Below are 57,671 nucleotides of genomic sequence, written 5' to 3' on the forward strand. Positions count from 1 at the left end.
CCCACGCAGAGCGTGGGAACGATCAACGATGAATCGCGAGCAGGCTCGCTCCTACAGGGGATCGAGGTGCACCTGCAAAAGTCAGGTCGGCTTTAAGGCCGCCTCGCTTTGCTGTTGATCGCGAGCGCCCCGTTAACCACGATGGCCCATCGCGGCGCCCCACGGAGCAATGCCGGAGTGAGGGCATGCCGAGCCCAAGCGAGGCACCGAGTGGTGGGGCACAGCCTTTTGCTTCCTTTTTGGCGTTTGAAAAAGGGAGTCGCTGTAAAAGCGAAACCATAAGTGGCCGTTACCGCAGCAATGGATATGTACTCAACGGATATGTACTCCGACAACAAATAAAGGGTCGGTCACCAGGTAGTTTTTGTGACCGGTGGTCGATACACCTCGGCCTGCCGGACAATTTGCGCTTAGCTGTAGGGATAACCCCAAGGCGCGCGCAGGTTCCTGATCGCCACAGCGGCGCCAACTTCAGAACACCGTGAGTCTGAGGGCCGTCGCAATGCTGACCTTGAATATCAATGGCCAGGACCAGGAGCTGGATGTCCCTGCGGACATGCCGCTGCTGTGGGTCCTGCGCGATGTTGCGCACCTGACCGGCACCAAGTTCGGCTGTGGCATGGCCCAGTGCGGCGCCTGTACCGTGCACATCGACGGCACGCCTTTGCGTTCCTGCATCACACCGGCCACGGCCGTGGCCCATGGACAGAAAATCCTCACTATCGAAGGCCTGTCCACCGACGGCTCGCACCCGGTGCAACAAGCCTGGGCCGAACTCGATGTGGTGCAGTGCGGTTATTGCCAGTCTGGGCAGATCATGTCTGCGGCGGCCTTGCTGGCAAAGATCCCGCAACCGACCGACAGCGACATCGACCAGGCGTTGTCAGGCAATATCTGTCGTTGCGGCACCTACCCAAGAATCCGCGCCGCGGTCAAACGCGCCGCCCAATTGGGCTGATGGCCATGAACAGCATCGATCCACTATCGCGCCGCGATTTTCTTAAGGGCAGCGCCATGCTGGGCGGCGGGCTGGTAGTGGCGTTTGTTATCCCAGGCGGCCATCGCTTTGCCCGGGGCGTGGAAAACCAGGGCAACGTGTTCGCACCCAATGCCTTCCTGCGCATCGGCAATGACAACAGCGTCACCGTGTTGCTCGGTCATTCGGAAATGGGTCAGGGTATCTGGACCGGGTTGACCATGCTGATCGCCGAAGAGCTGGACGCCGATTGGTCGAAAATTCGCGTCGAGCACGCACCGGCTTCGGCCGCCGATTACGGTCTGGCCGGGTTCGGCGGCATGCAGATCACCGGCGGCTCGACCTCGACCTGGATGGAGTTCGACCGTTACCGTCAGGCCGGTGCGGCGGCGCGTTTGCTGCTGGTCGAGGCCGCGGCCAAGCGCTTCAACGTCGCACCCTCGGCGATTCGCACGGAGTCGGGCGTGGTGATTGCCGGCGACCGGCACGCCACCTACGGCGAACTGGCTGACGACGCCGGCAAGCTGCCGGTACCGGACCCTGCGACCATCAAGCTCAAGGAGGCCAAGGACTGGACCATCATCGGCAAACCCACCAAGCGCCTGGATACGCCGGAGAAAATCACCGGCCGCGCCAAATTTGGCATGGACGTGCAGTTCGATGGCCTGATGACGGCGATGGTCGCGCGTTCTCCGGTGTTTGGTGGCAGCGTCAAATCCTTTGAAGGCGCCGAGGCGCTGGCGATACCCGGTGTGCACAAGGTGGTGCAGGTGCCGACCGGCGTGGCGGTGATTGCTGATCACTACTGGGCGGCGAAACTGGGGCGGGATGCGCTGCACGTCGAGTGGGACCTGGGGCCGAACTCAGGGCTCGACAGCGAGCAATTGCTCGAGGAATTCCGCAAGCTCGCTGCCACGCCCGGGCTGCCCGTGAGCGAGGCCGGCGATACCCAGGCTGCACTGGCCAAAGCGACAAGGACCCTCGACGTCGAGTACAGCGTGCCCTACCTGGCCCATGCACCCATGGAGCCGCTCAACTGCACCGTGAGCATCACCCAGGACAAATGCGAGATCTGGACCGGTACGCAGTTCCAGACCCTGGACCAGATGATCGCCGGCAAAATCACCGGGCTCAAGCCTGAGCAGGTCGAGATCCATACCGAGTTCCTGGGCGGCGGATTCGGCCGGCGCGCCAATCCGACCTCGGACTTTGTCGCCGAAGCGGTCCAGGTCGCCAAGGCCGCGGGCGGGCCGGTGAAAACCGTGTGGGCGCGGGAGGATGACATCCGTGGCGGCTATTATCGCTCGGCGTTCCTGCATCAGGCGCGAGTCGGCCTGGGCGCTGATGGCCTGCCGCTGGCCTGGAAGCATGTGCTGGTCGGACAGTCGATCATGGCCGGCACCTCGCTTGAAGCGGCCATGGTCAAGAACGGAATCGACAAGACGTCCGTGGAGGGCGTGGCGGACGGTCCCTACCTGCAGGGGCTGGCTAATCATCAGGTTGAGCTGCATTCGCCAAACACCGGTATCAGCGTGTTGTGGCTGCGTTCGGTGGGGCATACGCACACTGCCTTCGTCATGGAATCGTTGATCGACGAACTGGCCGCGGCGGCAAGCCAGGACCCGGTGGAGTACCGACGGACCTTGCTCAAGGCGCATCCACGGCATCTTGGCGTATTGAACCTGGCGGTAGAGAAGGCCAACTGGAAGGCGCCGCTGCCGGACGGCCACGCCCTGGGCGTGGCGGTGCATGAGTCATTTGGCAGCTACGTGGCCCAGGTCGCCGAAGTCTCCCAGGATAACCTGGCGATTCGTGTGCATCGGGTGGTGTGTGCGGTGGACTGTGGGATCGCGGTCAATCCGCAGAGCATCGCCGCACAAATGGAGTCGTGCATCGCCTTCGGCCTGGGTTTCACCTTGCACAGCAAGCTGACGATCAAGGATGGCAGGGTAGTGCAGTCCAACTATCACGATTACCAGGTGCTGCGGCTCAACGAGATGCCGGTGGTCGAAGTGCATATCCTGCCCAGCAACGAAAAACCCGGTGGCATCGGCGAGGCCGGTGTTCCACCCACGGCGCCAGCAGTGGCCAACGCGGTGTACGCCCTGACCGGGCAACGCCTGCGTGAACTGCCGTTGCAACTGTCGGGGGTGTGAGATGAAACGACACCATTGGTTACTCGGCTCGCTGATACTGATTTGCCTTTTTGTCTATGCAACAGAGCTGTTCGCCGATGACAAGGAGGCGGTGAAGGCCTTCGACACCGTACAGAAGGTGTTCCAGAGCCCCCGATGCCAGAACTGCCACATTCCCGGGGACGCCCCCTTGCAGTTAGACGCCGGGCTATCCCATGCGATGAACGTGGTACGCGGCATGGACGGCAAGGGGGCTTCGGGGTTGCCTTGCGCCAGCTGCCATGCCGAGGCCAATCCACCCGCCAGTTACGGCGCCAATGCCCCGCCTGGGGCACCGCATTGGAGCCTGCCACCGGCGGCGCACAAAATGGCCTGGATCGGCCTGCCTCCGGACATGTTGTGCAGCATGATCAAGGACCGCGCGAGCAACGGTGATCGCGATTTTGCAGCGCTGATCAAGCACGTCAGCGAAGACAAACTGGTGTTGTGGGGCTGGAATCCTGGCGGTGATCGCGCGCCAGTGCCGGTGCCGCACGATGTTTTTGTCACACAGTTCAAGCGCTGGGCGGACGCCGGCGGGCCGTGTCCGGTAGTGGGTAGCTGACCAACGGCGAGTCGACATGGAGTCAAACCCGATATCGAGGACTCTAAAGAACATACCCACCTATGGAGTATGTGATGCTGATCTCAGGCAAACCGCACAAATCGTGTGTACGTGCAGGGACGCCACAGCAGGAGCGTGAGCTTTTGCGCGATCTGGCCCGCAAGGCAGAGCAAGAGCTGATCGGGGTACAGATGGCGAGCATGGATGAGTTGACGCTATTGCCCAACCGGCACGGTTTCCTCGCGTTGGCCCAATTGGGGCTGGACGCCTGCCAGCAACTGGACCGACCGGCGACGTTGCTGTTTTTCAATCTTGACGAGTTCAAACGCATCAACTACCTGTTTGGTCGCACCGAAGGTGATAAGGCGCTGAAAACCTTTGCCGATGTACTGCGCATCGGTTTTCGGGAAAACGACGTGGTCGGGCGGCTGGAGGGCGCCACCTTCGTGGCCTTGCTCACAGGTTCCGGCAGCGTGGACATCGAGGCGATCAAGGCGCGGCTCGAAGAAATGCTCGATGAACGCATGGCCACGGCGCATAGCGGGTATGAGATTCGTTTCAGTATCGGGCAGATTGAGCATGATCCTGTGGTTCATGGCTCGGTTGAAGAGATGCTGGTTGAGGCTGAAAAAGCGTTGGGCCGGTAGCATTGTGGTGCAATGACTGGCCCCATCGCGGGCAAGCCCGCTCCCACAGTTGATAGCATTTCAAATCGGTCAAGTGTGGGAGCGAGCCTGCTCGCGAAGGCGGCCTTGGAGGCCACGCCTGCCTTCATTTGGCAAACAACTGCCCAATATCCTTGAACGCCTTGAATTCCAGCGCATTCCCGCACGGATCGAACAAAAACATCGTCGCCTGTTCGCCCACCAGTCCCTGAAAACGAATCCCCGGCTCGATCACGAAACGCGTCTGCAGCGACTTCAATCGTTCGGCCAGTGCCTCCCACTCTTTCATGCCCAACACCACGCCGAAATGCGGTACGGGCACGTCATGGCCGTCAACCGCGTTGGTATGGGCGGCTTCTTGCGAAGCATTTTTTGGCGCGAGGTGAATCACCAGTTGATGGCCGAAAAAGTTGAAATCGACCCAGTGGTCACTGGAACGACCTTCTTCCAGGCCGAACACGCTCCCGTAGAAGTGCCGCGCGGCGGCCAGGTCATAGACCGGAATGGCCAGGTGGAAAGGCGAGAGTTGCATAGGGCGTGCCTCGGTTATGGAATATTGACGCTGAGTTTAGCGCTGTGCTTTTTGATTGAAAGACGATAGTTTTTGCGTCGAGCTCAAATTTTTTCGATCAATCGGTGGCCCCATGCTTCGGGAACTGAAAACTTTCATCGCGGTGGCGCGCTACGGCACATTCGCCGCAGCGGGCATGCACATCGGCCTCACGCAGTCGGCAGTCAGCGCGCAGATCCGCAACCTGGAACAGGCCCTCGGCATTCGCTTGTTCGATCGCACCGGGCGTCAGGCCTTGCTGAATGCGGCGGGGCAGCGCGCGTTGCCGATGGCCAGGGAAATGCTGGAAATCTTCAATCGAATGGCGGTCAGTGATGACGTCAGCGAGTACAGGGGCGAGTTGAAGATCGGTGCCGTGGCCACGGTGCAGACCGGATTGCTGCCCCAGGCACTGATGGGATTGCGCCAGCAGGCGCCGCACCTGGAGCCAAAACTGGTGCCGGGCGTGTCCTTGAACCTGTTGAGCCAGGTGGACACCGGCGAAGTGGACCTGGCGATCCTCATCAAGCCACCGTTCGAACTGCCCAAGGAACTGTCGGCGCAAGTGATCCGCCGCGAGCCCTTTGTGCTGATCGTGCCGACGGATCTTGAAGGCGACGAGCCGCTCAAGTTGCTCGCCGAACATCCCCATGTGCGTTACGACCGCAATTCATTCGGCGGGCGACTGGTGACAAGATTTCTTCGTGAGCAGCAAATCGACGTGCACGTTGCCTTGGAGCTCGATGAGCTGGAAGCCATTGTGAAGATGGTCGAGTGCGGGCTGGGCATTTCGTTGCTGCCCGCAGCGGGGCTGTGGCTGGAGCATGGGGCGAGGGTCAGGGTGATTCCGTTGGGCGAGTTGACGTTTTACCGGGAGATTGTGTTGGCGCAGCGGTACAGCCAACGGACGCAGCCGATTCAGCAATTGTTTGCGCAGTGCCTTGTTTGAAGATCAAAGATCGCAGCTTTCGGCAGCTCCTACAGGTGAACACATATCCATCGTAGGAGCTGCCGAAGGCTGCGATCTTTTGATCTTGACCCAATAAAAAACCCGCCAAAAAGGCGGGTTTTTTAATGGCTAACCGAAGATCACTCTTCCAGATTGCCCATGGCCGTGGTGTTGAAGCCACCGTCCACGTACATGATTTCGCCACTGATGCCGGACGCCAGGTCCGAGCACAGGAAGGCGCCGGCGTTGCCGACTTCTTCGATGGTGACGTTGCGACGCAGCGGGGTTTGCGCTTCGTTGGCCGCCAGCATCTTGCGGAAGTTCTTGATGCCGGAAGCGGCGAGGGTGCGGATCGGGCCAGCCGATACGCAGTTCACGCGAGTACCGTCCGGGCCCAGGGAGCCGGCCAGGTAGCGTACGCCGGCTTCCAGGGAAGCCTTGGCCATGCCCATCACGTTGTAGTTGGGCATGGTGCGCTCGGCGCCCAGGTACGACAGGGTCAGCAGGCTGCCATTGCGGCCTTTCATCATTTCGCGGCCGGCCTTGGCCAGGGCCACGAAGCTATAGGCGCTGATGTCGTGAGCAATGCGGAAACCTTCACGGGTGGTGGCTTCGGTGAAGTCGCCGTCCAGTTGATCGCCCGGGGCGAAGCCTACGGAGTGCACGATGCAGTCCAGGCCGTCCCACTTCTTGCTCAGCTCTTCGAAGACCTTGGCGATTTCCGCATCGCTGGCCACGTCGCACGGGAAGCACAGCTCAGGGCTCGAACCCCAGCCCTGTGCGAATTCTTCGACACGACCCTTGAGTTTGTCGTTCTGATAAGTGAAGGCAAGCTCAGCGCCCTCGCGATGCATGGCGGCAGCGATGCCGGATGCGATGGACAGCTTGCTGGCGACACCGACGATCAGTACGCGCTTACCGGCGAGAAAACCCATGTGTTGCTCCTCTTTTCAGGTTATTGCGCAGTGGCTGGAACCAGGAAGGCGGCTTCCAGCAACTGCTGTGTATACGGATGTTGGGGGGCGGCAAAAATGCTTTGCGCGTCTCCCTGTTCGACCACTTGGCCCTGCTTGACCACCATCAACTGGTGGCTCAGCGCCTTGACGACAGCCAGGTCATGGCTGATAAACAGATACGTCAGGTTGTACTTGCTTTGCAGTGATCGTAACAGCTCGACCACTTGGCGTTGCACGGTGCGGTCGAGGGCCGAAGTCGGCTCGTCCAGCAGAATCAACGCCGGTTTTAGCACTAATGCCCGGGCAATGGCGATTCTCTGCCGTTGCCCGCCGGAAAATTCGTGGGGGTAGCGGTGCCGGGTTTCCGGGTCCAGACCTACCTCCTTGAGTGCTGCAATAATCGCTTGTTCCTGTTCAGCCTCGGTGCCCATCTTGTGGATCCGCAGGCCCTCGCCGACGATCTGGCTCACGCACATTCGCGGGCTCAGGCTGCCGAAGGGGTCCTGGAACACCACCTGCATTTCCCGCCGCAGTGGCCGCACCTGTTGCTGCGTAAGGTTGTCCAGCTGCTTGCCTTCAAAACGGATGCCGCCTTTACTGCCGATCAAGCGCAGGATCGCCAGGCCCAGTGTCGATTTGCCGGAACCGCTTTCTCCCACGATCCCCAGGGTCTGGCCCTGGGGCAGGCTGAAATTGATGCCGTCGACTGCCTTGACGTAATCCACGGTCTTTTTCAGCAAGCCTTTCTTGATCGGGAACCAGACTTTCAGGTCCTCGACCGTGAGCATGGGCGGGCCGACGACATTGGTCGCAGGCGTCCCGCTGGGCTCCGCTGCCAGCAGCTCCCGAGTGTACGGATGCTGCGGCGCGCGGAACAATTGTTCGCACGATGCCTGTTCGACGATGCAACCGCGCTGCATGACACATACGCGATGCGCAATTCTTTTCACCAGGTTCAAATCGTGGCTGATCAATAGCAACGACATGCCCAGGCGGGCCTGCAGTTCCTTGAGCAATTCGAGGATTTTAAGCTGGACTGTCACGTCCAGCGCGGTGGTCGGCTCGTCGGCGATCAGCAGTTCCGGTTCGTTGGCCAGGGCCATGGCAATCATCACGCGCTGGCGCTGCCCGCCGGACAATTCGTGGGGCAGGGCCTTGAGACGCTTTTCCGGTTCCGGGATGCCGACCATTTCCAGCAGTTCCAGGGTGCGTTTGGTCGCGATTTTGCCGACCAGGCCCTTGTGGATGCCCAGCACCTCGTTGATCTGCTTTTCGATCGAGTGCAGCGGGTTGAGCGAGGTCATCGGCTCCTGGAAGATCATCGCGATCCGGTTGCCGCGGATATGGCGGATGGTTTTCTCTTTCAGGTTGAGCAGGTTCTGCCCGGAATATTCGATTGTCCCCGACGGGTGCCGGGCGAGCGGGTAGGGCAACAGGCGCAGGATCGAATGCGCCGTTACCGATTTGCCGGACCCGCTTTCACCCACCAGCGCCAGGGTCTCGCCACGCTTGATATCGAAGCTGACACCTTCGACCACTCGCTGGCAGCGCTCGCCAACGACGAATTCGACGGCCAGGTCGCGCACTTCGATCAGATTGTCCTGATTCATTTCACTTCCTCGGGTCGAAGGCATCGCGAGCGGACTCGCCGATGAATACCAGCAAACTCAACATCAACGCCAGCACCGCGAACGCGCTCATGCCCAGCCAGGGCGCTTGCAGGTTGGATTTGCCCTGGGCCACCAGTTCACCCAGTGACGGACTGCCGGCCGGCAAGCCGAAGCCAAGGAAGTCCAGGGCGGTCAGGGTGCCAATGGCGCCGGTCAGGATGAACGGCATGAAAGTCATGGTCGAGACCATGGCGTTGGGCAGGATGTGACGAAACATGATCGCGCCATTCTGCATGCCCAAGGCCCGGGCTGCACGCACGTATTCAAGGTTGCGCCCACGCAGGAACTCGGCGCGCACCACGTCCACCAGGCTCATCCAGGAAAACAGCAGCATGATCCCCAGCAGCCACCAGAAGTTCGGCTGGACGAAGCTCGCGAGGATGATCAACAGGTACAGCACCGGCAAACCGGACCAGATCTCCAGGAAACGCTGCCCGGCCAGATCCACCCAGCCGCCGTAGAAACCCTGCAGCGCGCCGGCGATCACCCCGATGAGCGAACTGAGCAACGTCAGCGTGAGGGCAAACAACACGGAAATGCGGAAGCCGTAGATCACCCGGGCCAGCACATCGCGGCCCTGGTCATCGGTGCCCAGCAGGTTATCGGCCGATGGCGGCGCGGGGGCAGGGACCTTCAGGTCGTAATTGATGCTCTGGTAGCTGTAGGGAATCGGCGCCCATAACACCCAGGCGTCCTTGGCCTTGAGCAGTTCGCGGATGTACGGGCTCTTGTAGTTGGCTTCCAGTGGGAACTCGCCGCCGAAGGTGGTTTCCGGGTAGCGCTTGAGGGCCGGGAAGTACCAGCCATTGTCGTAGTGCACTACCAGTGGCTTGTCGTTGGCGATCAACTCGGCACCAAGGCTGGCACCGAACAGGATCAGGAACAGCCACAGCGACCACCAGCCGCGTTTGTTGGCCTTGAACAGTTCGAAACGTCGTCGATTGAGCGGGGACAGGTTCATCTCAATGCTCCCGGCTTTCGAAGTCGATGCGCGGATCGACGAAGGTGTAGGTGAGGTCGCCGATCAACTTCACCACCAGCCCCAGCAGGGTGAAGATGAACAAGGTGCCAAAGACCACCGGGTAATCGCGGTTGATCGCCGCTTCGAAACTCATCAGGCCGAGGCCGTCGAGGGAGAAGATCACTTCCACCAGCAACGAACCGGTGAAGAAGATACCGATGAATGCCGAGGGGAAACCGGCGATCACCAGCAGCATGGCGTTGCGAAATACATGACCATACAGCACGCGTTGATTGGTCAGGCCCTTGGCCTTGGCGGTGACCACGTACTGCTTGTTGATTTCATCGAGGAAGCTGTTTTTGGTCAGCAGGGTCATGGTCGCGAAGTTGCCGATCACCAATGCGGTCACCGGAAGCGCCAGGTGCCAGAAGTAGTCGAGGATCTTGCCGCCCATGCTCAACTCGTCGAAGTTGTTCGAGGTCAGCCCGCGCAACGGGAACCAGTCCAGGTAACTGCCGCCGGCAAACACCACGATCAACAGGATGGCGAACAGGAATGCCGGGATCGCATAGCCGACGATGATCGCCGAACTGGTCCAGACGTCGAAGTGGCTGCCATGCCGCGTGGCCTTGGCGATCCCCAACGGGATCGACACCAGGTACATGATCAGGGTGCTCCACAACCCGAGGGAGATCGATACCGGCATCTTTTCCTTGATCAGGTCGATGACCTTGGCATCACGGAAAAAGCTGTCGCCAAAATCCAGGGAGGCATAGTTCTTGACCATGATCCATAAGCGTTCCGGCGCCGATTTGTCGAAGCCGTACATGTGCTCGATTTCCTTGATCAGCGCCGGGTCCAGGCCTTGTGCGCCGCGATAGGCGGAGCCGGCCACCGACACCTCGGCGCCGCCGCCGGCGATGCGGCTGGTGGCGCCTTCGAAGCCTTCGAGCTTGGCGATCATCTGTTCCACGGGGCCACCGGGGGCGGCCTGGATGATCACGAAGTTGATCAGCAAGATGCCGAACAGTGTCGGGATGATCAGCAGCAGTCGCCGAAAAATATACGCCAGCATCTGATTACTCCGTGCCCGCAGGGTCGGCTTGCAATTTGGTTTCGATCTCTATGGCCGGTTTCGCATCGGGCTTGATCCACCAGGTGTTGATGCCGATGTCATATTTAGGCGAGACCTTGGGGTGGCCGATGTGGTTCCAGTACGCCACGCGCCAGGTCTTGATGTGCCAGTTGGGGATTACGTAATAGCCCCATTGCAGCACGCGGTCCAGCGCGCGGGCGTGGGCCACCAGGCTTCTTCGTGAGTCGGCGTTGATGAGTTGTTCGACCAACTGGTCCACCACCGGGTCTTTCAGGCCCATGGAATTACGGCTGCCGGGTTTGTCGGCGGCCGCGGTCATCCAGAACTCACGCTGTTCGTTGCCCGGCGAATTGGACTGCGGGAAGCTGCCGACGATCATGTCGAAGTCCCGCGAGCGCACGCGGTTGACGTACTGCGAAACGTCGACCCGGCGAATCACCAGTTCGATGCCGAGGTCGCTCAGGTTACGCTTGAACGGCAGCAGGACCCGTTCGAATTCGGTTTGGGCCAACAGGAATTCGATGCTCACCGGTTTGCCGGTGGCGTCGACCATCTTGTCATCGACGATGCGCCAGCCGGCCTCTTGCAGCAGTTGGTAAGCCTTGCGTTGCTGGGTGCGGATCATGCCACTGGCGTCGGTCACGGGATTCTGGAACGCCTCGCTGAATACCTGCTCGGGAATCTTGCCGCGAAACGGATCGAGGATTGCCAACTCATCGGCATCGGGCAAGCCGGTGGCAGCCATTTCCGAGTTCTCGAAGTAACTGCGGGTCCTTGCGTAGGCACCGTTGAACAATTGCTTGTTGGTCCATTCGAAGTCCAGCAGCAGGGTCAGGGCCTGGCGCACGCGCACGTCCTGGAACAGCGGGCGGCGCAGATTGAACACGAAGCCTTGCATACCGGTGGGATTGCCGTTGGGGATCTGTTCCTTGATCAGCCGGCCTTCGGTCACCGCCGGGATATTGTAGGCGTTGGCCCAGTTCTTCGCGGTCATCTCCAACCAGTAATCGAACTGCCCGGCCTTCAGGGCCTCCAGCGCGACCGTATTGTCGCGGTAGTAGTCGGTGGTCATCACGTCGAAGTTGTAGAAGCCGCGGTTGATCGGCAGGTCCTTGCCCCAGTAATCCTTGACCCGCTCATAGCGCACCGAGCGCCCGGCCTTCACTTCGGTAACCTTGTACGGGCCGCTGCCCAGTGGGACTTCCAGGTTGCCCTTGTTGAAGTCGCGGCTCGCCCACCAGTGCTTGGGCAGCACCGGCAACTGGCCAAGGATCAACGGCAATTCGCGGTTGTTGCTGTGCTTGAACTTGAACACTACGGTCAGCGGATCTTCGGCGACCACGTCTTCGACATCGCTGTAGTAGCCGCGGTACATCGGTGCGCCATCCTTGACCAGGGTCTGAAAGCTGAACACCACGTCATCGGCGCGAACCGGATGCCCATCATGGAAACGCGCTTCGGGCCGCAAATAGAAACGCACCCAGTCGTTGTTCGGGGCTTTTTCGATCTTGCCGGCGATCAGGCCATATTCCGTGAAAGGTTCATCCAGGCTCTGTCGGGCCAGGGTGTCGTAGATCAAGTCGATGTCGTTGGCCGACACGCCCTTGCTGATGAACGGGTTGAGGCTGTCAAACCCGCCGAACCCGGCCTGACGGAATTTTCCGCCTTTGGGCGCGTCCGGGTCGACGTAGTCGAAATGTTTGAAGTCGGCCGGGTATTTCGGCGGTTCGTTGTACAGGGTCAGGGCATGTTGCGGGGCGGCGAAGGCCCACCCTGCGAACAACAGGGCGCCGGCCTGCAGGAGCAGGGCGCTTGCGGATTTCATCGATCTTTCTCCGAAGATTTCAGCCACCACGCGCTCAGGCCCAGGGTGTAGGGCGGCGTCGTGACGAAGCCAAACCGGTTACGGTAGGCCAGGCGGTGATAATTGAGGTACCAGTTGGGAATGATGTAGTGCTGCCACAGCAGTGTGCGGTCGAGTGCCTTGCCGGCGGCGACTTGTTCATCGCGGGTCTTGGCGGCGAGCAATTGTTCGAGCAGGTGGTCCACCACCGGATTGGCAATGCCTGCGTAGTTCTTGCTGCCCTTGACCGTGGCCTGGCTGGAATGAAAGTACTGCCATTGCTCCAGGCCCGGGCTGAGGGTCTGGTTAAGGGTCATCAGGATCATGTCGAAATCGAACTGATCGAGGCGCTGCTTGTACTGTGCACGATCGACCGTGCGTAGCTTGGCGTCGATGCCGATGCTGGCCAGGTTCTCGACATAGGGTTGAAGGATGCGCTCCAGGTTCGGATTGACCAGCAAAATCTCCAGGCGCAGCGGTTGCCCGGCCGCGTTCTGCAAGCGCTGGCCGTTGAGCTTCCAGCCGGCTTCGGCAAGCAGGGCCAAGGCTTTGCGCAGGGTATCCCGGGGAATGCCGCGACCCTGGGTCTGCGGCAGGCTGAAAGGCTCGGTGAACAACCTCGCTGGCAATTGCTCGCGATACGGCTTGAGTAACAGCCATTCGTGGCCGACTGGAAGTCCGCTGGCGGAAAACTCGCTGTTGGGGTAGTAACTCATGGCGCGTTGGTAGGCGCCGCTGAACAACGTGCGGTTGGTCCACTCGAAGTCGAACATCAGGCCCAGTGCTTCGCGAACCCTCGCTTGGGCGAACGTCGCGCGGCGGCTGTTCATGAACAGGCCCTGGGTCTGGGTCGGGATCTGGTGCGGGATCTGCGCCTTGATCACCTCGCCACGACGAATCGCCGGAAAGTCATAGCCGGTGGCCCAGTTTTTTGCCTGGTGCTCGATATAGATGTCGAACTCGCCGGCCTTGAACGCTTCGAACGCGACATCGCTGTCACGATAGAACTCGACTTCCATGCGATCGACGTTGTACTTGCCGCGATTGGCTGGCAGGTCCTTGCCCCAATAGTCCTTGACTCGCTCGAACACGATCTGTCGTCCCGGCGCAACCGAGGTGATGCGATACGGCCCGCTGCCCAGCGGCGGCTCGAAGGTGGTCGCCTTGAAGTCGCGGCCTTTCCAGTAATGCTGCGGCAACACTGGCAACTCCCCCAGACGCAGGATCAGCAAGGGATTGCCGGCACGCTTGAACACGAACCGTATACGCAGGGGGTTGAGGATGTCGACCCGCGACACTTCCTGCAGGTTGGTGCGATATTGCGGGTGGCCTTCCTTGAGCAGCAGGCGGTAGGAGAATGCCACATCAAAGGCGGTGATTGGCGTGCCGTCGTGGAAGCGGGCTTGCGGACGCAAATTGAAGACGACCCAGCTGCGGTCCTCACTGTATTCCACCGATTGGGCGATCAGGCCGTAACTGGAGGTCGGCTCGTCACCTGACGGCGCGTATTGGCCAGTGCCGACCATCAGCGGCTCGTTGAGCTCGTTGATGCCGTATTGCAGGAAATTGGATGTTGCAACCGGGCTCGTGCCCTTGAAAGTGTAGGGGTTGAGCGTATCGAAGGTGCCAAATGCCATGACCCGCAACGTACCGCCCTTGGGCGCTTGCGGGTTGACCCAGTCGAAGTGGGTAAATCTGGCCGGGTACTTGAGCGTGCCGAACTGCGCATAACCGTGGCTTTCGCTGATCGTCGCGCTTGCGGTGGAACTCAAGGCCAGGCTGATCAGGAGCAGGAGGAGGGGACGCTTCAAATAAGGAATCCGGTCCGGGCGGCTTGGGCATTGTGGATCGTACAGTAACAGCTTGTATGGACAGGAAAAAGACGGGGTTCGAAAGCAGTGTTCGGGTACAAAAAAGATCGCAGCCTGCGGCAGCTCCTACAGGGAAACGTATTCCCCTGTAGGAGCTGCCGCAGGCTGCGATCTTTTCGGCATCACATCAATTTTTAATGCGGACTGGAAACCGTCAACATTTGCCCCGGCTTCAACGCCTGGCCGACACGAGGATTCCAGCGCTTGAGGTGCTGCATTTCAACGTTGAAGCGCTTGGCCACCATGTATAGCGAATCGCCTTGCTGGACTTTGTATTGCGACTGCGGCTTCTGGGTCTTCGACTTGGCCGCGACCACGGTGTTGATGCGTCCCGAGTTGCGCTTGCCGGTGTCTTGCATGACCAGCGTCTGGCCAGGCTTGAGATTCTTGCCGCTCAACTTGTTCCAGCGTTGCAAGTCCTTGACGTCGACATTGTTGGCCTTGGCGATGGAGCCCAGGTTATCGCCGCGTTTGACCCGATAGCTACGTTTGGCGCTCGCCAGTTGCGTATCGTCCGCGCCTTCGAAAACCGGCTTGAGCTGCTTCTTGCTGATCAACTCTTCGGGGCGCATGGTCTGCAGGCTGGTGGTCAGCAGTTGTGCTTTGGAGGTGGGTACCAGCAAGTGCTGCGGGCCGTCGATGGTGGTGCGTTGTTTGAAAGCGGGGTTGAGCTGGAACAGTTCGTCTTCGTCGATGTTGGCCACCGCGGCGACCTTGGACAGGTCCATGCGCTGGTTGATTTCGACGACCTGGAAATACGGTTCGTTGGCAATCGGGTTGAGGTTCACGCCGTAGGCGTCCGGCGCCATCACCACCTGCGAGAGTGCCAGCAACTTCGGCACATAGGCCTGGGTCTCGGCGGGCAGGGGCAGGTTCCAGTAATCGGTTGGCAGGCCGAGTCGCTCGTTGCGTTCGATGGCACGGCTGACCGTGCCTTCACCGGCGTTGTAGGCGGCCAGGGCCAGCAGCCAGTCGCCGTTGAACATGTCGTGCAGGCGGGTCAGGTAGTCCATGGCCGCCGTCGTCGAAGCGGTGATATCGCGCCGGCCATCATAAAAACGGGTCTGGCGCAGGTTGAAGTAACGTCCGGTGGAGGGAATGAACTGCCACAAGCCCACTGCATTGGCCCGGGAATAAGCCATCGGGTTGTAGGCGCTTTCAATCACTGGCAGCAGCGCCAGTTCCAGCGGCATGTTGCGTTCTTCAAGGCGCTCGACGATGTAGTGGATGTACAGGCTGCCGCGATCGCCGGCGTTTTCGAGAAACGACGGGTTGCTGGCGAACCACAGTCGTTGCTGCTCGATGCGCGGGTTGACGCCCAGGCCATCCTGCAGCTGGAAACCCTGGCGCATACGCTCCCAGACATCCTGCGGGATCTGTGGGCTGGGCTTTTCAGTGAGGAAGACGGGTTTCTGCTTGGCGCGCGCGGCAATATTCGGTGCGTGTGCCGCATCGGTCTGCGGCACATGACTGGAACAGCCCGCCAATGTCGCGGACACAGCCACCGCTATGGCTTGCGCCAGGCGGGTCAGTGCGTCCGAATTGATGGCTTTGCGTATAGATGACGACATTGGCTGGAAGTAAGTTCCGGGCAAAAATGTCGGGCGATTCTAGAAAGCACACCCTCTGCGGTCAACCTTTCAGAGTTTTTGGACCATCGTGCAAACTGCTCAGAACGTATCTTTCCAGGCCCTTAGTGCAGCAAAAACCATATCGGGCGCGGAGTTATCGGTGCCGGTCCGTTCATCCGCTTTTTCTTTAACGGATGTTTCACCGGTACGCAAAAACGGATTTGTACGTTTTTCCAGGGCCACCGTGGAGGGCAGCGTGATGATGCCGGCTTCGCGCTGACGGGCCACGCTGGCCAGGCGTTCAAGGGTGTCGGCGTTGCCGGGTTCGACCGCGGCAGCGAAGCGCAGGTTGCTCAGAGTGTATTCATGGGTGCAATACACCCGGGTGTCCTCGGGAAGCGCGGCAAGGCGCGACAGCGAGGTGTACATCTGTTGGGGCGTGCCTTCGAACAGGCGCCCGCAACCTGCCGCGAAGAGGGTGTCGCCACAAAACAGCAGGCCGGGGTGATAATAGGCAATGTGTCCCAGGGTATGACCGGGCACCGAAATGATCTCGAAGTCATGGCCCAGCACATTGATACGATCGTTATCCTTGAGCGCGATGTCCCGCTTGGGGATGCTTTCGCTGGCAGGACCATAGACGGTCGCGTCCGTCGCTTTCTTGAGCTGTTCGACGCCACCGACATGGTCATGATGATGGTGAGTGATCAGAATATCGCTCAGGACCCAGCCCGGATTGGCCGCGAGCCAGGCGTTTACGGGCGCGGCATCGCCCGGGTCGACCACCGCGCAACGTCGGGTGTCGGGGTCTTGTAACAACCAGATGTAGTTGTCGGTGAAGGCGGGCAGGGCAGTGATCTGTATCATCGTCGGATTCGCCAAGCGGAAAACAATGGCGCATCTTAGAACTTCCTGGCACGTTGGAGAATGCAATGACCGATAAAGCGTTCGCTCAGGCTGATCCTGACTGGCTGGCGTTGATCAGCGCAGCACGTGACTGGCTGTCCGGTCCCCTTGGGCAACTGCTGCTGGATGAAGAGCGGCGCATGCTCGAAGACGAGCTGGGGCGTTTCTTCGGAGGCTACCTGGTGCATTACGGGCCGTCGGCCCAGACCCCGCCGTCGGCGCCGCAGGTGCAGCGCAACGTGCGCCTGGGTGCACCGTTGCCCGGGGTCGAGATCGTCTGCGAGGAGCAGGCCTGGCCGCTGAGTGAGCATGCCGCCGATGTGGTGGTACTGCAGCATGGGCTGGATTTCTGCCTGTCACCTCACGGTTTGCTGCGGGAGGCGGCGAGCAGCGTGCGGCCCGGCGGGCATTTGCTGATCATCGGCATCAATCCCTGGAGCACTTGGGGACTGCGCCATGTATTTGCCCATGACGGATTGCGCAAGGCACGCTGCATTTCCCCCTCGCGGGTGGCTGACTGGCTGAACCTGCTGGGCTTCGCGCTGGAGAAACGCCGCTTCGGGTGCTATCGTCCGCCGCTGGCTTCACCCACGTGGCAGGCTCGCCTGGCCGGCTGGGAGCGCAAGGCCGGTGACTGGCAATTGTCCGGTGGCGGCTTCTATTTACTGGTGGCGCGCAAGATCGTGGTAGGCCTGCGACCGGTCCGTCAGGAGCGCCGCGAACCGATGGGCAAGTTGATCCCGTTGCCGATGGCCAAGGTCAATCGTCGCAACATCGAACCGTGATACCTCCTTTTTCCGGCCGGGGTTACCCGGTCCTGGGCGTCGTCGATCTTCTATTGGCGGGCCACTGCATTTTCTGGATAGATTGGCATGAGCGATAGCGTAGAACTCTTCACCGATGGCGCCTGCAAGGGCAACCCTGGCCCTGGCGGCTGGGGCGCATTGCTGGTGTGCAAGGGCGTGGAGAAAGAACTTTGGGGAGGCGAAGCCAATACCACCAACAACCGCATGGAGCTGATGGGCGCGATTCGTGGCCTGGAAGAGCTCAAGCGTTCGTGCGATGTGTTGCTGGTGACCGACTCCCAATACGTGATGAAAGGCATCAACGAGTGGATGGCCAACTGGAAAAAACGCGGGTGGAAAACCGCAGCCAAGGAACCGGTCAAGAACGCTGACCTGTGGATGCTGCTGGACGAGCAGGTCAATCGCCACAACGTCACCTGGAAATGGGTACGTGGGCACATTGGCCATCACGGCAACGAACGGGCGGATCAACTGGCCAACCGTGGCGTGGATGAAGTGCGCGGCTTCAAACAGGCCTGAATTCAACGCCAAAGACATACTGTGTCGCTGCCTTCGCGAGCAGGCTCGCTCCCACATTTGATCTCCTTGAGCGCAAATTCTGCGTTCACCTGCGATCCAGTGTGGGAGCGAGCCTGCTCGCGAAGGCCGTGACACGGTGTATCTGAAAGACCCCGGCAAGCGTGTTAATATCGCCGCTTTTGCCCGATTGACCGATTGAGAGCTGAGCACCCGATGGCCACCAGATCCGTTGTACTCGACACCGAAACCACCGGCATGCCAGTGACCGACGGCCACCGGATTATCGAGATCGGTTGTGTCGAGCTGATCGGTCGGCGCCTCACTGGCCGGCATTTTCACGTTTACCTGCAACCGGACCGCGAAAGTGACGAGGGCGCCATCGGCGTCCACGGCATCACCAACGAATTTCTGGTGGGCAAGCCGCGTTTCGCCGAGGTGGCCGAAGAGTTCTTCGAATTCATCAAGGGCGCGCAGCTGATCATCCATAACGCGGCGTTCGACGTTGGCTTCATCAACAACGAATTTGCCCTGATGGGCCAGCACGATCGTGCGGACATCACCCAGCACTGCTCGATCCTCGATACCTTGATGATGGCCCGGGAACGTCACCCGGGGCAGCGCAACAGCCTCGACGCCTTGTGCAAGCGCTATGGCGTCGACAACTCCGGCCGTGAGCTGCACGGCGCCTTGCTCGACTCCGAGATCCTGGCCGACGTCTACCTGACCATGACCGGCGGCCAGACCAGCCTGTCCCTGGCGGGCAATGCGTCGGACGGTAATGGTTCCGGCGAGGGTGCGGACAACTCCGCCACTGAAATCCGCCGCCTGCCGGCCGACCGTCAGCCAGCGCGCATCATTCGCGCCACTGAAGAAGAGCTGGCCCAGCACATGGCGCGCCTGGAAATCATCAGCAAATCCGCCGGTGGGCCGGCGCTTTGGTTGCAATTGGCTGAGGCTGAGGCTTCGGCATAGGTCCGTTAACAAGATCGCAGCCTCGTTTCACTCGACAGCTCCTGCAGAGTGAAGCGAGGCTGCGATCTTTTGATCTTCACGCCGATCAGTTGACCCATTTCAGTGCGTCGCACTCGCCACATCCGCTCCAACCCTCTACCCTGAGGTGATTGACAGGCTCTGGCCTGCCGCCTCAGGACACTGAGCCCCATGTATAAAGATCTGAAATTCCCGGTCCTGATCGTTCATCGCGACATCAAGGCCGACACCGTCGCTGGTGATCGCGTGCGGGGTATCGCCCGGGAACTGGAGCAGGAAGGTTTCAGTATCGTCTCGGCGATGGACTACACCGAAGGCCGGCTGGTCGCGTCGACCCATCATGGTCTCTCGTGCATGCTGATAGCGGCAGAAGACGCCAGTGCCCATTCGCATTTGTTACAGAATATGGCCGAGCTGATCGGGCTGGCGCGAGTGCGGGCGCCGGACCTGCCCATTTTCGCCCTCGGCGAGCAAGTGACCCTGGAAAACGCGCCCGCCGACGCCATGGCCGAGCTCAATCAGTTGCGCGGCATTCTGTATCTGTTCGAAGACACCGTGCCATTCCTCGCACGCCAGGTGGCGCGGGCCGCGCGCAAGTACCTCGATGGCTTACTGCCGCCGTTCTTCAAGGCGTTGGTGCAGCACACCGCCGATTCCAATTATTCCTGGCACACCCCCGGTCACGGTGGAGGGGTGGCGTATCACAAGAGCCCGGTAGGGCAGGCTTTCCATCAGTTCTTCGGGGAAAACACCCTGCGTTCGGATCTATCGGTCTCGGTGCCGGAACTGGGCTCACTGCTGGATCACACCGGGCCCCTGGCAGAGGCGGAGGCGCGGGCAGCGCGTAACTTTGGCGCCGATCACACCTTCTTCGTGATCAACGGCACCTCGACAGCGAACAAGATTGTCTGGCATTCGATGGTTGCTCGCGACGATCTGGTGCTGGTTGATCGCAATTGCCACAAGTCGGTATTGCACTCGATCATCATGACCGGTGCCATTCCGCTGTACCTGTGCCCGGAGCGCAATGAACTGGGGATCATCGGGCCGATTCCGCTGAGTGAGTTCAGCCGCGAATCGATCCAGGCCAAGATCGATGCCAGTCCGTTGACCAAGGGCCGGACGCCGAAGGTCAAGCTGGCGGTGGTGACCAATTCAACCTACGACGGCCTCTGCTACAACGCCGAACTGATCAAGCAGCAATTGGGCAATAGCGTCGAAGTCTTGCACTTTGACGAGGCCTGGTACGCCTATGCGGCATTCCATGAGTTTTTTGCCGGGCGCTACGGCATGGGCACGTCCCGCAGTGAAGACAGCCCCCTGGTGTTCACCACCCATTCCACGCACAAACTGCTGGCGGCATTCAGCCAGGCGTCGATGATCCATGTGCAGGACGGTGGCGCCCGGCAACTGGACCGTGATCGTTTCAATGAAGCCTTCATGATGCATATTTCCACGTCACCGCAGTACGGCATCATCGCGTCTCTGGATGTGGCGTCGGCGATGATGGAGGGCGGGGCCGGGCGTTCGCTGTTGCAGGAGATGTTCGACGAGGCCCTGAGCTTTCGGCGGGCGCTGGCCAATCTGCGCCAGCATATCGCCGCCGACGATTGGTGGTTTTCCATCTGGCAGCCGCCGTCGGTCGAAGGCATCGACCGTGTGGTGACCGAGGACTGGCTGCTGCAACCTGCGGATGACTGGCACGGCTTTGGCGAAGTGAGCGACGACTATGTCTTGCTCGATCCGATCAAGGTCAGCCTGGTGATGCCGGGCCTGACCGCGGGCGGTGCGCTCAGCGAGCGCGGGATTCCGGCGGCCGTGGTCAGCAAGTTTCTCTGGGAGCGCGGGCTGGTGGTCGAAAAGACCGGGCTGTATTCGTTCCTGGTGTTGTTTTCGATGGGGATCACCAAGGGCAAGTGGAGCACGTTGCTGACCGAGTTGCTGGAGTTCAAGCGCAGCTACGACGCCAACGTCAGTCTGGCCAGCTGCCTGCCTTGCGTGGCGCAACAGCACGGCGCGCGCTATCAGGGCATGGGCTTGCGAGACCTGTGCGATCAGTTGCACGCCTGTTATCGCAGTAATGCCACGGCCAAGCATCTCAAGCGGATGTACACCGTACTGCCACAAATCGCCATGAAGCCGGCGGATGCGTATGATCATCTGGTACGTGGCGAAGTCGAGGCGGTTTCGATCGATGCGCTGGACGGACGTATCGCCGCCGTGATGCTGGTGCCATACCCGCCGGGCATTCCGTTGATCATGCCCGGAGAGCGCTTTACCGAGGCGACCCGCTCGATCATCGACTACCTGGCGTTTGCTCGCACGTTCGACAGCAGTTTCCCGGGTTTCGTCGCTGATGTGCATGGATTGCAACACGAAGACGAGGGCAATGGACGGCACTACACCGTCGATTGCATCAAGGAATGAGGACCTTTCCCAGTATGCAACCGGTTATGAATCCGAATTACCCAGGGCTGTCGGTGCGCGTGGCCGACGAGGGCTTTGCCGCTTATATATGGGGCAGTGATTTCAGTTTTGAAGTCGCCGCCTACGGCGCTGCCGAAATCGGCCAGCCGGTAGAGAAGTGGCAGGTCACGCCCATCACCCCTTATCGCAAATGCTATGGCATCGATCCGGAAGAGTTCAGCAGCTTTCGCGATGCCGCCGACAGCGCGATTTTCATGGCGTACCTGGACGACGAACCTGTTGGCCACCTGGTGATCAGCACCAACTGGAACGGTTTTGCCCATATCGATGAGTTGGCGGTGCATGCGCCGGCCAGGCGACACGGTGTGGCCAAGGCGTTGCTGGATGTGGCGCAGTTCTGGAGTCGCAAGAAGAAACTGCCCGGCGTCATGCTGGAAACCCAGAACAACAACTTGGGCGCCTGTCGGCTTTACGAGCGTTGCGGCTTCATGATCGGTGGCATTGACCATCTGCGTTATCGGGGTATTGACCCCAATACTGCCGAAGTGGCGCTGTTCTGGTACCGATTGTTCGACAACCCGCTGGAAAGCCCCATCAGTTCGCCAACATCACCGCGGCTTGTTCCGTGATGATCGCCAGCAAAGCCTGAAGGGCTGGCGAGGGCTCGCCGTTTTTCAGGGTCAGGGCGTAGAGGGTGATCGGCACGGCCGGTGCCAGCGGGCAGGCGTCGAGCCCGGTCGATTTGGCGGCCAGGGCGGTGAAAGGGTCGACAATGGCCAGGCCTTCACCGGCCTCGACCATGCTGCGCATCATCTGGTGGGTTTGCACCCGCGTCTGTATCACCGGCGCCGGCCGCAGCGCATGCAGTTTGTTTTCAAGCGCCGGGCTCAGCGGGTCATGGCCTTCAAGCCCGACCATCGCCTGGCCGGCCAGGTCCTGGAGCGAGATGTACTTCTGCTTGGGTTGCAGCCAGCCGTGAGGGGCGAGCAGCTGCAGCTTGCCGTGAGCGATTGGCTGGCAATGAATATCGGCGTGATCGGGATCATGCAGGCTCAAGCCCAGGTCGCTTTCGCGAAGCAGCAGGCTGCGCACGATCTCGCGTGTGGGTTGGCTCAGGAGCGTACAGGGTGCGTCAGGCAAGCGTCGGCGCAGCGCGGCGATGCTGTGCGGCAACAATTGCTGGGCGAGGGGCGGGGTGCAGATGATGCGTAACGGCGCGGCCAGGTATTGCCTCAGGCTGCTCGCCAGGCGCTGCACCGGTTCGAGTGCATCGTAGACACGGGTGATTTCGACCTGCAACGCCCGCGCCTCACGCGTGGCCTGCAAGCGTCCGCGAACGCTTGCGAACAGCATGAAGCCCAACTGATCCTCGGCGTCGCGCAAAATGCGTTCGACTTCGGCCACCGGCAACTGCAGCCATTCAGCGGCGGTGCCCAGGTGACCGGTTTGCAAGAGCGCCTGGATCACTTCGATATGGCGTAAGCGCATGCGTGAAGTCCATGTTCAGCAGGTGAAGAAGGAGTCAGGACTGAATCCTAACCCAAGTCTGCGCATATGACTTCTGCTCATAACACCGAGTTATGAAGCGGCGATCGGTTCCGGTTCGCGGATCAGCGTTACACCCGTTTGCACCAATTGAAACTCGTTGTTATCGAGTTTGTTGACGCGGTCGCCAATTGCCAGTTTGTACGTGGTGACAGACGTGCCGTCAGCGGACTGGGTGGATTCCTGGAACTCATGTACGGAATAAACACGGCCTTCCGCATCTCTTGCATGGAACTGACCGACGAGTACTGCTGCCATCTGCTTAGAACCTCTGGAGATAAATCACTCAATGTGCGGTGGGGTAGACCGCCACTGGGCACGGTAAGTTTTCCTACGTAAAAAAAATATATCAGGACGCACAATACTGTGTTTATTGGCTGAACCGTCGCCTGATCATCTATAACTACAGGCTCCTCCCACGGACAATCGAGCGTCTTCCATGAGTAATGTCTATAACATCGCCGTAGTGGTCGGCAGCCTGCGTAAAGCATCGATCAACCGTAAGGTCGCCCTCGCGCTGGCGGATCTGGCGCCGGCCAACCTCAAGCTCAACATCGTCGAAATCGGGGATTTGCCGCTCTACAACGAAGACATCGATGGTGCTTCACCGCCGGCAGCCTACAGTACTTTCCGACAACAAGTCAGTTCATCCGACGCAGTGCTGTTCGTTACCCCGGAATACAATCGTTCGGTGCCTGCCCCGATGAAGAACGCCATTGACGTGGGTTCGCGCCCTTATGGCAAGAGTGCCTGGAGTGGCAAGCCGGGTGCGGTGATCAGTGTTTCGCCGGGTGCGGTCGGTGGATTCGGTGCGAATCACCACTTGCGCCAGTCCATGGTGTTTCTCGATGTGCCGATGATGCAACAACCGGAAGCCTACCTCAGTGGCGCCGGTGCCGCGTTCGACGAGGCGGGCAACCTGTCGGAATCCGTCAGGCCGTTCTTGCAGAAGTTCATCGATGCCTATGGCAAGTGGGTCGAGCAACACAAGAAGCTTTGATGCATCGGATTACGAACCGTTAGCCAGTCGGCTACAAATCATTGTTTCCATTTCCGACAACCATGCGGCGGTTTGCGCCGCCGCTGGTTGCGCGGTGACACAATAACGCCGTCCGCCCCACGCCATGATGACCCAGGCATCGATAGTCGCCTGTGAGGGGGGTACAGGCAGATCGCCACAGGCTGCGATCGCTTCGCGCCATTTCTGCGACAGCTCGTCGAACAGCCTTCGATGGTGTTTGGGCTCGGCGATCTGGTGTTCGATGAGCAGCACGGCATGGTTGAAAAAGGGCTGGTGCTCATCGTCGGGGGTACAGGTCAGGCGGATAAGGCGTTTAATCCGGGTTGCCCAGTCCAGTTCATTGGCTTGCACAACCGCTTCATCCAGATGCTGCAACAAGGCATCCAGTCGATGTCGGATATAGCCGGAGAGCAGGGCTTCCTTGCTCGGGAAATAGTCGTACAGCGTGCCAATCGCAACACCTGCTTCAAGTGCCACTTCCCGGGTGGTCAAGCCAGGCCAACCGTTTCTGCGCCAAATCCGAACAAAAGCCTGGTAAATCGCTTCGACGGTGAAAATCGCCCGGGCCTGACTCGGCCGTTTCAGCGGTTTTGCCCGGGGATTGACGTTGGGCGCGCCGCCCCTGGTGTTTCCGAACCCGCTCTTCATCGGCGGCCATTACTCTGGTGCTACCCGCCACACTAGCGCAGCAGGAGATTGAAGGATGCAAAGTTCATGTACGGTAACACGGCTGATAACCCGTAAAAACGCCTTGGACCAGAGTCGGATTGAAGAGCTGCAGCGAAGTCTGATTCCGGCGGCCGGCGAGGTGATCTTGAAGATTGACCGTTGCGCGCTGACGACCAATAACATTACTTACGCCGCCTATGGCAATTCGATGAACTACTGGGGGTTCTTTCCTACAGGATTAGAGCAGTGGGGGCACGTCCCTGCCTGGGGCTTTGCCGATGTCGTGGCCTCTGACGTGGCTGGCATCAAGGTCGGGGAACGTTTCTACGGGTATTTCCCGATTGCCAGCCATCTGTGGATGCGCCCTGAACGGGTGACCGAACGTGGTTTCTACGACGGTGCCGAGCATCGACTCGGGTTGACCTCGGCGTACAACCAATACACCCGCTGCAGTTGGGATTCGTACTACAGCCCGGAAACCGAAAACCTGCAGATTTTACTCAAGCCCTTGTTTCTGACCTCTTCGATGCTCGCGGACTTTTTGCAGGACAAGCAGTTCTTTGGTGCAACTCGACTGGTGTTCTCCAGCGCCTCGAGCAAAACCGCCTACGGCACAGCAGTCTGCCTGGGCAATCTTGCCGGCGTGGAACGCGTTGCGCTGACTTCAACCGGTAACAAGGCTTTTGTCGAGAGTCTTGGTTGTTACGAGCGAGCGGTGTCTTACGCGGATTTGGCGGACGTGCCCAATGATCGTGCAACACTGTATGTGGATTTTTCCGGCGACCTTGAGCTGCGTGACCAGGTGCACCGGCATTTCGCCGGACAGCTGGCCTACAGTTGTTTCGCCGGCTCGGCACAAAGCACCGATGAGGCGCGATTGACAGCCATCGAGGGCCCGCAGCCGGTGTTCTTTTTTGCGCCGATCCAGATTCGCAAGCGTAATGCCGATTGGGGGCCGGAAGGGGTCAGCCAGCATATCGGCGAGGGTTTGCAGGCGTTTTTCCGGAAAGTGACGGCCAGTGAAGCGCCATTGCTGAAGGTGGTGGAAAGCCAGGGTTACGAAGCGGCGCAGTCGGTTATTTCACGCCTGTTCCATGGACAGGTCGCGCCGGTGGAGGGGCATGTGATTCGGTTGTGACTGAGGTGGCCCCTTCGCGAGCAGGCTCGCTCCCACAGTTAAAATGCATTCCCCTGTGGGAGCGAGCCTGCTCGCGAAGGGGGGGGAGTTCAGCCAGCGAAAAACTCAATACTGCCCCGGCACATTCGGCCAAAGATCCGACACCAGGAACAACCGTTCCGCTTCCTCCCAATCGCCGTGGGCATTTTCCGTCAGGCGTACCAGCAATTGCGCCGGCGCCAAAGGCTCCAGATCGCTGAGCCAAGCTTGCAACTGTTCATCGTCCCAGGTCTGCTCCGCGGGATAGTGCGCCGGTGCCAGCCAGGCATGGCGGGGCAGGGGTTGCCAGCGGCCGGGCGGACTCCGTGCGAAAAACCTCGTCCAATCCTTTTGATGCAGCCAGCGACCGCGCAAGTGCTGTGGGTGCGCGCCACTGGGCGAGGCCGCCTGCCCCGGCCATGGGTAGAGCAAATAACCGCCCAACCACAAATGCGCGCTGAACTCCCGGATATCCAGCGCCGCCAGCACCTCGCGACTCTCGGCACGCGCGGAAATCGGCAATTGGTGCTGGCTCAGGTGGGCCAGTTTGCGGTCCAGCCGATCGTGGCAGCCCGGACCGAGCCACTGCGCGGTGTCGTGCCCGTCGCCGTTCTGCGGGCCGAGGTAGAGCTTGATCGCCAGTTCCAGGTGATGCACGCCGTCGCGATCGCGCAGCAGCAGGTCCAGCTCGCCCAGGGTGTGACCTTCGCGGCGGATCGGCATGTTGGCGGCAATCAACTCGATGCCGGGCGCATGCTGCACGGCAAACTGCCAAAGCCGTTCATAATAAAGGCCCAGGCGTCGGGTGCGGGCCTGGGCCAGCCAGTGCAGCAAACCGTAACTGTCCCGGTCGAGTTTTCTAAGCCAGGTTTCCAGGTGTTCCGGGGCCTGCACCCAGTCACTGCCTGCCAATGGATGTCGCTGCGGCCAGGGCGTGGCGCCGAGCATCGGCGGGGCGAGGATGACCCACGCCAGGTCGCGCACTTCGGGGTGGCGCAACTGGTGGGGTAACTGCAGCAAATCTGGAAATAGGATCATCTTGCGAGCATAGCCCGAATCGTGGGTGCACCTTGAGGCTGAAAGGATTTTGTCTATCTCGCGCTTTCACCCATAATCGTGTTTTTCGCCGTCGCAGGCCCCCGCGTCCCCATAGGAGCCCCATGGAGCAATTTCGTAATATCGGCATCATCGGACGCCTCGGCAGTTCCCAGGTGCTGGATACCGTCCGCCGACTGAAACGGTTTCTGCTCGATCGTCACCTGCACGTGATCCTTGAAGACACCATTGCCGAAGTCTTGCCGGGCCACGGTTTGCAGACCTCGTCGCGCAAGATGCTCGGTGAAGTCTGTGACATGGTCATTGTGGTGGGCGGTGATGGCAGTCTGCTTGGCGCGGCACGGGCGCTGGCCAGGCACAATATCCCGGTGCTCGGCATCAACCGGGGCAGCCTGGGGTTTCTCACTGACATCCGCCCCGATGAGCTGGAAATCAAGGTCGCCGAAGTGCTCGATGGCCACTATCTGGTGGAGAACCGCTTCCTGTTGCAAGCTGAAGTTCGTCGCCACGCCGAAGCCATTGGCCAGGGCGATGCACTGAACGATGTGGTGCTGCACCCCGGCAAATCGACGCGCATGATCGAGTTCGAGCTGTACATCGACGGCCAGTTCGTCTGCAGTCAGAAGGCCGACGGCCTGATCGTCGCCACGCCCACGGGCTCCACGGCCTATGCGCTTTCTGCCGGTGGCCCGATCATGCATCCCAAGCTCGACGCCATTGTGATTGTGCCGATGTACCCCCATACCTTGTCAGGCAGGCCGATTGTGGTCGATGGCAACAGTGAGCTGAAAATCGTCGTGTCCAAGGATATGCAGATATACCCGCAAGTCTCGTGTGACGGGCAGAACCACTTTACCTGTGCGCCCGGCGACACCATCACCATCAGCAAGAAAGCCCAGAAGTTGCGGCTGATCCACCCCCTCGACCACAACTACTATGAAGTGTGCCGGACCAAACTCGGCTGGGGCAGCAGGTTGGGTGGTGGAGGCGACTGATGCTCGATCCCGCGCGTAGCTACGACCTGATCGGTGACGTGCACGGTTGCGCTCTGACCCTTGAGCACTTGCTCGACCGGCTCGGTTATCACAAGCAAGCCGGCGTTTGGCGTCATGCCTCGCGCATGGCGGTGTTCGTCGGCGATATCATTGACCGCGGCCCACGGATTCGCGAGGCGCTGCACATCGTCCACGACATGGTCGAGGCAGGGCAGGCGCTGTGCATCATGGGTAACCATGAATTCAACGCCCTGGGCTGGGTAACCCCGGCATTGCCTGGCAGTGGCAAGCAGTTCGTGCGCGAACACACGCCGCGCCACGCTCGTTTGCTGCATGAAACGTTAACCCAGTTCGAACATCATCCGGGTGACTGGCATGACTTCCAGCAGTGGTTCTATGAACTGCCGCTGTTTATCGATGCCGGACGCTTCCGGGTGGTGCATGCCTGCTGGGACGCCGGATTGATCGAGCCGCTGCGGGCATTGTTCCCCGATGGCTGCATCGACGAGCACTTCCTCCAGGCCTCGGCCGTGCCCGACAGTTTTGCCTGTACCGTGTTCGACCGCCTGTTGCGCGGCACCGACATGCGCCTGCCCCATGGCCTGACCATGACCAGCGGCGATGGCCTGACACGCTCGTTCTTCCGTACCAAATTCTGGGAAGACGATCCGCAAACCTACGGAGACATCGTGTTCCAGCCCGACGCCTTGCCCGACCCGGTGGCCCGAACGCCACTGTCGTCAACCGAAAAAAACAACCTGCTGCGCTACGGCGCCGACCAGCCGTTGCTGTTTGTCGGTCACTACTGGCGCAGCGGCAAACCGGCGCCGATTCGTCCGAACCTGGCGTGCCTGGACTACAGTGCGGTGCTCTACGGAAAACTGGTGGCCTATCGACTGGACCAGGAAACCCGGCTCGACCCGCACAAGTTTGTCTGGGTCGATGTCGAGCGACCGGAGGTGTTGCAATGAGCCGCGTCGCAGTCTTGCGCCTGCCGCTGGCGGTGGACCTGAGCGGGTTCGTCAATTTGTTGCAGCGCATGCAGGTGCCGCATCGGGTCAGCGAGGAAGCCGGTGAACAGGTGCTTTGGGTGCCGGCCAACATCAGCGACGACGTGCGTGTGTTGTACGAGCGCTATCCGGAGGGCGATCCGGAGCACAAGCTCGATATCCCGATCGCGCAGTCGATTCGCCGGCCGAACTTCGCCGAGCAGGTACGCCATGGCAAAGCGACCGCGGCGGTGCTGTTGCTGAGCCTGGTCGTCGGCGCGCTGACACTGCTGGGCGATAACCTGAGTACGTTGCGCTGGCTGACGTTTCTCGATTTTCGCGTGGTCGGCGAGTACATCCATTTTGTGCCATTGGCCGACAGCCTGGCAGCGGGGCAGTGGTGGCGCCTGGTGACACCGATGCTGATTCACTTCGGCTTCCTGCACCTGGCCATGAACGGCATGTGGTATTGGGAGCTGGGGCGTCGTATCGAATCGCGACAGGGCAGTGTCAACCTCATCGGCCTGACCTTGTTGTTCAGCCTCGTGTCCAACTATGCCCAGTTCGTGTTCAGCGGGCCAACCCTGTTTGGCGGATTGTCCGGGGTGCTGTACGGCCTGCTCGGGCACTGCTGGATTTTTCAGGTTTTGTCGCCCAACAGCGCCTATCGCCTGCCCCGAGGGGTATTGGCGATGATGCTGATATGGCTATTGTTGTGCATGTCCGGACTGGTCTCGATGATCGGTTTCGGCGAAATAGCCAACGCGGCCCACGTTGGCGGGCTGCTCGTCGGATGCTTGACCGGTTTGTTGGGTGGTTTGTACAACCGCCGTAAACTGGCCGTCTAAAACTGTTATGTGATTCAAAGAGCGCGGAGACCCAATGTCCTCTTTTAACGAAATGATCAAGAACATCACCCCGGATATCTACCAGAGCCTGAAACTGGCAGTGGAGATCGGTAAATGGTCCGACGGTGGCAAGCTCACCGCCGAACAACGCGAACTGTCGTTGCAGGCGATGATCGCCTGGGAAATCAAGAACCTGCCTGAAGAAGAACGTACTGGCTACATGGGGCCGCAGGAATGCAGCTCCAAATCGATTCAAGTACCCAATATCCTGTTCAAGTCGGATGCCATCCATTGATCGAGATTGGCCGCGGTGCAATCAGTAAAATGTCGGCGCGCCTGGACGGGCCGAATGTGCAATATGCCTTTCGCCTGGGCGATCTCGAGGTGCCGGTCAATCCGTTGATCGGCACCACGGTGCGCCTGGAATACCTGGGGGCGATCCACTGCACCCATTGCGGGCGCAAGACCAAGACCAGTTTCAGCCAGGGCTACTGCTACCCGTGCATGACCAAGCTGGCCCAGTGTGATGTGTGCATCATGAGCCCGGAACGCTGCCATTTCGACGCCGGTACCTGCCGGGAGCCGGAGTGGGGCCAGACGTTCTGCATGACCGATCACATTGTCTACCTGTCGAATTCTTCCGGGGTAAAAGTCGGCATCACCCGCGCCACCCAGCTGCCGACCCGATGGATCGACCAGGGCGCCAGCCAGGCGTTGCCCATCATGCGCGTCGCGACCCGCCAGCAATCAGGCTTCGTCGAAGATCTGTTTCGCAGCCAGGTCGCCGACAAGACCAATTGGCGTGCCTTGCTCAAGGGGGACGCGGTATCGGTGGACCTGCCGCAGATCCGTGACCAGTTGTTCGACAGCTGCGCCGAGGGCCTGCAAGGCTTGCAGGAACGATTCGGCCTGCAGGCGATCCAGACTATTGCCGACGTCGAACCGCTCGAGATCCGCTTCCCGGTCGATCAGTATCCGGCGAAAATCGTCAGCTTCAACCTGGACAAGAACCCGATTGCCGAAGGCACGTTGATGGGGGTCAAGGGCCAATACCTGATCTTCGATACCGGCGTGATCAACATTCGTAAATACACGGCTTATCAGCTCGCCGTGCATAGTTAAGGACTCCAGCATGCGCACCGAACAACCGAAGATGATCTACCTCAAGGACTATCAGGCGCCTGAGTACCTGATCGACGAAACTCACCTGACCTTCGAGTTGTTCGAGGACCACAGCCTGGTCCATGCGCAACTGGTGATGCGCCGCAACCCCGAGCGTGGTCCGGGCCTGCCGCCGCTGGTGCTGGATGGCCAGCAGCTGGAGTTGCTGTCGGTGACCCTGGCCGACCGCGAGCTGGGCCTTGCCGATTACCAACTCACCGAGAATCATTTGACTCTGCAGCCGACCAGCACCACGTTCACGGTCGATACCAGCGTCAGGATTCACCCGGAAACCAACACCGCGCTGGAAGGCCTGTACAAGTCCGGCACGATGTTCTGCACCCAGTGCGAGGCCGAAGGCTTCCGCAAGATCACTTATTACCTCGACCGCCCGGACGTGATGAGCACGTTCACCACCACGGTGGTCGCCGAACAGCACAGCTACCCGGTGCTGCTGTCCAACGGCAACCCGATCGCCAGTGGTCCTGGCGAAGACGGTCGCCACTGGGCGACCTGGGAAGACCCGTTCAAGAAGCCGGCGTACCTGTTCGCGCTGGTGGCCGGTGATTTGTGGTGCGTCGAAGACACTTTCACCACCATGACCCAGCGTAATGTAGCGCTACGCATTTATGTCGAGCCGGAAAACATCGACAAGTGCCAGCACGCCATGAACAGCCTGAAGAAATCCATGCGCTGGGACGAAGAGGTGTATGGCCGCGAGTACGACCTGGACATCTTCATGATCGTCGCCGTGAACGACTTCAACATGGGCGCCATGGAGAACAAGGGCCTCAACATCTTCAACTCCAGCGCCGTGCTGGCGAAGGCCGAGACCGCCACCGACGCCGCGCACCAGCGGGTCGAGGCCATCGTTGCCCATGAATACTTCCACAACTGGTCGGGCAACCGCGTGACCTGCCGCGACTGGTTCCAGTTGTCGCTCAAGGAAGGCTTCACGGTGTTCCGCGATTCCGCCTTCTCCGCCGACATGAACTCGGCGACGGTCAAGCGCATCCAGGACGTGGCCTACCTGCGCACCCACCAGTTTGCCGAAGACGCCGGTCCCATGGCTCACGCGGTACGGCCGGACAGCTTCATCGAGATCTCCAACTTCTACACCCTGACCGTGTACGAAAAGGGCTCGGAAGTGGTCGGCATGATCCACACCCTGCTCGGCGCCGAAGGCTTCCGTAAAGGCAGCGACCTGTATTTCGAGCGCCATGACGGCCAGGCCGTGACCTGCGATGACTTCATCAAGGCCATGGAAGATGCCAATGGCGTCGACCTGACTCAGTTCAAGCGCTGGTACAGCCAGGCTGGCACACCTCGTTTGGCGGTGAGCGAGTCTTATGATGCTGCGGCGAAAACTTACAGCCTGACCTTCCGCCAGAGCTGCCCGCCGACCCCGGACAAAGTTGTAAAACTGCCGTTCGTGATTCCCGTCGAACTCGGCCTGCTCGACAGCCAGGGCGGTGAAATTGCCCTGCGTCTTGCCGGCGAAGCGTCGGCGCAGGGGACTTCCCGGGTCCTCTCGGTCACCGAAGCCGAGCAGACGTTCACCTTCGTCGACATCGCCGAACAGCCGTTGCCTTCGCTGCTGCGCGGTTTCTCGGCACCGGTGAAACTGAGTTTCCCGTACAACCGTGACCAACTGATGTTCCTGATGCAGCACGACAGCGACGGCTTCAACCGCTGGGATGCTGGTCAGCAACTGTCGGTGCAGGTGTTGCAGGAACTGATCGCCCAGCAGCAGAAGGGCGAAGCGTTGGTACTGGATCAGCGTCTGGTTTCGGCCTTGCGTACCGTGCTGTCCGACGAGACGCTGGATCAGGCAATGGTCGCCGAAATGCTGTCGCTGCCAAGCGAAGCGTACCTGACTGAAATCAGCGAAGTGGCCGACGTCGAGGCGATTCACACCGCCCGCGAGTTTGCCCGCAAGCAGCTGGCCGATGCGTTGTTCGAAGGCTTGTGGCTGCGTTACCAGGCCAACCGCGACCTGTCGAAAAAGACCCCGTACGTGGCCGAAGCCGAGCATTTTGCCCGTCGCGCACTGCAGAACATTGCGCTGTCGTACCTGATGCTCAGCGGCAAGCCCGAAGTGCTGGCGGCGACGCTGGAGCAGTTCGACGCCTGCGACAACATGACCGAACGCCTGACTGCGCTCGCCGTGCTGGTCAACTCGCCATTCGAAGAGCAGAAAGCCAAGGCACTGGCCAGCTTCGCCGATCACTTCAAGGACAACCCGTTGGTCATGGACCAGTGGTTCAGCGTCCAGGCCGGCAGTGTGCTGCCGGGTGGCCTGGATCGGGTCAAGGCATTGATGCAGCACCCGGCGTTCAACATCAAGAACCCGAACAAGGTGCGGGCCCTGATCGGCGCGTTCGCCGGGCAGAACCTGATCAACTTCCATGCGGCGGATGGCTCCGGGTATCGCTTCCTGGCGGATCTGGTGATCGAGTTGAACGGCTTCAACCCGCAGATCGCTTCGCGCCAACTGGCACCGCTGACTCGCTGGCGCAAGTACGACAGCGCCCGTCAGGCGTTGATGAAAGGCGAACTGGAGCGCATTCGTGCTTCGGGGCAGTTGTCCAGTGACGTGTTTGAGGTGGTGAGTAAAAGCTTGGCTTGATGACCGTGTGAGCGAGTTTTTTCGCAACGGCTGTTGAAATACTGAAATGCCCGTATCTTGCGCTACGGGCATTTTTTTGTGGCTTATACGGTGCCGCGATTGAATGTAAGTTCCAGCGGGTTGAAGAGAGATCTGAAGAAGTCGTCGACTGTGCGGACGGCCATTTTGTCTTCCGAGGTCAACTGCGTCGACTTGAATCGCTCAATCATCTGTTGATCGATCGTTCGAATAGCTCTGACAACCGTTCCATATTTATCCGCATCTTTCGGATGGTCCGCAGTCAACTTATCAGCGAACGTCGTCAGGCAATCCAGAACCGAGGAAAAAAACGCATCCGGGTAGAGGCCTGCATTACTTGGTAGATAAGCAGTATTAAACAAGTAATTCAACGTGGTGGAAAACTCGCGAATAATGGCGAGATTATCGGCGAGCGTGGTGTATTTGGCTTCATCACAGAACGGGAATGATTCAATCTGAAATGGCGTCTCGCTGTTTATCTTGAGTTGTTGGGCATAGGTGTAGGTTTGTCGAAACACCGCGGCGGGCGTACCGCTGACAATAACCGTGCCGAGTGGTTTTCCACCCTGAATGTCACGGTTGATGATGTCCGCGACGTTAATTGCGTTTTGACCGCTGTTGGTCGAGAAGGGGTCAACTGTGATCCGTTGTGGGGCGATGCCTTTTTCCATCAGCAACTCTTTAAAGCGGTCACCTTCGGTTTTGTTGGTCGCGATGGCATGGCGATCCGTCGTGCCGTGGCCACCGAAGCCGCTGGTAATAAAGTTGATGTGCTTGCTGTCCGCGAGTTTGTCGGCGATGTATGAGACATAGGTTTCGTCGTTGTTGCCGTTCAACACTATGTAGCTGCCCGGCGTGTCATGGCTTTTTATCCAAACGGCCATGTCGCTCTTGGAAGGGCTGAGTGAAGTGACTTTGCTGTTGTCGACGGTCAAGGCAATCGGTGAGGTGAGTACTGATAGACGACCCTTTGTAGCGTCGCCCAAGCTGGACTGAATGCGTGTGGCCAGTTCTATCTGCGGTGAGTTGCCTGCAGGTTTTAGTTCAGCGAGTTCATGCCCTTCCTTGATCAGGTTGCGCATGGTGAGCGCGGTGTTCAGGATGGTTTTCGCATTGGCCAGAGTCTGTTCGAGTGGCTTCGCCGCGCTGTCATTCGAATAAGGGCGCGCCACGGTGATTAGGCGTCCGGAGGTCAAGACATACCCATTGGGAACAGTGAATTGATTGAGCCGATTGTTCTTGGTCAGCACTAATTCAGCTTTTCCTTGGCATGCTTTATCCAACCCTTTTGAAACAGGTGTGGAGCCCGTTGGTTGGGAGCAGCGTTCGAGAGACTGACTGGATGAGGAGCCGTTTACCGAGGAAATCATTTCACGCCTTCATGGTTAGTAAATTTGAATCAAAATAGGGCGGGGGCAATTCGATATCTGTCAAAAAACGATCATGACTACAGTTCGGCGCTGCTGCTTTTGCTCTCGCATCGCGACGACTCTGTTCTTACGGGCGCCCCCCCGGTTGGCTTCGGTCCCGCCGCAGACGAATCACGTCCCGGTTTTTCCTCCGGTAACTGCGCGAGCGCCACAAACTCCTCTTATCCCTGGCAAACGAAATTCACCGCTTTCGCAATGGGTGTGGGGACTATCGGACGGTCGTTGTTTGCGAGAGGGCGGCTGGATGAGGCGCCAATTGGGGAAGGAATCATTTCTTGCTGTCCATGGGGAGTCAATGCGCGCCACCATAGGGGAACGACAAGTCGGCTTCTGACAAAAAACGCTCATCGATACAGTTCGCTGGACTGCGTGAATCAGCCTGGCTTGGTCCTGATGCCGCGCAGTGCCAGTCACTGCGCGGCGAACGGGTTACGGCAGCGAGAAAATTTTCGTGGCCAGTTCCTTGTCGATGTGGCCGCGATAAATGTCGATTTTCTGGTGAGCGTTTTGTGCCTTGGCCAGTGCCGTGGCATTGGTTTCAAAGCGCTGATCTTTGGTTTTCAGGCTGGCGGCGGTGTAATCGGCGTTGGCATCACTTGATGTTTTGTAATGAAAGTGCGCATACCACAATGGCCGATTGTTATTGTTCATCAGAACGTATTCCTGCAAAAAGTCCTGGCGTCCGGTTTTCAGTTGTATGCGTTCGCCGATTTTTTGCGGGTGAACCTCCTTGTGACGAAACAGATACTCCACGGCTTCGCTGGTAGGGGCTTGGGCCAGGGATATTTGGATACGCAGTTGCGTTGCTTTTTCCTTGATTGTTCCAGCCGTGAGCCGCAGGTCTTTGACGAGGTCGGCATCCTTCTGCGAGTTTGACGGTGCGTTTTCGTGGCGTTCCAGGCGGTCCGCATAGTCGATCAGATTCTGTGCCGTGTTCTGCAAGCTCTCTTCGATTCCCTTTGGATGGCCCGCCCCTCGTGCGTAGCCATCGAATTTGTGCACCAGCTCATCGATTTTCGCCAACGCCTTTCGAGCATCGCCCTTGAGTTGCGGGTAGGGAGTCACGCGCGCTTTCGGTGCGGTTTTACTCGCTTCGACGATTTCCACCCAGGCATTCGATTTATCTTCGCGGAACGAGGCCAGTGGCTGGTCTTCGAAAGGGCTTCTGACGTCGACAATGTCTGTGCCCTGATTGGCAACTCGAGCCCGAACCTCTCCGATCAATGTGCCTTTGACAGTGTGGATGACCCGCTTGCGGGAGGGTGATGTAGCGGGAAGTTCGGCTTTCGATGTCGGGGACGGCGTTTCAGTGTTCTTCAGTTCATCAGCCAGACGGTGCTCGGCATCGTCGCGCAATTGTCCAACGATTTCACACAGATGGGCGAACCGGTCCGGCTGCAATTCATCGGATCTCAGGATGCCAATACTGGTGAGCCCTACCATGGCGGTGTCGTAGTGTTTGACCAGGTTATCCAGTACGGCAATACGATCGTCGCTTTTATAGTGCTTTGAGATTTGAAGCTCAATATAGGACGAGAACAACAACTGCAGGGGTGCCATAACGTCAAGCAGTGCTGCTGACGTGTCGCTGCCAGGCTCCTTGGCGCCGAGAGAGGTCAAGGTGGTCAGTTGGCAGACCTTGGTACCCAGCACGCTAATTTCATTATCGGGCCTGTTGCTGGTCAATCGCTCCCAGGCCTCGGCCCCCTGGTGCGACATCCCTTGAAGTTGGCGAAGACGGCTCCCCACCTCCGTATGAAGCTTGATCAGCGTTTCGTAGATTTCGCAGAGTTCACCCATGTATTCCAAAAAACCATCCACTACGACAGTACCTTCGGTTAGCAGGGCTGTAGCGAGCTGCACCTCATCACTATTGGAATGGGTGTACTTGCATTTAGCTGCTTCGAGATCCAGGCCTTTAATGGTGATTTGCGCATAAGCATTGTTGATCAGATTTTCCTGCAGCTTGCACCCTAATTGGGCAATGTCAGGAGCAACCCTCAAGCCAATCAATTCCGTGGTCACGTCCAGCAGCGTGACATAGCTTGTGCTTTGAGCGTCCAATACGACGGCGTAACGTTGTCTGAACTGTGCCCGTTCCTGTTCGGAGCACGATGGATCGTTCATTTTGCTCTGCATGACGTTGTATGTGATATCAACGCGCTTTTGCATCTGTTTCTGTTGCCCCAGCAACTTCTCCAGATCTTGCATTAGCCCTGCGAAGCGCTGCTGCTTTTGCTCTCGCATCGCGACCACTCTGTTCTTACGGCCACCCCCGATTGGCTTCGGTTCCGCCGCAGACGAATCACGCCCTGGTTTTTCCTCCGGTGATTGCGCGAGTGCCACAAACTTCTCCTGTCCCTGGCAAACGAAATTCACCGCTTTCGCAATGGGTGTAGGGACTATCGGACGGTCGTTGTTTGCGAGAGGGCGGCTGGATGAGGCGCCAATTGGGGAAGGAATCATTTCTTGCTGTCCATGGGGAGTCAATGCGAGCCACCATAGGGGAACGACAAGTCGGCTTCTGACAAAAAACGCTCATCGATACAATTCGCTGGACTGCATGGATCAGCCAAACACCGGCATAGACCGTCCATGGATAACACGATCACCCGCGGTAATACCCGACCATTCACCCGGGACGCATCGACCCGCGGTTAACAAAACATAACGTGCCGTCGATTGTCAGCCGTCGAAAAACACCGATAGGATAAGCCAGCTTCCGAAGGGGCTCTGGATTGCGGGTTTCAAGACTATGCTTTTGAAACAGGACGTCCCGTGAGTACCCCTTTCGGCGCCCTGAAAGGTTGAACGACCTAACAATAATAAAGGGGGAAGGTCTATGAGTGAGCCTGTCATGGGTGTGGGTATCTGCCGCCCGCCGGCATTGCGCAAATTCGCGTTGCTGGCTACAGCGCTCTCGCTGTTGGGCTGTGCCGTGTGGTCAACATCGGTGCTGGCCGCTGACGCGCCAGCGTCCAACGTCGTTTATTCCGTTGAATCGGCCAAGGCCAGCAAAAGCCTGGTGCTCGATGTCGTGCACGCCGGCAAGCGCCTGGTGGCGGTCGGGGATCGCGGGCACATTCTGTATTCCGACGACCAGGGTTCCACCTGGACCCAGGCCAAGGTGCCGACCCGCCAGTTACTGACTTCAGTGTTCTTTGTCGATGACAAGCACGGCTGGGCCGTGGGGCATGACGCGCAGATCCTCGGCAGCGCAGACGGCGGAGTCACCTGGACCAAGCAATTCGAAGATCTGAAACGCGAATCGCCGCTGCTCGACGTCTGGTTCCAGGACGCCAACAGCGGCTTCGCCGTGGGCGCCTACGGTGCGTTGATGGCCACCACCGACGGCGGCAAGAACTGGGAAGACGTCAGCGACCGCCTGGACAACGAAGACCAGTTCCACCTCAACGCCATCACGGCGGTCAAGGATGCCGGCCTGTTTATCGTTGGCGAGCAGGGCAGCATGTTCCGCTCGGCCGATTGGGGCCAGACCTGGGAAAAGCTCGAAGGTCCGTATGAGGGCTCGCTGTTCGGTGTGATCGGCACCGCGCAACCCGATACGCTGTTGGCGTATGGCCTGCGCGGCAATCTTTACCGCTCCACGGATTTCGGCAGCACTTGGGAGCAGGTCAAACTCAAGGCTGAACGCGGTGATCTGGAATTCGGCCTGTCCGGCGGTACATTGCTTGACGATGGTTCCATTGTGATCGTCGGCAACGGCGGTTCGGTGATCAGCAGCAGCGACAACGGTGAAACCTTCAGCGTCTTCAACCGTCGGGATCGTATCTCGCTCTCATCTGTCGTCGCCGCAGGGAACGGCAATCTGATTCTGGCTGGACAGGGCGGCGTTCGCGCCACTTCGCCAAATGGCGCTGAGCTGGGCAAATGAGCCGGGTTAATAATAAGAAGGCGTAGTCATGACATCCTTAAGCACCCATCATCAGGACAAGGCGACGTTTCTTGAGCGCCTGATCTTCAATAATCGCCCGGCAGTGATTTTCATCTGCCTGCTGGTCAGTGTTTTCCTGTTCTGGCAGGCGACGCTGATCCGCCCGTCCACCAGCTTCGAAAAAATGATCCCGCTCGAGCATCCGTTCATCCAGAAGATGATGGAGCACCGTAACGACCTGGCGAACCTGGGCAACACCGTCCGCATTTCCGTGGAAGCCACCGACGGCGACATCTTCTCCAAGGAGTACATGGAGACGTTACGCCAGATCAACGACGAGGTGTTCTACATCTCTGGCGTCGACCGCTCCGGCCTCAAGTCGCTGTGGAGCCCGAGCGTGCGCTGGACCGAAGTGACGGAGGAGGGCTTTGCTGGGGGTGAAGTGATCCCGCAGAGCTACAACGGCTCCCAGCAAAGCCTCGACCTGTTGCGTAACAACGTGCTCAAGTCCGGGCAGGTCGGGCGCCTGGTGGCCAACGACTTCAAGTCGAGCATCGTCGACATCCCGCTGCTGGAGTCCTACCCGGACCCGCAGGACCAGGGCAAGCTGCTGGCACTGGACTATCGCAAGTTCTCCCACGAGCTGGAAGATAAGATCCGCGACAAGTTCGAGAAACAGAACCCCAACGTGAAGATCCATATTGTCGGTTTCGCCAAGAAAGTTGGCGACCTGATCGACGGCCTGGTGATGGTGGTGATGTTCTTCGGTGTTGCCTTCGTCATCACCCTGATCCTGCTGTACTGGTTCACCAACTGCATGCGCAGCACAGTGGCGGTATTGAGTACCACCCTGGTGGCGGTGGTCTGGCAGTTGGGGTTGATGCACTTCTTCGGCTTCGGGCTCGATCCCTACTCGATGCTGGTCCCGTTCCTGATCTTCGCCATCGGTATTTCCCACGGCGTGCAGAAGATCAACGGTATCGCCCTGCAATCCAGCGAGGCGGAAAACGCCTTGACGGCGGCGCGGCGCACTTTCCGCCAGCTGTTCTTGCCAGGGATGATCGCGATCCTCGCCGATGCGGTGGGCTTCATCACGCTGCTGATCATCGATATCGGTGTGATCCGCGAGCTGGCCATCGGTGCTTCCATCGGTGTGGCAGTGATTGTGTTCACCAACCTGATCCTGTTGCCGGTGGCGATTTCCTACGTCGGCATCAGCAAGCGTGCCGTGGCTCGCAGCAAGAAGGATGCGATCCGCGAGCATCCGTTCTGGCGGCTGTTGTCGAATTTTGCCAGCGCGAAGGTTGCACCGGTTTCGATTTTCCTGGCGCTGGTCGCCTTTGGCGGTGGCCTCTGGTACAGCCAGAACCTGAAGATCGGAGACCTCGACCAGGGCGCGCCGGAATTGCGTCCGGACTCGCGCTATAACAAGGACAACAACTTCATCATCAGCAACTACTCCACCAGTTCCGACGTGTTGGTGGTGATGGTCAAGACCAAGGCCGAAGGCTGCTCGCGCTACGAAGCCATGGCGCCGATCGATGAGCTGATGTGGAAGATGCAGAACACCGAGGGCGTGCAGTCGGCGATCTCGCTGGTCACCGTGTCCAAGCAGATGATCAAGGGCATGAACGAGGGCAACCTGAAATGGGAAACCCTGTCGCGTAACCCGGACGTGTTGAACAATTCCATCGCCCGCGCCGATGGCCTGTACAACAACAGCTGTTCATTGGCACCGGTGCTGGTGTTCCTCAACGATCACAAGGCCGAAACCCTGGACCGTGCGGTGCATGCGGTGCAGGAATTCGCCAAGGAACACAACACCGAGAACCTGGAATTCATCCTGGCGGCCGGTAACGCGGGGATCGAGGCGGCCACCAATGAGGTGATCAAGAAGTCCGAACTGACCATCCTGATCCTGGTGTACATCTGCGTCGCGGTCATGTGCATGATCACCTTCCGTTCCTGGGCGGCGACCTTGTGCATCGTGTTGCCGCTGGTGCTGACGTCGGTGCTGGGCAACGCCCTGATGGCCTTCATGGGCATCGGCGTGAAAGTCGCGACCCTGCCGGTGGTGGCGCTCGGGGTGGGGATTGGCGTGGACTACGGCATCTACATCTACAGCCGTCTGGAAAGCTTCCTGCGTGCCGGCCTGCCGTTGCAAGAGGCGTATTACCAGACGCTGAAATCCACCGGCAAGGCCGTGCTGTTCACCGGCTTGTGCCTGGCCATCGGTGTATGCACCTGGATCTTCTCGGCCATCAAGTTCCAGGCTGACATGGGCCTGATGCTGACCTTCATGCTGCTGTGGAACATGTTCGGTGCGTTGTGGCTGCTGCCGGCACTGGCGCGGTTCCTGATCAAACCGGAAAAGCTGGCGGGGCAGAAGGGTAATTCGCTGTTTGCTCACTGATCCCTGGTTGAAACAAAAAAGCCGCAACCTCAGGGTTGCGGCTTTTTTTTGTGCGTGAAGATCAAAAGATCGCAGCCTGCGGCAGCTCCTACAGATGTACATCATTCCCCTGTAGGAGCTGCCGCAGGCTGCGATCTTTTGATTTTGCTTTACGAGGGATCGCTACCCAGCACCACATTCAGCGCACTACGCGCATCGTCCAGCTGCACCAGCGTTGCATGCCGCGCACCCAGCGCATCGCGGTTTTCGATGGCCGTGAGAATCGCCTTGTGCCGCGGCAACGCCAGCTCATGCAGGTTTGGCCGCTGATTGGAATGCTTCAACGCTTCGGCAATCGCTACCGACAGCATGTTGCACAGGTTGGCCAGCAAGTCGTTGTGGGTGGCGTCGGCTATACGGCTGTGGAAATCCAGGTCCGGTTGCAGCAAGGCTTCCGGCGTCGGTGCCGCCTCCATGCGCTGGTAGGCTTCACCGATGGCGGCAATGTCCGCGTCGGTGGCGAACTGCGCGGCGAGGGCGGCGGCGGCCGGTTCGATGATGCTGCGCACACTGGTCAGCAGGTCGAAGAACTGGTTCTGCGGGCTGCTTTGCATCAGCCAATGCAGGACGTCCGGGTCGAGCATGTGCCATTCCTTGCGCGGCTTGACCACCGTGCCGACCCGCGGACGGGAATAGACCAGGCCCTTGGCGACCAAAACACGGGTGGCTTCGCGCAACACCGGCCGGCTGACGGCATACTCCTCACAGAGCAGGGCTTCGGCGGGCAGTTTGTCGTCCGGCAGGAAACGTCCCGAGACGATCTGCATGCCCAGTTCCTGGACGATGCGCGAGTGCATGCTTTTGCGGTCGGAGGGTTTGCGGTAATCCATGGGGAACGGCGCGGTCCTGTGCGATGGCGATGCCGCGCATGATAACAGGCGCGGCAAAGTCTTGAAGTGATCGTTCCCACGCAGAGCGTGGGAACGATCAGGGGGAGGGCAACGGAGTCAGTGGGAGTGGCGGGGTACCTCGGCGCCTCGGCAACCGACCAGGAAGTCAAAGTCACAACCCTGATCCGCCTGCAACACATGGTCGATGTACAACTGGCGATAGCCGCCCACCAACAATTGCTGTGGCGGCTGCAGGTCGGCCATGCGCGCCGCCAGTTCGGCATCCGGGATGTCCAGGTGCAGGCGACCGCTGGCGCAGTCGAGTTCGATCCAGTCGCCTTCCTTCACGGCTGCCAACGGACCGCCAGCCGCTGCTTCCGGGGCGACATGCAAGACAACGGTGCCATACGCGGTACCGCTCATGCGCGCATCGGAAATGCGCACCATGTCGGTCACGCCCTGGGCCAGCAGCTTGGCCGGCAAGCCCATGTTGCCGACTTCGGCCATGCCCGGATAACCCTTCGGCCCGCAATTCTTCATGACCAGGATCGAGTTGGCATCCACGTCCAGTTCCGGATCGTTGATTCGTGCCTTGTACATGTCGAAGTTCTCGAACACCACGGCTCGCCCGCGATGCTGCATCAATTCGGGTGTGGCGGCGGAGGGCTTGAGCACTGCGCCCAGTGGCGCGAGGTTGCCGCGCAATACGCAGATCCCGCCGTCGGCGCGAATCGGGTTGTCGAGGGTGCGGATGACCTCGTCCTCGCCATAGATCGGCGCGTCCTTGGTGTTTTCGCCGATGGATTTGCCGTTGACGGTCAAGGCATCGGGATTCGGGATCAGGTTGGCTTCGCCAAGGCGGCGTAATACCGCTGGCAAGCCACCGGCATAGTAGAACTCCTCCATCAGGAAGCGCCCGGACGGTTGCAGGTCGACGATGGTCGGCATGCCGCGACCGATGCGGGTCCAGTCGTCCAGGTCCAGCTCCACGCCGATGCGGCCGGCGATGGCCTTGAGGTGAATCACGGCGTTGGTCGAACCGCCGATGGCGGCGTTGACCCGGATGGCATTTTCGAAGGCTTCCTTGGTGAGGATCTTCGACAGCTTCAAATCCTCGCGCACCATCTCCACGGCACGCATGCCGGACATGTGCGCCAACACATAACGACGAGCATCCACGGCGGGAATCGCCGCGTTGTGGGGCAGGGAGGTGCCCAGTGCCTCGGCCATGCAGGCCATGGTCGAGGCGGTGCCCATGGTGTTGCAGGTGCCGGCCGAGCGCGACATGCCGCCCTCGGCCGCGAGGAAGTCGTCGAGGGTGATCGTGCCGGCCTTGACCTGTTCGCTCAGTTGCCAGACCACGGTACCCGAGCCGATGTCCTTGCCTTTGTGCTTGCCGTTGAGCATCGGCCCGCCGGTGACGACGATCGCTGGCACGTCGCAACTGGCCGCGCCCATCAGCAATGCCGGGGTGGTCTTGTCGCAGCCGGTCAGCAGTACCACGCCGTCGATCGGGTTGCCGCGAATGGCTTCCTCCACGTCCATGCTCGCCAGGTTGCGGGTCAGCATGGCGGTCGGGCGCAAGTTGGATTCACCGTTGGAGAACACCGGAAATTCCACCGGGAAGCCTCCAGCCTCGATCACTCCGCGCTTTACGTGTTCCGCGATCTGGCGGAAGTGCGCGTTGCACGGGGTCAGTTCCGACCAGGTGTTGCAGATGCCGATGATTGGCTTGCCATGGAACTGGTGATCGGCGATGCCCTGATTCTTCATCCAGCTGCGGTACATGAAGCCGTTCTTGTCGGCGGTGCCAAACCATTGGGCGGAGCGCAGGGTGGGTTTCTTATCAGACATGATCGATTCTCTTATTGTATGACTATATTGTTCGAGCTGAGGCGTAACATAAGCGCAAATTCGCCTGTTTGGAAGTGTTGTTGGATAAATAGTATTACTATATAGTCGTTTTCAGCGGAGGGATGGCCCTGACGGTTAGCCGTGAGAGGCGTCCCCCGAGGTTCTATAAAAACAACAATCGGAGACCGATCTCATGAGCCAGGAATTGCGGCTGATCCGCCGCATCACACTGAAACTGATTCCCTTCCTGATCCTGCTGTACCTGATCGCCTACGTGGATCGCTCCGCAGTGGGCTTCGCCAAACTGCACATGGGCGCCGACATCGGTCTCGGTGATGCGGCGTACGGGTTGGGCGCAGGGCTGTTCTTCATTGGCTATTTCCTCCTGGAAATCCCCAGCAACCTGATGCTTGACCGTTTTGGCGCACGACGCTGGTTCGCCCGGATCATGGTCACCTGGGGCGCCATTACCATCGGCATGGCATTCGTCCAGGGGCCGAACAGCTTCTACCTGATGCGCTTTTTGCTCGGTGCGGCGGAAGCCGGGTTCTTTCCTGGCGTTCTGTACTACATCACCCAGTGGTTCCCGGTGCGCCATCGCGGCAAGATCCTGGGGTTGTTCATCCTGTCCCAACCCATCGCGATGATGATCACCGGGCCCGTGTCCGGCGGGCTGTTGGGCCTGGATGGCGTTCTTGGCCTGCACGGCTGGCAGTGGCTGTTTATCGTCATCGGCACCCCGGCGATCCTGCTGACCTGGCCGGTACTGCGCTGGTTGCCGGATGGCCCGCAACAGGTGAAGTGGATGGATCAGGCCGAAAAGGACTGGTTGAGCGGCGAACTGCAAAAAGACCTGCAGGCATACGGCCAGACCCGCCACGGCAACCCGCTGCACGCGCTCAAGGACAAACGCGTGTTGCTGCTGGCGCTGTTCTACCTGCCAGTGACCCTCAGCATCTATGGCCTGGGCCTGTGGCTGCCGACCCTGATCAAGCAGTTCGGCGGCAGCGACCTGGTGACCGGGTTCGTGTCATCGGTGCCCTATGTCTTCGGGATCGTTGGTCTGCTGATCATCCCGCGCAGCTCCGATCGATTGAATGATCGTTATGGTCACTTGGCGGTGCTGTATGTGTTGGGCGCCATCGGCTTGTTCCTCAGCGCCTGGCTGACGTTTCCGGTACTGCAATTGATTGCGCTGTGCCTGGTGGCGTTCGCACTGTTTTCCTGCACGGCGATTTTCTGGACCTTGCCCGGGCGCTTCTTTGCCGGCGCGAGTGCGGCGGCGGGGATTGCCCTGATCAACTCGGTAGGCAATCTCGGCGGCTACATCGGCCCGTTCGTGATCGGCGCGCTCAAGGAATACACCGGCAACCTGGCGTCGGGGCTGTATTTCCTGTCCTGCGTGATGGTGTTCGGCCTGGTGTTGACCGGCGTGGTGTACCGCCAGTTGGAGCGCAAGCATGTGTTGCCGGCGGATGAGTTTGCCGCCAGTGCGCGTGGGGCTACCCGTACTTGAGGATTCACAACGATCTCCTGTGGGAGCGAGCCTGCTCGCGAAGGCGCAGTGTCAGCCAACAGATAGGTTGGATGTGATGACCTCTTCGCGAGCAGGCTCGCTCCCACGGGGACCTTCGTTGGATTTGAGATTTGTCACAGGAGAAAAATCATGCGTTTGGTTCAGTTCGAATTGAGTAACGGCGAGCGCCGTGTCGGCGTGGTCGAGGGGGCGCAGGTCCTGGAAGTTCGTGAGGCACGCACGGTTCGCGACCTGGCGCTGGCAGCGATCCAAGCAGGCCTCAATCTGGAGCAACAGGTGCAGAGCCTGGGGCTCGGCATCAGCCACGACTATGCTGGACTGCTGGCGCAATTGCGCATCCTGCCACCGCTGGATCACCCGGATCCTGCGCACCTGCTGGTCAGTGGCACTGGCCTGACTCACCTGGGCAGCGCGTCGGCCCGGGACAAGATGCACCAGCAGGCCGGTGACGAAGCCGCGATGACCGATACGATGCGCATCTTCAAATGGGGCGTGGAAGGCGGCAAGCCTGCGGCCGGTCAGGCGGGCGTGCAGCCGGAATGGTTCTACAAGGGCGATGGCAGCATCGTTGTGCGCCCCGGCCAGCCATTCCCCTTGCCACCGTTTGCCGAAGACGCCGGTGAAGAGCCTGAACTCAGCGGCCTTTATGTCATCGGTCACGACGGCAAGCCGTATCGCCTTGGCTTTGCAGTCGGCAACGAGTTTTCCGATCACGTGATGGAGCGCAAGAACTACCTGTACCTGGCCCATTCGAAACTGCGCAGTTGCAGCTACGGTCCGGAGCTGCGGGTTGGCGAGCTGCCGCAACACCTGGCCGGCACCAGTCGCATCCTGCGCGACGGCCAGGTGCTGTGGCAGAACGAGTTCCTCAGTGGTGAGGCCAACATGTGCCACAGCCTGGCGAACCTTGAATTCCACCATTTCAAGTACAGCCAGTTCCTGCGTCCTGGGGACGTGCACATTCACTTCTTCGGTACCGCGACCCTGTCCTTCGCTGACGGCATTCGCCCACAACCGGGCGATGTGTTCGAGATCAGCCAGGGCGAATTCGGCGCGCCGTTAATCAATGGCATCGTTGCGGTCGATGCGGCGTTCGAACCCGGCACTGTCGGCACTCTTTAAGGAATTTCCCCATGCTTCGAATTCTTGGCCACAACTACATCGGCGGCCAGCGCAGTGCGCTGGGCAGCGTCAAATTGCACAGTGTCGACGCCGAGACAGGCGAGGCGTTGCCCCACGATTTCACCCAGGCCACGCCGCAAGAAGTCGATGCCGCCGCCAAGGCCGCCGCGCAGGCGTATTCGGCTTATCGCAATCTGAGCGCGGAGCGTCGCGCAGAATTTCTCGATGCCATCGCCAACGAACTGGATGCGCTGGGCGATGAGTTTGTCAGCCTGGTGTGCCGCGAAACGGCATTGCCGGCCGCACGGATCATCGGTGAGCGTGGCCGCACCAGCGGGCAGATGCGCTTGTTCGCCAATGTGCTACGGCGCGGCGATTTCTACGGGGCGCGCATCGATCAGGCGCAACCTGAGCGCCAGCCCTTGCCACGTCCCGACCTGCGCCAATACCGTATCGGTCTCGGCCCCGTTGCAGTGCTCGGAGCCAGCAACTTCCCCTTGGCGTTTTCCACCGCCGGTGGCGACACGGCATCGGCCCTGGCTGCCGGTTGCCCGGTGGTGTTCAAGGCCCACAGCGGCCACATGGCCACGGCCGAGCAGGTGGCCGATGCGATCATCCGTGCGGCAGAAAAAACCGCGATGCCGGGCGGCGTGTTCAACATGATCTACGGCGGCGGAGTCGGTGAAGCGCTGGTCAAGCACCCGGCCATCCAGGCGGTGGGCTTTACCGGTTCGCTCGCGGGTGGTCGGGCGCTGTGCGACATGGCAGCGGCACGCCCACAACCGATCCCGGTGTTCGCCGAGATGTCGAGCATCAATCCGGTGATCGTGCTGCCCCAGGCACTGCAAGTGCGCATGGAGACCATCGCTCGCGGCCTGTCGGCTTCGGTGGTGCAAGGCTGCGGTCAGTTTTGCACCAATCCTGGCCTGGTAATGGGTATCCGTTCGCCGCAGTTCACTGCTTTCCTCGAGTCACTGGCGGACATGATGGCCGATCAACCGCCGCAGACCATGCTCAACGCCGGCACGCTGGGCAGCTATGCACTGGGCTTGCAAAAGCTCCTTGACCATCCCCGTATCGAACACCTGGCGGGTAAACCGCAACAAGGGCGTCAGGCGCAACCGCAATTGTTCAAGGCCGATGCCAGCTTGCTGATCGAGGCTGATGAAGTGCTGCAAGCGGAAGTCTTCGGCCCGACCACAGTGGTCGTCGAAGTGGCGGATCAGGCGCAACTGAGCGCCGCGTTGAACGGTCTGCATGGTCAATTGACCGCGACGATCATCGGTGAGCAGGCCGATTTCGAGCAGTTCAGCGAACTGACGGGGTTGCTGGAGCAGAAGGTCGGGCGAATCCTGCTCAATGGTTATCCGACCGGCGTGGAGGTCTGCGATTCGATGGTGCACGGCGGGCCGTATCCCGCGACCTCGGATGCGCGCGGCACGTCGGTAGGGACCTTGGCCATCGACCGTTTCCTGCGCCCGGTGTGTTTCCAGAACTACCCCGACAGCCTGCTGCCGGATGTGCTGAAGAACGCAAACCCGCTGGGTATCCAGCGCCTGGTGGATGGCAAGCCGACTCGCGATGCCCTTTGACATGATCGTTCCCACGCTCTGCGTGGGAATGCAGCCCGGGACGCTCTGCGTCCCTTCCAGAGCCGAACGCGGAGCGTCCGTTCAGGCGTTACCACGGGGACCGTGGGAACGATCAGTCGATCATCAGGTGCATGAGCTATCATTGCGTTTTTCCCATTCAAAGATTGACTGCCATGACTGCCGTAACAGATACCTTGCTCAACGCCCTCGAACATTGCGGGATGGTGGAAATCGACGGGCTGCACGCCTTCGAATTCGCCCTCGATGTCGACGACAACCTGCACATCGAATGCATGGACGGTCGAGCGGCCAGGCACTGGGAATTCACCCCGGCACAGATCCAGGCCGCGACCTTTGACACCACAGAGCAGAATTGGCTGATCCGCGATAACGTCGGCGAACACCGTCTGGTATGCCTCGGCGACGTCATCAGCGGCGACAACGACGACGATGATGATCAACAGGATGCGTAACGTCTGGCCACTGCTGATCGCCGGCAGCCTCGGCGCGATGGGCGTCCAGGTGGCATCCGCCGATAACTATCAATTGCTCGTGGGTTCCTACACCGCCGGGCAAAGCCAGGGTATCTACCGGCTTAACTTCGACAGTGCGACCGGGCAGATCGACGCCAGGCCGCTGCAAGTGATCCAGAGCGAAAACCCGTCCTGGCTGACCCTGTCCAGGGATCAGCAGCGGGTGTTCGTGGTCAACGAAAATGGCCCGGGCCAGACCGATCCGGTCGGGCGGGTCAGCAGTTATGCCATCGACCCCAAGACCCTGGTACTGACCCTGATCAATCAGGTACAGAGCCTGGGCAACGAGCCAACGCATTCGAGCCTGAGCCTTGAAGCGAGCCACTTGTTTGTCAGCAACTACTCGGTGGCTGAAGATCCGGGCGGCACCTTGGCGGTGTTGCCGGTGGCGGCGGACGGCTCGTTGAAGCCGGTGGTGCAGATGAGTAGCCATCCGGCCAGCCGGGTCAACCCCGAGCGGCAGATGTCGGCGCACGTGCACGCGACGATACCGTCGCCAGACGGCCAATACGTGTTTTCCAACGACCTGGGGGCGGACAAGGTCTTTGCCTACCGCTTCGACCCAAAGGCCAATCCTGACTTGCCGTTGACCCCGGCAACACCGTCGTTCGTGCAGCTGCCGCCCGGTAGCGGGCCGCGCCATCTGCTGTTCAGTGCCGATGGCAAGCACGCCTGGCTGACCATGGAAATGAGCGCGCAAGTGGCGGTGTTCGATTACCGCGACGGCAAGCTTGAGCAAACCCAGTTGGTCGATCTGGCTGCCGGTCAGCCCGTTTCGGACAAGGCCGCCGCTGCCTTGCACGCATCCAGGGACGGCAAGTTCCTGTATGTCAGCAACCGTGGTACGGCCAACCAGCTGCTGGTGTTCGCCATCGACCCGGCGACGGGGCATCTCAAGGAACTGCAAAGGCGCCCGGTAGAGGGCGATCATCCACGGGAGTTCAGCCTCGATCCGAGCGGCAAGTTCGTACTGATCGCCAATCAGAAAAGTAACCAGATTGTCGTCGTCGAGCGCGATGCCATCACCGGCTTGCTGGGTAAAACCGTGCAAAAACTGCCGATGGATGCACCGAGTGACCTGAAATTCATGGTGCGTCAATAGGCCGCAGGCTCCGGTTGATGGGGCCTGCATCCTTCTATCAATGAGGGTGATATCTGTAAGTGTCACAAAGCATTTCAGGCTGATAACCCTCGAGGGTTAAGTTTGCTTCACGGCCCCACCGGGCAAGCAAGCCAACTGACTTCGAGGAATATCCGCATGAACTTCAATCTCTTCTCCGTAATCGCCGCTTCCGCCATTTCCGCCACCGTGGCCCTGCCAGCCAGCGCCAACGTTGAAATCAGCGACAAGAAAGCCCACGCCCAGAGTTACACCCAGAAATACCTGCAACAGAGCGCCAACTTCTACGCCGCCCTGGATCACAAAACCCAGCACTGAAAGACCCGACCAGCAGCCTTTTATGCAGGAGCGAAGTCACTTGCCGATCGAAGCCCAGGCAGCGAAAGGCGTTGAAGTGATGTCGCTCCTGCATAACGCGTTTGCGACAATATCATTTAGCCATCGATGTAATGCTTGATATCAGGTGGCCATATCTCTAAATTTGACGCTGATTTTTTGACTCCTCCTTCTCAAGAAAAGGATTGCCAAAATGACGATGCGTCTTGCCGTGGTGCTGTTGTTCCTCTATTCGACCCCGATCCTGTCTGCTGCCGACCCCATTCCCGGCGAACCCGACGCTGCGCGCGAGCGCATGATCAGTTTTATTGAAGACTGAGATAGACTGGCTCAATGATCAACGAAGTTGATATTTGCTATGCATCAGACTCGTTGGTTACCGCTGCTTTTTTGATTGATTCTATGGACTCTGAAACATGTCCACGGAGTTCATCATGGCCAGCACCATCATCACCTCTGCCAAACACGGCGCCTACGTAGCAATCGGTCTCTATTTGGTCATGGTGCTGGTTGTCAGTCTTTCGCCGCAGTCGCGGCAAACCGTCGAGCCGCCGATTCACGTCGCGCACCCTGGCATCCAGTTTGAACATCGCGCACAACAGGCGATGGTCGATCCGGCCGAACTGGCGGGAGTGGCCGGAGCATGAACCGTTGCAAACTTTTGCTTATCGCCTTCCTGGCATTCATAACCAATGGCTTTTCCCTGCTGGGGATCGGGCACGGGTCAATAGGCGGGGTGGCACGGGCCATCGAGGCCAACCACAACATCGCGCGCAACATCGAGATAGCCAAGGCCATGGGGATGCTCGCGGGCAACCCGCCACACGAGCCCGATAGCGGGTTTTTCGGGCCGTTCCAGGTGGATTGCTCGGTGATTGGCATGTGCGAGGTATTGGCCTGAAACGCCGATTCCTGTAGGAGCGAGCACGCTCGCGATGGTCGTCAACGATTACGTGGGGTGCCTGATACCCCGCGGCGCCCTCGGGTTTATCGCGAGCATGCTCGCTCCTACAAGGATCGGGTTATTTCGCCATCACCGATGTAAACAACGCCGACGCCAGAAACCGCTGCAACCAGTCCTGCAGCCGTCGATAGGGCGTTTGCGCGAACCACTCGCGATCAACATGGGCGAATTGCCGTATGAACGGCATCAGCGCCACGTCGGCCAGGGTCGGGTGGTCGGCCAGCAGATAATCGCGACCGTCCAGCAACTCCTCCAGCCTACGCAAAAACACCTCACCCTCTGCGCGATAAAACGCCATCGGCTGTTGCGGATAGCGCTCGGCATACTTGTAGCGGTTCAGATGCACCTTGAAGACCTGATCGTTCTCCTCGATCAACGCCGCGATGGCGAGCTGCCCTTGCGGATCATCCTTGAGCAGCCAATCCTGCGGATCATACTGTGACAGGGACCAGCGCATAATCTCCAGGCTTTCATCAATGACCTGGCCGTCTACGTTCAATACCGGAACCGTGCTTTTGCTCGACAATGCGAGCATCTCGGCGGGTTTGGCCTTCAGGCTGACTTCGACAATGTCCACGGCCACTTCGCTGTAGCGTAGCGCCATGCGTGCCCGCATGGCGTAAGGGCAACGACGGAACGAGTAGAGGGTGGTCATTTCACCTCCAGGGTGCTCAAGCCGTTACCTTGGCGGCGGACCTGGATCTGCACCGGAATCCGCTCATGCATTTCCTGCACATGGGAAATCACCGCGACCTTGCGCCCCTGGGCCTGCAAGCCGTCGAGGGCGTCCATGGCCAATTGCAGGGACTCCGGATCGAGGCTGCCGAAACCTTCGTCGATGAACAGCGATTCGATCTTCAGCGTGCTCGAGGCCATCGATGCCAGGCCCAACGCCAGGGCCAGCGACACCAGGAAGGTTTCGCCGCCAGACAATGAATGCACCGAGCGCAGTTCGTCGCCCATCTCGGTGTCCATCACCAGCAAGCCCAGCATGCTGCCGCCGCGCTTGAGGCGGTAGCGCCGCACCAGTTGGCGCAATTGCACGTTGGCGTGGTGCACCAGCAGGTCGAGGTTGTAGGCCTGGGCGATCTTGCGGAAGGTGTCGCCGGTGGCCGAACCGATCAGCGCGTTCAAGCGAGCCCAGCGCTGGTACTCGGTGTACGCGTCGGCGATCTGTTGCGCCAGGGCCTGATTGGCATTCTGCCGGCGTTGATCCTCGGCCTGTTCGGCACGCAGTTCGGCGCAACGTTGTTCGCTGACGGTGAACTGGTTTTGCAACTCAGTGAGCGCGTTGGCGAGTTGCTCGTCATCCAGGTCGCCGATGTGCTGCGCCTTGTGATCGAGCAAACGCTTGTCGCGTTCCTGGAGCAGGACATTGGCCTGCTCGATGGCTTTTTCGCTGTGCTGCAAGCGTTGGCGTAGTTCGCTCACATGGGCATCGTCGACCTGCAGCAGGTCTTCAAGGCCACCGTCATCCAGTTCTGGATGACGGGCGCGCCATTCGGCGATTTTGCCGCTCAGTTCGCGGTTTTCGCTTTCCAGTGTGTGCAAACGCTCTTGCTGCGCCTTGAGTTCGGCCGCGATTCGCACCCGTTGGGTGAGTAGGTTTTGCAGTTCCGTGGCCGTCGTGGTTTCGGCGTTACGCGCCTGTTCAACGTCCTGCTCAAGCTGCTGCTGCCACTGCTCGGCGCTGCCGTGCGAGCCGAGCAATTGTCCAAGCGCCTGCTGGCTGGCCTGTTGTTGTGCGGCCAGCGCATTGAACTGCTGCTCGGCGATTTGCAATTGCTGCACGCGGGTCTGCTGCCGATCCTGTTCCTTCTCAAGCTGTTGCTGACGTTGTTGCTGTTCGGCCAGCTCTTCCTTTTGCTGATCGAGTTGTGCCAGGCGCTCGGCGATCTGCCGATCAAGCTGCATGAAGGTCGCGGCGGGTTCAGTGCGAAGTGCTTCCAGGGTATCGCCTGGCAGCAGGCTGGCGAATGCGCTGAGTTCTTCGTCCAAGCGCTGACGATCATTGCCCAGTTCACGCCGTTGATTGTCCAGGTGCTGGGCCGCGCTCTGATGCGCGGTTTCGGCGTGGCGCAATTGCTGGGTCAGACGCGCAGCATCCTGTTGCAAGGTGAGCAGGGCGCTTTGCCGTTGTTCGTCCTGGGTGATGCTCTGGTTCAACTGCCTGTTTTGCTGGCTGAGCCAGGCGCCGCGTTTGTCGGCATCCTGATTGAGCAGTGTGGTGGCCAACGGATGCGCTTGAAGGCTTGGTGCGAGAGCTTGTTGCTGGGTCGCCAGTTGATCCTGCTGTTGCAGCAGTTCTTTTTGCTGGGCGATCAGTCCACCCACTTCCGCCCGCAGTTCGGTCAGCTTTTCCTTGAGCTGGTCTACGGCTTTTTGCGCGGTGGCCTGTTCGCTTTCATCATGGCGGCCCAAGCTTTGCAGCAAGGCTTCGGGTTGATGATAAGGATGTTCCTGGCTGCCGCAGACCGGGCATGGCTGGTCATCTTGCAGCTGTGCGCGCAGTTCCTCGACGCTGGCGCTGCGGGCCAGGCGCTGGCGTTCCAGCAGGTCGCGAGTGACCGTCAGGGTCTGCTCGGCGACGGCAAGTTCAGCCTTGGCCTTTACCCCGTCCTGGGTCAGGCGCTCACGTTCCTGTTGCGCGGCGACCTGGCGTTGTTGCAACTCGGCGCCGCGCTTGTCCAGGTCCTGTTGGCTGTCCCACAGCCGGGTCAGATCTTCGATGGCACGCAGTTGCTTGCGGTTGTCCTGCAACAGGCTGCCAAGGATACCGATCTGCTCGGCGACGGCATCCGGCTCGGCGCCAGCCTCTTTGAACAGCACCTCCAGTTGCTGTTTCTGCGCTGCGAAGGCTTGTGCGGTGCGTTCGGCATTTTGTTCGAGGTTCGCCAGTTCCGCCTGGCCCTTGTTCAGTCGATTGCCGATCAACATCAGCTGTTGCAGGCGATCACGGTAGGCATTCCAGGCATCGCTCAACGGCGCCAGATGAGCGCTCTGGGCCAGCTCGGCCGCCATGCGTTGCAAGTGTTCGGTCGCCCGGGCCAGTTGCTCGTGCAAGGTTTGAATCGCGTTCTGGCCCTGGGTGCAGGCCTGTTCGGCGGCTTGCCTGGCTTCGGCGCCCAGGGTCGCGTCCTTGGCCAGGCGGGCGAGGGTGCTTTGTTCCTCGAAAGCCTGGCGCAACAGCGGCGCACATTCGGTTTGTCGTTGCTGTGCCTCGCCCAGGGCGATCCGCGTTGCACCCAATTGCTGTTCCAGTAGCGCCTGACGCTCGCTGAGTTCGCCATGTTGCCGGGTATGCTGGGCAATCTGCTCTGCCAAGGGCGTGAGTAGCGAATCGACCTCGGCCTTGCGGGCGAACTGGTGCCGCTGCGGGGCCAGCTGTTCGAGGCGTGTCAGCTTCAAGCGCTCGCCAGCCAGGCTTTCCCAGGTGTGTCTGGCACTGTGCAGTTGTTCGGCGGCGGCCAGTTGCGCGTCATGCAAACGGCGCAGTTCTTTGAGCCAGGCGTCTTGCAGCTCGAGCTGCTTGAGTTGCGCCTGCTGCAATTTCAGCTGTTGTTGCGCGGCATGGAAGCGCTCATCGAGCTCGGCGCGCGCCTCAGGCGCCAGCGGCGTGACACCGCTGGCCTGATCCTGCAGCAGTTTGTGCGCTTCACGGGCTTCCTTGGTCTTGTCGAACGCTCGGCGGCCCAGGCGAGTGTAGAGCGCGGTGTCGGTGAGTTTTTCCAACAATTCGCTGCGGTCGTTGTCATCGGCCTTGAGGAAGGCACTGAACTCGCTCTGCGCCAACAGCACGGCCCGGGTGAACTGCTCGAAATTCAGCCCCAGCGCGGCCTCGAGCTGGGTCTTGTATTCACCTTTCTGGCTGGCCAGCAGTTGATCCTGATCGAGGTCGCGCAGGCTCTGGCGACTGACTTGCAGCTTGCCGCCGGCCTTTTCCCGGGCGCGATTGGCTTCCCAGCGCGCGCGATAACGCCTGCCATCGATGCCGACGAAATCCACTTCCGCATAGCCTTCGCCAGTGCCGCGACGTAGCAGGGTGCGTGGGTCGCCGGTGCCGATTTCACCATCGACGTCCGGCACCTTGGCGTCGCGCCCGGTATTGTTCAGGCGCGGCACGGCACCGAAAAGCGCCAGGCACAACGCGTCGAGCAGGGTGCTCTTGCCCGCGCCGGTCGGGCCGGTAATGGCGAACAGTCCGGCACTGGCAAGGGGCTCGGCGGTGAAGTCGATTTCAAACGGACCGGCCAGTGAGGCGAGGTTCTTCAGGCGGATGGCGAGGATCTTCATGGTTGTTCGTCCTCCATCTGCACGTCTTGCAGCAGCTCGGCAAAGTCCTTGAGGGTTTGCTCATCGACCTCGCTGCCGTAGTTGTCCTGCCAGGCGCGGCTGAACAGTTCCTGGGGCGTGAGCTGGTCCAGCTCAATCAACCCGGCGCCGTTATCAGAGCCTTCCCGGCTGCCGTTGCCCGCGTATTCGGCGGCGATGCGTACCAGGCGCACGGCTTTGCCCTGCAGGGCGCTTTCCACCTGATGGCGCAAATCCGGTTGCGGCTCGTCCAGGCGCACTCGCACTTCCAGCCAGGGTTGGCGCTGGTAGTCGGCCAACAGGTCGATGATGGGCAGGTCGGCCAGTTGCACCAGGATGTCTGCCAGGGGCGCAGGGCCGATACGTTGCAGGTTGACGGCACGGGGGATCAGTTTCGGTTCGACGCTGACCAGCGTTTCGCCATCGAGTGTGATGTCGAGAATCTGGTGCTGGTAGCCGATCTCCGAGAATGACAGGGGTATCGGCGAGCCGCTGTAGCGAATGCGCGCCTCGCCATTGACCTTCTGTGGCTTGTGCAAATGCCCCAGGGCGACGTAGCTGATGGTCGGCCCGAACAGGCTGGCGGGCAGGGCTTCGGCGTTGCCGATGATCAGGCTGCGCTCGGAATCCTCCGACACCGAACCGCCGGCCATGTGCGCATGGCTGATGGCGATCAGCGCTTGACCGGGCTGGCGCTTGGCATTGGCCGCTTCGATCAGCCATTCATGAACCTGGCCGATGCCGCGCAGGTAGTCATCGCCCAAATGCGCGCCCGTCACTTCGGCTGGGCGCAGGAACGGTAGCGCCAGGCACCAGGCGGCAATTTCACCCCGGGCATCGGGCAGTGGCAGCAACAGGCGTTCGGCGTCCAGTTGCCCGTCATCCAGCCACAGCACACGCCCCAGGGCGTGAGTACGCAAACGGCGCATCAAGGGCGCGGGCAGTTCGATCCGTGAACCGGAATCGTGGTTGCCGGCGATCATCACGATGGTCAGCAACGGTTGCTGCTCATGGGCGCTGACGATGAAGTCGTAAAGACGTTCCTGGGCTTTGACCGGCGGGTTGACCGTGTCGAAGATATCGCCGGCGATCAGCAGCACATCCGGCTGATCCAGCTTGAGCTGACGCAGCAGCCAGTCGAGAAAACAGCCGTGCTCAAAGTCGCGATCCTGGCCGTGCAGATTCTGCCCGAGGTGCCAGTCGGAGGTGTGGAACAGACGCAAGGCGAATTCCGTAGGAAAAAAGGTGATGGCCGCGGGGAAAAATGACAACGGCTAAAGGGGGAGAGTTTACTGGCAAACGGGGTGGGTGTGGTCAGACACTGCGCGTAGACCTGTAGGAGCCGGCTTGCTGGCGATAGCGGTGGGTCGAATGGACTTCGATGGTGCCTGACACACCGCTATCGCCAGCAAGCCGGCTCCTACAGAGGGGGTGTTACTTCGGATAAAGTGGCGGCAACCCACTGTCCCCAACCGGGTCCTGAACCCGTTCGGCTATCGGGATCGTACGAATCGCCCGCCACAGGTCTTCCCCTTGCCAGTGCTGGCCGGTTTCGCTGTAGAGCGCGCCGTTCAGGCCGTCGAGGGCGTCGGACAGAGGGACGAAGCGGGCGGCCATGTCGGCCAGGGTTTCCGGTTGCTGGCGGGCCCAGGCGTCGAGCGCCTGGCGGGTGGCGTGGGGGTCGTTGGCCTGGCAGGCGCGCTTGAGGTCGTCGAGCACGGTGCGTGGGCTCGGGCCGGTTTGTGCCGCGCGCTGGATGGCCGGTTGCGAGCGCGCCCGCCACCAGAGGCCGAATCCCAGCAGGGTGGTGCAGGCTAGGATCAGGCTGCTGAGTTTCCAGCGCCAGAGGGTTTCGTTGCTGGCGCCGCTGTCGAGTGCCGAGGTGCCGGCCGGGGTGTCGACCAGCAAACTTGGATTGGCGGCCACCTGCAAGGTCCGGGCGGGCAGGCTGGTGTGCTCCAGATGGTCTTCGAAGGTGTTCCACCAGACCACTTCGACCGAAGGCAACTCTATGGCGCCGCTGCGCGAAGGCACCAGCGCTTCGCGGTCTTCGCGGCTGCCGACCAGGCCTCGCTCGCTGTTCTGGTTGCCCAGCACCGGTTGATCGGGATAG

At 60.1% G+C, this 57,671-nt stretch carries 50 protein-coding genes (1 of these 50 cut by a window edge); 29 read left to right on the forward strand and 21 right to left on the reverse strand.

The window, feature by feature from the left end; genetic code table 11:
* Positions 1-502 precede the first annotated feature (502 nt).
* From PSUM_RS03220 to PSUM_RS03235, 4 genes are all read left to right on the forward strand, one after another.
* Positions 503-958: a (2Fe-2S)-binding protein gene (locus PSUM_RS03220; RefSeq protein ID WP_020799272.1), complete on the forward strand. Its 456-nt coding sequence runs from the start codon at positions 503-505 to the stop codon at positions 956-958.
* Between the two features lie 5 nt (positions 959-963).
* Positions 964-3,132 carry a xanthine dehydrogenase family protein molybdopterin-binding subunit gene (locus PSUM_RS03225; protein WP_033043378.1) on the forward strand — a complete coding sequence of 723 codons (2,169 nt, stop codon included), beginning with the start codon at positions 964-966 and terminating at the stop codon, positions 3,130-3,132.
* A gap of 1 nt (position 3,133) precedes the next feature.
* Positions 3,134-3,715: a hypothetical protein gene (locus PSUM_RS03230; RefSeq protein ID WP_033043377.1), complete on the forward strand. Its 582-nt coding sequence runs from the start codon at positions 3,134-3,136 to the stop codon at positions 3,713-3,715.
* A 74-nt stretch (positions 3,716-3,789) separates the two neighbouring features.
* Positions 3,790-4,362, forward strand: coding sequence for a GGDEF domain-containing protein (locus PSUM_RS03235; RefSeq protein ID WP_020799275.1), 573 nt, complete (start codon positions 3,790-3,792; stop codon positions 4,360-4,362).
* A 124-nt stretch (positions 4,363-4,486) separates the two neighbouring features.
* Here the strand turns inward: PSUM_RS03235 and PSUM_RS03240 are convergent, their stop codons facing one another.
* A complete protein-coding gene (locus PSUM_RS03240) occupies positions 4,487-4,912 on the reverse strand; it encodes a VOC family protein (protein WP_020799276.1) in 426 nt (141 codons plus the stop codon).
* A gap of 112 nt (positions 4,913-5,024) precedes the next feature.
* Between PSUM_RS03240 and PSUM_RS03245 the strand changes: the two genes are divergently transcribed.
* Entirely contained in the window at positions 5,025-5,879 is an 855-nt protein-coding gene (locus PSUM_RS03245) for a LysR family transcriptional regulator (RefSeq protein WP_083348964.1), read from the forward strand.
* Between the two features lie 140 nt (positions 5,880-6,019).
* Here the strand turns inward: PSUM_RS03245 and fabI are convergent, their stop codons facing one another.
* The 8 genes from fabI to gloB form a co-directional block, all read right to left on the reverse strand.
* Entirely contained in the window at positions 6,020-6,814 is a 795-nt protein-coding gene (gene fabI / locus PSUM_RS03250) for an enoyl-ACP reductase FabI (RefSeq protein WP_020799278.1), read from the reverse strand.
* A gap of 20 nt (positions 6,815-6,834) precedes the next feature.
* Positions 6,835-8,445, reverse strand: coding sequence for an ABC transporter ATP-binding protein (locus tag PSUM_RS03255; protein ID WP_020799279.1), 1,611 nt, complete (start codon positions 8,443-8,445; stop codon positions 6,835-6,837).
* 1 nt (position 8,446) lies between these two features.
* The gene (locus PSUM_RS03260; protein WP_020799280.1) at positions 8,447-9,466 is read right to left on the reverse strand and encodes an ABC transporter permease; all 1,020 of its coding nucleotides are present in this window, start codon (positions 9,464-9,466) and stop codon (positions 8,447-8,449) included.
* A 1-nt stretch (position 9,467) separates the two neighbouring features.
* Positions 9,468-10,541 carry a microcin C ABC transporter permease YejB gene (locus PSUM_RS03265; RefSeq protein ID WP_020799281.1) on the reverse strand — a complete coding sequence of 358 codons (1,074 nt, stop codon included), beginning with the start codon at positions 10,539-10,541 and terminating at the stop codon, positions 9,468-9,470.
* Between the two features lie 4 nt (positions 10,542-10,545).
* Complete coding sequence (locus tag PSUM_RS03270) at positions 10,546-12,387, reverse strand: extracellular solute-binding protein (protein ID WP_083348965.1); 1,842 nt, start codon at positions 12,385-12,387, stop codon at positions 10,546-10,548.
* The gene (locus PSUM_RS03275; protein WP_414896146.1) at positions 12,384-14,198 is read right to left on the reverse strand and encodes an extracellular solute-binding protein; all 1,815 of its coding nucleotides are present in this window, start codon (positions 14,196-14,198) and stop codon (positions 12,384-12,386) included. Before PSUM_RS03275 ends, PSUM_RS03270 begins: the two co-directional genes overlap by 4 nt.
* A gap of 212 nt (positions 14,199-14,410) precedes the next feature.
* Positions 14,411-15,847 (reverse strand): transglycosylase SLT domain-containing protein, encoded by a 1,437-nt coding sequence (locus tag PSUM_RS03280; RefSeq protein WP_020799284.1) that lies wholly within the window; start codon positions 15,845-15,847, stop codon positions 14,411-14,413.
* A gap of 99 nt (positions 15,848-15,946) precedes the next feature.
* Entirely contained in the window at positions 15,947-16,714 is a 768-nt protein-coding gene (gloB, locus tag PSUM_RS03285; protein ID WP_020799285.1) for a hydroxyacylglutathione hydrolase, read from the reverse strand.
* Positions 16,715-16,779: 65 nt separating this feature from the next.
* Between gloB and PSUM_RS03290 the strand changes: the two genes are divergently transcribed.
* From PSUM_RS03290 to PSUM_RS03310, 5 genes are all read left to right on the forward strand, one after another.
* On the forward strand, positions 16,780-17,538 hold the full coding sequence (locus PSUM_RS03290; protein ID WP_033043369.1) for a class I SAM-dependent methyltransferase: 759 nt from the start codon (positions 16,780-16,782) through the stop codon (positions 17,536-17,538).
* 87 nt (positions 17,539-17,625) lie between these two features.
* Positions 17,626-18,078 (forward strand): ribonuclease HI, encoded by a 453-nt coding sequence (gene rnhA, locus PSUM_RS03295; RefSeq protein WP_020799287.1) that lies wholly within the window; start codon positions 17,626-17,628, stop codon positions 18,076-18,078.
* Positions 18,079-18,291: 213 nt separating this feature from the next.
* Positions 18,292-19,050 carry a DNA polymerase III subunit epsilon gene (gene dnaQ / locus PSUM_RS03300; protein ID WP_033043368.1) on the forward strand — a complete coding sequence of 253 codons (759 nt, stop codon included), beginning with the start codon at positions 18,292-18,294 and terminating at the stop codon, positions 19,048-19,050.
* A 189-nt stretch (positions 19,051-19,239) separates the two neighbouring features.
* Entirely contained in the window at positions 19,240-21,495 is a 2,256-nt protein-coding gene (locus PSUM_RS03305) for an Orn/Lys/Arg family decarboxylase (RefSeq protein ID WP_083348966.1), read from the forward strand.
* 14 nt (positions 21,496-21,509) lie between these two features.
* Positions 21,510-22,124: a GNAT family N-acetyltransferase gene (locus PSUM_RS03310; protein WP_020799290.1), complete on the forward strand. Its 615-nt coding sequence runs from the start codon at positions 21,510-21,512 to the stop codon at positions 22,122-22,124.
* On the opposite strand, the gene PSUM_RS03315 is transcribed toward PSUM_RS03310, so the two are convergent.
* A complete protein-coding gene (locus tag PSUM_RS03315) occupies positions 22,090-22,983 on the reverse strand; it encodes a LysR substrate-binding domain-containing protein (protein ID WP_083348967.1) in 894 nt (297 codons plus the stop codon). The genes PSUM_RS03310 and PSUM_RS03315 overlap by 35 nt on opposite strands.
* 90 nt (positions 22,984-23,073) lie before the next feature.
* On the reverse strand, positions 23,074-23,298 hold the full coding sequence (locus PSUM_RS03320; protein WP_020799292.1) for a hypothetical protein: 225 nt from the start codon (positions 23,296-23,298) through the stop codon (positions 23,074-23,076).
* Positions 23,299-23,479: 181 nt separating this feature from the next.
* Between PSUM_RS03320 and PSUM_RS03325 the strand changes: the two genes are divergently transcribed.
* Positions 23,480-24,040 (forward strand): NADPH-dependent FMN reductase, encoded by a 561-nt coding sequence (locus tag PSUM_RS03325; RefSeq protein WP_033043364.1) that lies wholly within the window; start codon positions 23,480-23,482, stop codon positions 24,038-24,040.
* A gap of 9 nt (positions 24,041-24,049) precedes the next feature.
* On the opposite strand, the gene PSUM_RS03330 is transcribed toward PSUM_RS03325, so the two are convergent.
* The gene (locus PSUM_RS03330) at positions 24,050-24,709 is read right to left on the reverse strand and encodes a TetR/AcrR family transcriptional regulator (protein ID WP_020799294.1); all 660 of its coding nucleotides are present in this window, start codon (positions 24,707-24,709) and stop codon (positions 24,050-24,052) included.
* A 55-nt stretch (positions 24,710-24,764) separates the two neighbouring features.
* Here PSUM_RS03330 and PSUM_RS03335 point away from each other — a divergent pair, with 55 nt between their 5' ends.
* Positions 24,765-25,868, forward strand: a complete 1,104-nt coding sequence (locus PSUM_RS03335; protein ID WP_020799295.1) for a DUF2855 family protein — start codon at positions 24,765-24,767, stop codon at positions 25,866-25,868.
* Positions 25,869-25,973: 105 nt separating this feature from the next.
* Here PSUM_RS03335 and PSUM_RS03340 read toward each other — a convergent pair whose 3' ends face one another.
* On the reverse strand, positions 25,974-26,924 hold the full coding sequence (locus PSUM_RS03340) for a DUF1853 family protein (protein WP_020799296.1): 951 nt from the start codon (positions 26,922-26,924) through the stop codon (positions 25,974-25,976).
* 122 nt (positions 26,925-27,046) lie between these two features.
* On the opposite strand from PSUM_RS03340, the gene PSUM_RS03345 reads away from it, so the two are divergent.
* The 6 genes from PSUM_RS03345 to pepN are packed head-to-tail and all read left to right on the forward strand — an operon-like array spanning position 27,047 to position 33,564.
* Positions 27,047-27,937, forward strand: a complete 891-nt coding sequence (locus tag PSUM_RS03345) for an NAD(+) kinase (protein ID WP_020799297.1) — start codon at positions 27,047-27,049, stop codon at positions 27,935-27,937.
* The gene (locus PSUM_RS03350; RefSeq protein ID WP_020799298.1) at positions 27,937-28,908 is read left to right on the forward strand and encodes a metallophosphoesterase; all 972 of its coding nucleotides are present in this window, start codon (positions 27,937-27,939) and stop codon (positions 28,906-28,908) included. Before PSUM_RS03345 ends, PSUM_RS03350 begins: the two co-directional genes overlap by 1 nt.
* On the forward strand, positions 28,905-29,774 hold the full coding sequence (locus tag PSUM_RS03355; RefSeq protein ID WP_083348968.1) for a rhomboid family intramembrane serine protease: 870 nt from the start codon (positions 28,905-28,907) through the stop codon (positions 29,772-29,774). Before PSUM_RS03350 ends, PSUM_RS03355 begins: the two co-directional genes overlap by 4 nt.
* 34 nt (positions 29,775-29,808) lie before the next feature.
* Positions 29,809-30,069 (forward strand): YeaC family protein, encoded by a 261-nt coding sequence (locus PSUM_RS03360; RefSeq protein WP_020799300.1) that lies wholly within the window; start codon positions 29,809-29,811, stop codon positions 30,067-30,069.
* Positions 30,066-30,896: a DUF2797 domain-containing protein gene (locus tag PSUM_RS03365; protein WP_020799301.1), complete on the forward strand. Its 831-nt coding sequence runs from the start codon at positions 30,066-30,068 to the stop codon at positions 30,894-30,896. Before PSUM_RS03360 ends, PSUM_RS03365 begins: the two co-directional genes overlap by 4 nt.
* Before the next feature lie 10 nt (positions 30,897-30,906).
* Positions 30,907-33,564: an aminopeptidase N gene (gene pepN, locus PSUM_RS03370; RefSeq protein ID WP_083348969.1), complete on the forward strand. Its 2,658-nt coding sequence runs from the start codon at positions 30,907-30,909 to the stop codon at positions 33,562-33,564.
* An 83-nt stretch (positions 33,565-33,647) separates the two neighbouring features.
* Here the strand turns inward: pepN and PSUM_RS03375 are convergent, their stop codons facing one another.
* Positions 33,648-34,952, reverse strand: a complete 1,305-nt coding sequence (locus PSUM_RS03375; RefSeq protein ID WP_231989912.1) for an ElyC/SanA/YdcF family protein — start codon at positions 34,950-34,952, stop codon at positions 33,648-33,650.
* A 489-nt stretch (positions 34,953-35,441) separates the two neighbouring features.
* Positions 35,442-37,358: a hypothetical protein gene (locus PSUM_RS03380; RefSeq protein ID WP_231989913.1), complete on the reverse strand. Its 1,917-nt coding sequence runs from the start codon at positions 37,356-37,358 to the stop codon at positions 35,442-35,444.
* A gap of 496 nt (positions 37,359-37,854) precedes the next feature.
* Here PSUM_RS03380 and PSUM_RS03385 point away from each other — a divergent pair, with 496 nt between their 5' ends.
* Complete coding sequence (locus PSUM_RS03385; RefSeq protein ID WP_020799305.1) at positions 37,855-38,907, forward strand: WD40/YVTN/BNR-like repeat-containing protein; 1,053 nt, start codon at positions 37,855-37,857, stop codon at positions 38,905-38,907.
* 28 nt (positions 38,908-38,935) lie between these two features.
* Positions 38,936-41,320: an efflux RND transporter permease subunit gene (locus PSUM_RS03390; protein WP_020799306.1), complete on the forward strand. Its 2,385-nt coding sequence runs from the start codon at positions 38,936-38,938 to the stop codon at positions 41,318-41,320.
* 149 nt (positions 41,321-41,469) lie between these two features.
* On the opposite strand, the gene PSUM_RS03395 is transcribed toward PSUM_RS03390, so the two are convergent.
* Positions 41,470-42,189, reverse strand: a complete 720-nt coding sequence (locus PSUM_RS03395; protein ID WP_020799307.1) for a FadR/GntR family transcriptional regulator — start codon at positions 42,187-42,189, stop codon at positions 41,470-41,472.
* A 117-nt stretch (positions 42,190-42,306) separates the two neighbouring features.
* Entirely contained in the window at positions 42,307-44,043 is a 1,737-nt protein-coding gene (locus PSUM_RS03400; RefSeq protein WP_020799309.1) for an IlvD/Edd family dehydratase, read from the reverse strand.
* Between the two features lie 193 nt (positions 44,044-44,236).
* Between PSUM_RS03400 and PSUM_RS03405 the strand changes: the two genes are divergently transcribed.
* The 9 genes from PSUM_RS03405 (at position 44,237) to PSUM_RS03440 (ending at position 51,184) form a co-directional block, all read left to right on the forward strand.
* A complete protein-coding gene (locus PSUM_RS03405) occupies positions 44,237-45,559 on the forward strand; it encodes an MFS transporter (RefSeq protein WP_020799310.1) in 1,323 nt (440 codons plus the stop codon).
* Between the two features lie 150 nt (positions 45,560-45,709).
* A complete protein-coding gene (gene araD1 / locus PSUM_RS03410; RefSeq protein WP_020799311.1) occupies positions 45,710-46,702 on the forward strand; it encodes an AraD1 family protein in 993 nt (330 codons plus the stop codon).
* Positions 46,703-46,713: 11 nt separating this feature from the next.
* Positions 46,714-48,294: an aldehyde dehydrogenase (NADP(+)) gene (locus PSUM_RS03415; RefSeq protein WP_083348972.1), complete on the forward strand. Its 1,581-nt coding sequence runs from the start codon at positions 46,714-46,716 to the stop codon at positions 48,292-48,294.
* Positions 48,295-48,425: 131 nt separating this feature from the next.
* Complete coding sequence (locus tag PSUM_RS03420; RefSeq protein WP_042955632.1) at positions 48,426-48,767, forward strand: DUF5629 family protein; 342 nt, start codon at positions 48,426-48,428, stop codon at positions 48,765-48,767.
* Positions 48,760-49,929, forward strand: a complete 1,170-nt coding sequence (locus PSUM_RS03425; RefSeq protein WP_020799314.1) for a lactonase family protein — start codon at positions 48,760-48,762, stop codon at positions 49,927-49,929. The genes PSUM_RS03420 and PSUM_RS03425 overlap by 8 nt, the downstream gene beginning before the upstream one ends.
* A 156-nt stretch (positions 49,930-50,085) precedes the next feature.
* On the forward strand, positions 50,086-50,265 hold the full coding sequence (locus PSUM_RS03430; protein WP_020799315.1) for a hypothetical protein: 180 nt from the start codon (positions 50,086-50,088) through the stop codon (positions 50,263-50,265).
* Positions 50,266-50,476: 211 nt separating this feature from the next.
* Complete coding sequence (locus tag PSUM_RS32320) at positions 50,477-50,602, forward strand: hypothetical protein (RefSeq protein WP_020799317.1); 126 nt, start codon at positions 50,477-50,479, stop codon at positions 50,600-50,602.
* Between the two features lie 115 nt (positions 50,603-50,717).
* On the forward strand, positions 50,718-50,930 hold the full coding sequence (locus PSUM_RS03435) for a hypothetical protein (RefSeq protein WP_033045345.1): 213 nt from the start codon (positions 50,718-50,720) through the stop codon (positions 50,928-50,930).
* The gene (locus PSUM_RS03440; protein ID WP_020799319.1) at positions 50,927-51,184 is read left to right on the forward strand and encodes a hypothetical protein; all 258 of its coding nucleotides are present in this window, start codon (positions 50,927-50,929) and stop codon (positions 51,182-51,184) included. The genes PSUM_RS03435 and PSUM_RS03440 overlap by 4 nt, the downstream gene beginning before the upstream one ends.
* A 121-nt stretch (positions 51,185-51,305) precedes the next feature.
* Here PSUM_RS03440 and PSUM_RS03445 read toward each other — a convergent pair whose 3' ends face one another.
* The 4 genes from PSUM_RS03445 to PSUM_RS03460 all read right to left on the reverse strand — a co-directional run.
* On the reverse strand, positions 51,306-51,902 hold the full coding sequence (locus PSUM_RS03445) for a glutathione S-transferase (protein WP_083348973.1): 597 nt from the start codon (positions 51,900-51,902) through the stop codon (positions 51,306-51,308).
* On the reverse strand, positions 51,899-55,540 hold the full coding sequence (locus tag PSUM_RS03450) for an AAA family ATPase (protein WP_083348974.1): 3,642 nt from the start codon (positions 55,538-55,540) through the stop codon (positions 51,899-51,901). The genes PSUM_RS03445 and PSUM_RS03450 overlap by 4 nt, the downstream gene beginning before the upstream one ends.
* The gene (locus PSUM_RS03455; RefSeq protein ID WP_020799322.1) at positions 55,537-56,781 is read right to left on the reverse strand and encodes an exonuclease SbcCD subunit D C-terminal domain-containing protein; all 1,245 of its coding nucleotides are present in this window, start codon (positions 56,779-56,781) and stop codon (positions 55,537-55,539) included. Before PSUM_RS03455 ends, PSUM_RS03450 begins: the two co-directional genes overlap by 4 nt.
* Before the next feature lie 211 nt (positions 56,782-56,992).
* Positions 56,993-57,671 carry the 3' portion of a BatD family protein gene (locus PSUM_RS03460; protein ID WP_020800596.1) on the reverse strand. The gene runs 974 nt beyond the window's last position, so 679 of the gene's 1,653 nt are visible here — the last part of the coding sequence; its start codon lies beyond the right edge, outside the window; the stop codon is at positions 56,993-56,995.

Source organism: Pseudomonas umsongensis, assembly GCF_002236105.1.
GTDB lineage: Bacteria > Pseudomonadota > Gammaproteobacteria > Pseudomonadales > Pseudomonadaceae > Aquipseudomonas > Aquipseudomonas umsongensis.

Excerpts from the sequence above, each read along its gene's own strand:
- PSUM_RS03405 (WP_020799310.1), top strand. The coding sequence starts at position 44,237 with ATGAGCCAGGAATTGCGGCTGATCCGCCGCATCACACTGAAACTGATT.
- PSUM_RS03330 (WP_020799294.1), bottom strand. The coding sequence starts at position 24,709 with ATGAAGAGCGGGTTCGGAAACACCAGGGGCGGCGCGCCCAACGTCAAT.
- PSUM_RS03240 (WP_020799276.1), bottom strand. The coding sequence starts at position 4,912 with ATGCAACTCTCGCCTTTCCACCTGGCCATTCCGGTCTATGACCTGGCC.
- PSUM_RS03430 (WP_020799315.1), top strand. The coding sequence starts at position 50,086 with ATGAACTTCAATCTCTTCTCCGTAATCGCCGCTTCCGCCATTTCCGCC.
- PSUM_RS03415 (WP_083348972.1), top strand. The coding sequence starts at position 46,714 with ATGCTTCGAATTCTTGGCCACAACTACATCGGCGGCCAGCGCAGTGCG.
- PSUM_RS03450 (WP_083348974.1), bottom strand. The coding sequence starts at position 55,540 with ATGAAGATCCTCGCCATCCGCCTGAAGAACCTCGCCTCACTGGCCGGT.
- PSUM_RS03440 (WP_020799319.1), top strand. The coding sequence starts at position 50,927 with ATGAACCGTTGCAAACTTTTGCTTATCGCCTTCCTGGCATTCATAACC.
- PSUM_RS03280 (WP_020799284.1), bottom strand. The coding sequence starts at position 15,847 with ATGTCGTCATCTATACGCAAAGCCATCAATTCGGACGCACTGACCCGC.
- PSUM_RS03235 (WP_020799275.1), top strand. The coding sequence starts at position 3,790 with ATGCTGATCTCAGGCAAACCGCACAAATCGTGTGTACGTGCAGGGACG.
- PSUM_RS03290 (WP_033043369.1), top strand. The coding sequence starts at position 16,780 with ATGACCGATAAAGCGTTCGCTCAGGCTGATCCTGACTGGCTGGCGTTG.
- PSUM_RS03310 (WP_020799290.1), top strand. The coding sequence starts at position 21,510 with ATGCAACCGGTTATGAATCCGAATTACCCAGGGCTGTCGGTGCGCGTG.
- PSUM_RS03425 (WP_020799314.1), top strand. The coding sequence starts at position 48,760 with ATGCGTAACGTCTGGCCACTGCTGATCGCCGGCAGCCTCGGCGCGATG.
- PSUM_RS03305 (WP_083348966.1), top strand. The coding sequence starts at position 19,240 with ATGTATAAAGATCTGAAATTCCCGGTCCTGATCGTTCATCGCGACATC.
- PSUM_RS03435 (WP_033045345.1), top strand. The coding sequence starts at position 50,718 with ATGGCCAGCACCATCATCACCTCTGCCAAACACGGCGCCTACGTAGCA.
- PSUM_RS03260 (WP_020799280.1), bottom strand. The coding sequence starts at position 9,466 with ATGAACCTGTCCCCGCTCAATCGACGACGTTTCGAACTGTTCAAGGCC.
- PSUM_RS03385 (WP_020799305.1), top strand. The coding sequence starts at position 37,855 with ATGAGTGAGCCTGTCATGGGTGTGGGTATCTGCCGCCCGCCGGCATTG.
- PSUM_RS03400 (WP_020799309.1), bottom strand. The coding sequence starts at position 44,043 with ATGTCTGATAAGAAACCCACCCTGCGCTCCGCCCAATGGTTTGGCACC.
- PSUM_RS32320 (WP_020799317.1), top strand. The coding sequence starts at position 50,477 with ATGACGATGCGTCTTGCCGTGGTGCTGTTGTTCCTCTATTCGACCCCG.
- PSUM_RS03335 (WP_020799295.1), top strand. The coding sequence starts at position 24,765 with ATGCAAAGTTCATGTACGGTAACACGGCTGATAACCCGTAAAAACGCC.
- PSUM_RS03395 (WP_020799307.1), bottom strand. The coding sequence starts at position 42,189 with ATGGATTACCGCAAACCCTCCGACCGCAAAAGCATGCACTCGCGCATC.
- gloB (WP_020799285.1), bottom strand. The coding sequence starts at position 16,714 with ATGATACAGATCACTGCCCTGCCCGCCTTCACCGACAACTACATCTGG.
- PSUM_RS03355 (WP_083348968.1), top strand. The coding sequence starts at position 28,905 with ATGAGCCGCGTCGCAGTCTTGCGCCTGCCGCTGGCGGTGGACCTGAGC.
- PSUM_RS03245 (WP_083348964.1), top strand. The coding sequence starts at position 5,025 with ATGCTTCGGGAACTGAAAACTTTCATCGCGGTGGCGCGCTACGGCACA.
- PSUM_RS03230 (WP_033043377.1), top strand. The coding sequence starts at position 3,134 with ATGAAACGACACCATTGGTTACTCGGCTCGCTGATACTGATTTGCCTT.
- PSUM_RS03420 (WP_042955632.1), top strand. The coding sequence starts at position 48,426 with ATGAGCTATCATTGCGTTTTTCCCATTCAAAGATTGACTGCCATGACT.
- PSUM_RS03445 (WP_083348973.1), bottom strand. The coding sequence starts at position 51,902 with ATGACCACCCTCTACTCGTTCCGTCGTTGCCCTTACGCCATGCGGGCA.
- rnhA (WP_020799287.1), top strand. The coding sequence starts at position 17,626 with ATGAGCGATAGCGTAGAACTCTTCACCGATGGCGCCTGCAAGGGCAAC.
- PSUM_RS03350 (WP_020799298.1), top strand. The coding sequence starts at position 27,937 with ATGCTCGATCCCGCGCGTAGCTACGACCTGATCGGTGACGTGCACGGT.
- PSUM_RS03225 (WP_033043378.1), top strand. The coding sequence starts at position 964 with ATGAACAGCATCGATCCACTATCGCGCCGCGATTTTCTTAAGGGCAGC.
- PSUM_RS03345 (WP_020799297.1), top strand. The coding sequence starts at position 27,047 with ATGGAGCAATTTCGTAATATCGGCATCATCGGACGCCTCGGCAGTTCC.
- araD1 (WP_020799311.1), top strand. The coding sequence starts at position 45,710 with ATGCGTTTGGTTCAGTTCGAATTGAGTAACGGCGAGCGCCGTGTCGGC.
- PSUM_RS03220 (WP_020799272.1), top strand. The coding sequence starts at position 503 with ATGCTGACCTTGAATATCAATGGCCAGGACCAGGAGCTGGATGTCCCT.
- PSUM_RS03265 (WP_020799281.1), bottom strand. The coding sequence starts at position 10,541 with ATGCTGGCGTATATTTTTCGGCGACTGCTGCTGATCATCCCGACACTG.
- PSUM_RS03255 (WP_020799279.1), bottom strand. The coding sequence starts at position 8,445 with ATGAATCAGGACAATCTGATCGAAGTGCGCGACCTGGCCGTCGAATTC.
- PSUM_RS03270 (WP_083348965.1), bottom strand. The coding sequence starts at position 12,387 with ATGAAATCCGCAAGCGCCCTGCTCCTGCAGGCCGGCGCCCTGTTGTTC.
- fabI (WP_020799278.1), bottom strand. The coding sequence starts at position 6,814 with ATGGGTTTTCTCGCCGGTAAGCGCGTACTGATCGTCGGTGTCGCCAGC.
- dnaQ (WP_033043368.1), top strand. The coding sequence starts at position 18,292 with ATGGCCACCAGATCCGTTGTACTCGACACCGAAACCACCGGCATGCCA.
- PSUM_RS03315 (WP_083348967.1), bottom strand. The coding sequence starts at position 22,983 with ATGCGCTTACGCCATATCGAAGTGATCCAGGCGCTCTTGCAAACCGGT.
- PSUM_RS03375 (WP_231989912.1), bottom strand. The coding sequence starts at position 34,952 with ATGATTTCCTCGGTAAACGGCTCCTCATCCAGTCAGTCTCTCGAACGC.
- PSUM_RS03325 (WP_033043364.1), top strand. The coding sequence starts at position 23,480 with ATGAGTAATGTCTATAACATCGCCGTAGTGGTCGGCAGCCTGCGTAAA.
- pepN (WP_083348969.1), top strand. The coding sequence starts at position 30,907 with ATGCGCACCGAACAACCGAAGATGATCTACCTCAAGGACTATCAGGCG.
- PSUM_RS03390 (WP_020799306.1), top strand. The coding sequence starts at position 38,936 with ATGACATCCTTAAGCACCCATCATCAGGACAAGGCGACGTTTCTTGAG.
- PSUM_RS03360 (WP_020799300.1), top strand. The coding sequence starts at position 29,809 with ATGTCCTCTTTTAACGAAATGATCAAGAACATCACCCCGGATATCTAC.
- PSUM_RS03320 (WP_020799292.1), bottom strand. The coding sequence starts at position 23,298 with ATGGCAGCAGTACTCGTCGGTCAGTTCCATGCAAGAGATGCGGAAGGC.
- PSUM_RS03340 (WP_020799296.1), bottom strand. The coding sequence starts at position 26,924 with ATGATCCTATTTCCAGATTTGCTGCAGTTACCCCACCAGTTGCGCCAC.